The sequence below is a fragment of the Exiguobacterium qingdaonense genome, from assembly GCF_018617855.1.
GTDB lineage: Bacteria > Bacillota > Bacilli > Exiguobacteriales > Exiguobacteriaceae > Exiguobacterium > Exiguobacterium qingdaonense.
On sequence record NZ_JACSKY010000007.1, the window covers coordinates 57,672 to 115,342 of the forward strand.

General features: G+C 43.7%; 54 protein-coding genes and 1 pseudogene (2 of these 55 cut by a window edge). 14 read left to right on the forward strand and 41 right to left on the reverse strand.

The window, feature by feature from the left end; all coding sequences use genetic code 11:
- The 7 genes from KNP00_RS09325 to KNP00_RS09355 all read right to left on the reverse strand — a co-directional run.
- Positions 1 to 50: the beginning of a hypothetical protein gene (locus KNP00_RS09325; protein ID WP_215144494.1), read on the reverse strand. The gene continues 442 nt to the left of window position 1, outside the view; only the first 50 of its 492 coding nucleotides appear in the window; the start codon lies at positions 48 to 50; its stop codon lies beyond the left edge, outside the window.
- Positions 51 to 98: 48 nt separating this feature from the next.
- The gene (locus KNP00_RS09330; protein ID WP_215144496.1) at positions 99 to 893 is read right to left on the reverse strand and encodes an SMI1/KNR4 family protein; all 795 of its coding nucleotides are present in this window, start codon (positions 891 to 893) and stop codon (positions 99 to 101) included.
- A gap of 18 nt (positions 894 to 911) precedes the next feature.
- Positions 912 to 1,370 carry a hypothetical protein gene (locus KNP00_RS09335; protein ID WP_215144498.1) on the reverse strand — a complete coding sequence of 153 codons (459 nt, stop codon included), beginning with the start codon at positions 1,368 to 1,370 and terminating at the stop codon, positions 912 to 914.
- Between the two features lie 263 nt (positions 1,371 to 1,633).
- Positions 1,634 to 2,116, reverse strand: coding sequence for a hypothetical protein (locus tag KNP00_RS09340; protein WP_215144500.1), 483 nt, complete (start codon positions 2,114 to 2,116; stop codon positions 1,634 to 1,636).
- Positions 2,091 to 2,576, reverse strand: coding sequence for a hypothetical protein (locus tag KNP00_RS09345; protein ID WP_215144502.1), 486 nt, complete (start codon positions 2,574 to 2,576; stop codon positions 2,091 to 2,093). The genes KNP00_RS09340 and KNP00_RS09345 overlap by 26 nt, the downstream gene beginning before the upstream one ends.
- Entirely contained in the window at positions 2,573 to 3,076 is a 504-nt protein-coding gene (locus tag KNP00_RS09350) for a hypothetical protein (RefSeq protein ID WP_215144504.1), read from the reverse strand. Before KNP00_RS09350 ends, KNP00_RS09345 begins: the two co-directional genes overlap by 4 nt.
- Positions 3,077 to 3,086: 10 nt before the next feature.
- Positions 3,087 to 3,545 (reverse strand): hypothetical protein, encoded by a 459-nt coding sequence (locus KNP00_RS09355; protein WP_215144506.1) that lies wholly within the window; start codon positions 3,543 to 3,545, stop codon positions 3,087 to 3,089.
- Between the two features lie 159 nt (positions 3,546 to 3,704).
- Between KNP00_RS09355 and KNP00_RS09360 the strand changes: the two genes are divergently transcribed.
- The gene (locus KNP00_RS09360; protein ID WP_215144507.1) at positions 3,705 to 4,910 is read left to right on the forward strand and encodes an MFS transporter; all 1,206 of its coding nucleotides are present in this window, start codon (positions 3,705 to 3,707) and stop codon (positions 4,908 to 4,910) included.
- 19 nt (positions 4,911 to 4,929) lie between these two features.
- The gene (locus KNP00_RS09365; protein WP_215144509.1) at positions 4,930 to 5,361 is read left to right on the forward strand and encodes a MarR family winged helix-turn-helix transcriptional regulator; all 432 of its coding nucleotides are present in this window, start codon (positions 4,930 to 4,932) and stop codon (positions 5,359 to 5,361) included.
- A gap of 38 nt (positions 5,362 to 5,399) precedes the next feature.
- Here the strand turns inward: KNP00_RS09365 and KNP00_RS09370 are convergent.
- Positions 5,400 to 6,452: pseudogene (locus KNP00_RS09370) on the reverse strand (flavin monoamine oxidase family protein); the annotation flags it as partial.
- 61 nt (positions 6,453 to 6,513) lie between these two features.
- Here KNP00_RS09370 and KNP00_RS09375 point away from each other — a divergent pair.
- Complete coding sequence (locus KNP00_RS09375; RefSeq protein WP_215144514.1) at positions 6,514 to 6,798, forward strand: hypothetical protein; 285 nt, start codon at positions 6,514 to 6,516, stop codon at positions 6,796 to 6,798.
- On the opposite strand, the gene KNP00_RS09380 is transcribed toward KNP00_RS09375, so the two are convergent.
- Both KNP00_RS09380 and KNP00_RS09385 read right to left on the reverse strand, forming a co-directional pair.
- On the reverse strand, positions 6,795 to 7,538 hold the full coding sequence (locus KNP00_RS09380) for a nucleotidyltransferase domain-containing protein (RefSeq protein WP_215144516.1): 744 nt from the start codon (positions 7,536 to 7,538) through the stop codon (positions 6,795 to 6,797). The genes KNP00_RS09375 and KNP00_RS09380 overlap by 4 nt on opposite strands.
- Complete coding sequence (locus KNP00_RS09385) at positions 7,535 to 8,071, reverse strand: DUF3841 domain-containing protein (RefSeq protein WP_215144518.1); 537 nt, start codon at positions 8,069 to 8,071, stop codon at positions 7,535 to 7,537. Before KNP00_RS09385 ends, KNP00_RS09380 begins: the two co-directional genes overlap by 4 nt.
- Before the next feature lie 129 nt (positions 8,072 to 8,200).
- On the opposite strand from KNP00_RS09385, the gene KNP00_RS09390 reads away from it, so the two are divergent.
- Positions 8,201 to 8,425 carry a hypothetical protein gene (locus KNP00_RS09390; protein ID WP_215144520.1) on the forward strand — a complete coding sequence of 75 codons (225 nt, stop codon included), beginning with the start codon at positions 8,201 to 8,203 and terminating at the stop codon, positions 8,423 to 8,425.
- A 25-nt stretch (positions 8,426 to 8,450) separates the two neighbouring features.
- On the opposite strand, the gene KNP00_RS09395 is transcribed toward KNP00_RS09390, so the two are convergent.
- The 6 genes from KNP00_RS09395 to KNP00_RS09420 all read right to left on the reverse strand — a co-directional run bounded on the left by KNP00_RS09395 (position 8,451) and on the right by KNP00_RS09420 (position 11,233).
- Positions 8,451 to 9,086 carry a DUF3841 domain-containing protein gene (locus KNP00_RS09395; RefSeq protein ID WP_215144522.1) on the reverse strand — a complete coding sequence of 212 codons (636 nt, stop codon included), beginning with the start codon at positions 9,084 to 9,086 and terminating at the stop codon, positions 8,451 to 8,453.
- A gap of 264 nt (positions 9,087 to 9,350) precedes the next feature.
- Positions 9,351 to 9,818, reverse strand: a complete 468-nt coding sequence (locus KNP00_RS09400; protein ID WP_215144524.1) for a hypothetical protein — start codon at positions 9,816 to 9,818, stop codon at positions 9,351 to 9,353.
- Positions 9,819 to 9,831: 13 nt separating this feature from the next.
- Positions 9,832 to 10,029 carry a hypothetical protein gene (locus KNP00_RS09405; protein ID WP_215144526.1) on the reverse strand — a complete coding sequence of 66 codons (198 nt, stop codon included), beginning with the start codon at positions 10,027 to 10,029 and terminating at the stop codon, positions 9,832 to 9,834.
- The gene (locus KNP00_RS09410) at positions 10,026 to 10,346 is read right to left on the reverse strand and encodes a nucleotide pyrophosphohydrolase (protein ID WP_215144528.1); all 321 of its coding nucleotides are present in this window, start codon (positions 10,344 to 10,346) and stop codon (positions 10,026 to 10,028) included. Before KNP00_RS09410 ends, KNP00_RS09405 begins: the two co-directional genes overlap by 4 nt.
- A gap of 2 nt (positions 10,347 to 10,348) precedes the next feature.
- The gene (locus KNP00_RS09415) at positions 10,349 to 10,636 is read right to left on the reverse strand and encodes a DNA/RNA helicase domain-containing protein (protein ID WP_215144641.1); all 288 of its coding nucleotides are present in this window, start codon (positions 10,634 to 10,636) and stop codon (positions 10,349 to 10,351) included.
- A 57-nt stretch (positions 10,637 to 10,693) separates the two neighbouring features.
- Entirely contained in the window at positions 10,694 to 11,233 is a 540-nt protein-coding gene (locus tag KNP00_RS09420; protein ID WP_215144531.1) for a PadR family transcriptional regulator, read from the reverse strand.
- Between the two features lie 121 nt (positions 11,234 to 11,354).
- On the opposite strand from KNP00_RS09420, the gene KNP00_RS09425 reads away from it, so the two are divergent.
- The 3 genes from KNP00_RS09425 (at position 11,355) to KNP00_RS09435 (ending at position 14,596) form a co-directional block, all read left to right on the forward strand.
- On the forward strand, positions 11,355 to 12,524 hold the full coding sequence (locus KNP00_RS09425) for an MFS transporter (protein WP_215144532.1): 1,170 nt from the start codon (positions 11,355 to 11,357) through the stop codon (positions 12,522 to 12,524).
- 23 nt (positions 12,525 to 12,547) lie between these two features.
- Positions 12,548 to 12,883, forward strand: coding sequence for a DUF1516 family protein (locus tag KNP00_RS14360; protein WP_215144534.1), 336 nt, complete (start codon positions 12,548 to 12,550; stop codon positions 12,881 to 12,883).
- A 162-nt stretch (positions 12,884 to 13,045) separates the two neighbouring features.
- Entirely contained in the window at positions 13,046 to 14,596 is a 1,551-nt protein-coding gene (locus KNP00_RS09435) for an ABC1 kinase family protein (protein WP_215144536.1), read from the forward strand.
- Between the two features lie 196 nt (positions 14,597 to 14,792).
- Here KNP00_RS09435 and KNP00_RS09440 read toward each other — a convergent pair whose 3' ends face one another.
- From KNP00_RS09440 to KNP00_RS09465, 6 genes are all read right to left on the reverse strand, one after another.
- Complete coding sequence (locus KNP00_RS09440) at positions 14,793 to 16,898, reverse strand: Piwi domain-containing protein (RefSeq protein ID WP_215144538.1); 2,106 nt, start codon at positions 16,896 to 16,898, stop codon at positions 14,793 to 14,795.
- Positions 16,899 to 17,047: 149 nt separating this feature from the next.
- Positions 17,048 to 17,947 carry a DUF5655 domain-containing protein gene (locus KNP00_RS09445; RefSeq protein WP_215144540.1) on the reverse strand — a complete coding sequence of 300 codons (900 nt, stop codon included), beginning with the start codon at positions 17,945 to 17,947 and terminating at the stop codon, positions 17,048 to 17,050.
- 13 nt (positions 17,948 to 17,960) lie between these two features.
- Positions 17,961 to 20,120 (reverse strand): ATP-binding domain-containing protein, encoded by a 2,160-nt coding sequence (locus KNP00_RS09450; protein WP_215144542.1) that lies wholly within the window; start codon positions 20,118 to 20,120, stop codon positions 17,961 to 17,963.
- A gap of 41 nt (positions 20,121 to 20,161) precedes the next feature.
- Positions 20,162 to 21,373 (reverse strand): hypothetical protein, encoded by a 1,212-nt coding sequence (locus KNP00_RS09455; RefSeq protein WP_215144544.1) that lies wholly within the window; start codon positions 21,371 to 21,373, stop codon positions 20,162 to 20,164.
- Positions 21,374 to 21,391: 18 nt separating this feature from the next.
- Positions 21,392 to 22,090, reverse strand: coding sequence for a CBS domain-containing protein (locus tag KNP00_RS09460; protein ID WP_215144552.1), 699 nt, complete (start codon positions 22,088 to 22,090; stop codon positions 21,392 to 21,394).
- A 29-nt stretch (positions 22,091 to 22,119) separates the two neighbouring features.
- Positions 22,120 to 24,453, reverse strand: a complete 2,334-nt coding sequence (locus KNP00_RS09465; protein ID WP_215144554.1) for a hypothetical protein — start codon at positions 24,451 to 24,453, stop codon at positions 22,120 to 22,122.
- 62 nt (positions 24,454 to 24,515) lie between these two features.
- Here KNP00_RS09465 and drmA point away from each other — a divergent pair, with 62 nt between their 5' ends.
- A complete protein-coding gene (drmA, locus tag KNP00_RS09470; RefSeq protein ID WP_215144556.1) occupies positions 24,516 to 27,926 on the forward strand; it encodes a DISARM system helicase DrmA in 3,411 nt (1,136 codons plus the stop codon).
- Positions 27,913 to 29,667 carry a DUF1998 domain-containing protein gene (gene drmB / locus KNP00_RS09475; protein ID WP_215144558.1) on the forward strand — a complete coding sequence of 585 codons (1,755 nt, stop codon included), beginning with the start codon at positions 27,913 to 27,915 and terminating at the stop codon, positions 29,665 to 29,667. Before drmA ends, drmB begins: the two co-directional genes overlap by 14 nt.
- Positions 29,668 to 29,736: 69 nt before the next feature.
- Here drmB and KNP00_RS09480 read toward each other — a convergent pair whose 3' ends face one another.
- The 11 genes from KNP00_RS09480 to groES form a co-directional block, all read right to left on the reverse strand.
- Positions 29,737 to 32,727 (reverse strand): type I restriction endonuclease subunit R, encoded by a 2,991-nt coding sequence (locus KNP00_RS09480; RefSeq protein ID WP_215144561.1) that lies wholly within the window; start codon positions 32,725 to 32,727, stop codon positions 29,737 to 29,739.
- Positions 32,728 to 32,741: 14 nt separating this feature from the next.
- Positions 32,742 to 34,046, reverse strand: a complete 1,305-nt coding sequence (locus KNP00_RS09485; protein ID WP_215144563.1) for a restriction endonuclease subunit S — start codon at positions 34,044 to 34,046, stop codon at positions 32,742 to 32,744.
- Positions 34,043 to 36,055: a type I restriction-modification system subunit M gene (locus KNP00_RS09490; protein WP_215144565.1), complete on the reverse strand. Its 2,013-nt coding sequence runs from the start codon at positions 36,053 to 36,055 to the stop codon at positions 34,043 to 34,045. The genes KNP00_RS09485 and KNP00_RS09490 overlap by 4 nt, the downstream gene beginning before the upstream one ends.
- A 216-nt stretch (positions 36,056 to 36,271) precedes the next feature.
- Complete coding sequence (locus KNP00_RS09495; RefSeq protein ID WP_215144567.1) at positions 36,272 to 36,592, reverse strand: hypothetical protein; 321 nt, start codon at positions 36,590 to 36,592, stop codon at positions 36,272 to 36,274.
- 47 nt (positions 36,593 to 36,639) lie between these two features.
- Positions 36,640 to 37,665 carry a restriction endonuclease gene (locus KNP00_RS09500; RefSeq protein ID WP_240542810.1) on the reverse strand — a complete coding sequence of 342 codons (1,026 nt, stop codon included), beginning with the start codon at positions 37,663 to 37,665 and terminating at the stop codon, positions 36,640 to 36,642.
- Positions 37,666 to 38,940, reverse strand: a complete 1,275-nt coding sequence (locus KNP00_RS09505; protein ID WP_215144569.1) for a TIGR02679 family protein — start codon at positions 38,938 to 38,940, stop codon at positions 37,666 to 37,668.
- Positions 38,937 to 43,031, reverse strand: coding sequence for a TIGR02680 family protein (locus KNP00_RS09510; protein ID WP_215144571.1), 4,095 nt, complete (start codon positions 43,029 to 43,031; stop codon positions 38,937 to 38,939). The genes KNP00_RS09505 and KNP00_RS09510 overlap by 4 nt, the downstream gene beginning before the upstream one ends.
- Positions 43,028 to 44,185: a TIGR02678 family protein gene (locus KNP00_RS09515; RefSeq protein WP_215144573.1), complete on the reverse strand. Its 1,158-nt coding sequence runs from the start codon at positions 44,183 to 44,185 to the stop codon at positions 43,028 to 43,030. The genes KNP00_RS09510 and KNP00_RS09515 overlap by 4 nt, the downstream gene beginning before the upstream one ends.
- Positions 44,182 to 45,657, reverse strand: a complete 1,476-nt coding sequence (locus tag KNP00_RS09520) for a TIGR02677 family protein (protein WP_215144575.1) — start codon at positions 45,655 to 45,657, stop codon at positions 44,182 to 44,184. The genes KNP00_RS09515 and KNP00_RS09520 overlap by 4 nt, the downstream gene beginning before the upstream one ends.
- 348 nt (positions 45,658 to 46,005) lie before the next feature.
- Positions 46,006 to 47,640, reverse strand: a complete 1,635-nt coding sequence (groL, locus tag KNP00_RS09525) for a chaperonin GroEL (RefSeq protein ID WP_215144577.1) — start codon at positions 47,638 to 47,640, stop codon at positions 46,006 to 46,008.
- 39 nt (positions 47,641 to 47,679) lie between these two features.
- A complete protein-coding gene (gene groES, locus KNP00_RS09530) occupies positions 47,680 to 47,964 on the reverse strand; it encodes a co-chaperone GroES (RefSeq protein WP_015880602.1) in 285 nt (94 codons plus the stop codon).
- A 211-nt stretch (positions 47,965 to 48,175) separates the two neighbouring features.
- Here groES and KNP00_RS09535 point away from each other — a divergent pair, with 211 nt between their 5' ends.
- Together KNP00_RS09535 and KNP00_RS09540 are read left to right on the forward strand one after the other, a co-directional pair.
- A complete protein-coding gene (locus KNP00_RS09535; RefSeq protein ID WP_240542811.1) occupies positions 48,176 to 48,871 on the forward strand; it encodes a CPBP family intramembrane glutamic endopeptidase in 696 nt (231 codons plus the stop codon).
- Positions 48,872 to 48,887: 16 nt separating this feature from the next.
- The gene (locus KNP00_RS09540) at positions 48,888 to 49,097 is read left to right on the forward strand and encodes a YdiK family protein (protein ID WP_215144579.1); all 210 of its coding nucleotides are present in this window, start codon (positions 48,888 to 48,890) and stop codon (positions 49,095 to 49,097) included.
- A 14-nt stretch (positions 49,098 to 49,111) separates the two neighbouring features.
- On the opposite strand, the gene KNP00_RS09545 is transcribed toward KNP00_RS09540, so the two are convergent.
- Entirely contained in the window at positions 49,112 to 49,513 is a 402-nt protein-coding gene (locus tag KNP00_RS09545; protein WP_078146180.1) for a hypothetical protein, read from the reverse strand.
- 11 nt (positions 49,514 to 49,524) lie between these two features.
- Positions 49,525 to 51,150: an ABC transporter substrate-binding protein gene (locus KNP00_RS09550; protein ID WP_215144587.1), complete on the reverse strand. Its 1,626-nt coding sequence runs from the start codon at positions 51,148 to 51,150 to the stop codon at positions 49,525 to 49,527.
- Positions 51,151 to 51,250: 100 nt separating this feature from the next.
- On the opposite strand from KNP00_RS09550, the gene KNP00_RS09555 reads away from it, so the two are divergent.
- Positions 51,251 to 52,486 carry an MDR family MFS transporter gene (locus tag KNP00_RS09555; protein WP_215144589.1) on the forward strand — a complete coding sequence of 412 codons (1,236 nt, stop codon included), beginning with the start codon at positions 51,251 to 51,253 and terminating at the stop codon, positions 52,484 to 52,486.
- 121 nt (positions 52,487 to 52,607) lie between these two features.
- On the opposite strand, the gene KNP00_RS09560 is transcribed toward KNP00_RS09555, so the two are convergent.
- Positions 52,608 to 52,766 carry a hypothetical protein gene (locus tag KNP00_RS09560; RefSeq protein ID WP_215144591.1) on the reverse strand — a complete coding sequence of 53 codons (159 nt, stop codon included), beginning with the start codon at positions 52,764 to 52,766 and terminating at the stop codon, positions 52,608 to 52,610.
- A 104-nt stretch (positions 52,767 to 52,870) separates the two neighbouring features.
- On the opposite strand from KNP00_RS09560, the gene KNP00_RS09565 reads away from it, so the two are divergent.
- On the forward strand, positions 52,871 to 53,206 hold the full coding sequence (locus tag KNP00_RS09565; RefSeq protein WP_215144592.1) for a TM2 domain-containing protein: 336 nt from the start codon (positions 52,871 to 52,873) through the stop codon (positions 53,204 to 53,206).
- A 38-nt stretch (positions 53,207 to 53,244) separates the two neighbouring features.
- Here the strand turns inward: KNP00_RS09565 and KNP00_RS09570 are convergent, their stop codons facing one another.
- The 5 genes from KNP00_RS09570 to KNP00_RS09590 all read right to left on the reverse strand — a co-directional run bounded on the left by KNP00_RS09570 (position 53,245) and on the right by KNP00_RS09590 (position 57,223).
- Complete coding sequence (locus KNP00_RS09570) at positions 53,245 to 53,823, reverse strand: NADPH-dependent F420 reductase (RefSeq protein WP_215144594.1); 579 nt, start codon at positions 53,821 to 53,823, stop codon at positions 53,245 to 53,247.
- Positions 53,824 to 53,826: 3 nt separating this feature from the next.
- Complete coding sequence (locus tag KNP00_RS09575) at positions 53,827 to 54,300, reverse strand: hypothetical protein (protein WP_214697041.1); 474 nt, start codon at positions 54,298 to 54,300, stop codon at positions 53,827 to 53,829.
- A 96-nt stretch (positions 54,301 to 54,396) separates the two neighbouring features.
- Positions 54,397 to 55,203, reverse strand: a complete 807-nt coding sequence (locus KNP00_RS09580) for an ABC transporter ATP-binding protein (protein WP_215144596.1) — start codon at positions 55,201 to 55,203, stop codon at positions 54,397 to 54,399.
- The gene (locus KNP00_RS09585; protein WP_215144598.1) at positions 55,200 to 56,246 is read right to left on the reverse strand and encodes a FecCD family ABC transporter permease; all 1,047 of its coding nucleotides are present in this window, start codon (positions 56,244 to 56,246) and stop codon (positions 55,200 to 55,202) included. Before KNP00_RS09585 ends, KNP00_RS09580 begins: the two co-directional genes overlap by 4 nt.
- The gene (locus tag KNP00_RS09590; RefSeq protein ID WP_215144600.1) at positions 56,243 to 57,223 is read right to left on the reverse strand and encodes a FecCD family ABC transporter permease; all 981 of its coding nucleotides are present in this window, start codon (positions 57,221 to 57,223) and stop codon (positions 56,243 to 56,245) included. The genes KNP00_RS09585 and KNP00_RS09590 overlap by 4 nt, the downstream gene beginning before the upstream one ends.
- Before the next feature lie 121 nt (positions 57,224 to 57,344).
- On the opposite strand from KNP00_RS09590, the gene KNP00_RS09595 reads away from it, so the two are divergent.
- Positions 57,345 to 57,671, forward strand: partial view of an ABC transporter substrate-binding protein gene (locus KNP00_RS09595; protein ID WP_215144602.1) — the 5' portion only. Its footprint extends 612 nt past the window's final position; 327 of the gene's 939 nt are visible here — the first part of the coding sequence; it begins with the start codon at positions 57,345 to 57,347; its stop codon lies beyond the right edge, outside the window.

The following is a 57,671-nucleotide window of genomic DNA, read 5'->3' on the forward strand; positions in this document are numbered from 1 at the left end:
TTTTCATCCTCTTGCAACATACGTTCTAATCTGACTGCATGGTCTACCATCGAATCCCCCTCGTTTAGTTTTACTTACGCATCCACCGTGATGACAACTCAATCCGGTTCGATCCCATTCTCTAAAATATTGATCGTCTCTTCATAACACTGCTTGCTATATGCATCCTCACGTTCAAGTAATGAACGGAAGAATGCCTCAATCAACTCTTTTTGGCGCAAACGACGTGAGATGATGGTGCTTTGAATCGTAGAGATTGCGGTCTCCCGCAATGTATCGTCATCCATCCACGTAAGGAGTGTCATGACCAGTTCATTTACATCGAGGACGTCTAATGAATTGAGCCATATGTTCGCACCAAATGTCTTTTCACTCGTTGCCTCACTGTAAAGTAAATTCTGTGCATAATCTAACAGTGTCTCCCCTTCAATCACTCCTACGAATGCATCGGTCTCGATGACGCGGAGCGCTTCAGTGAATTGCTCGAATGAATCGAATCGTACATCAATTTTTTCTGCCGTCGTATCGAGCAATGCAATTTTAGGAACTGCTTCATCTCGATAATCGAACATGAGAAAATAGTGACCATCGCCCGCGAACGCGATCAAGCGCTCATCCTCAACGCCCCACTCTTTTAGAAGAATCTTTGATTCAACTAACCCTTCATATAAGCTCACGCCCATGATGGAATCAATCACAATCGTATCGTCTAACCCGTTTAGTGTCACGGGTAATTCACATTGCTCGATGAATCCCCCATTCTGTGTTCGAATCAATTCGATATAACTTTCCGGTAACTTCACGCCGAGACGTGACTCGACATCTCTCAGGATTTCTTCTGTCAGATCCGGCAATGTATTCGTATGGTCAATTTCATCTCTCCAGACAATCACTCAACCCTTCACCCCTTTTTATTTCCGGTTCACGAGTCCCAACAAACTCTCGACCACGTGCTCGTCATCAATCTTTAAAATCTTCCAGTCGACCCATGACTCGAGAATGAGGCAACCCGCAATCAGCATCGCACAGCCAAGGCTTAACGTATCAAGCGATATGTACTTCAGTGCGTAGAGCGCCAAAAGAGATAAGCTCCCAACTAAGAGGACAAATTGGGTCGTGCCTTTTAAATAAATGAAGCGCCGGTATATGGATGAGTCATTGAACTGTAAAAATAACTGAAATTTATGCCATGTCGCAAACAAGAGTGGCATGAGCATCGCCGCACAAAAGATGAACAGGGACAAGCTCATCCTTGAATCATTGAACAATAACCAAAGCGCCGTCACCACACCAATCATGATTACAAGGATGGGACCTTTTCTAGTCCACGATTTGTCGTATAAGTATTCGATTCGTTCTTCACGCAACATTTAGCACACCTCCAAAAGTAAATTTCATCCAATTCACTCAATATGTTTATCTTAACAATCTATAATCGAATTTTCGAGGTTTTTCCATTAAAAAGGAAAAAGCATCTGACAGTTGTCAGACGCTGATTAGTTCGAGTGCCGGCGAATGAGTCGGAATAAAAAGATTCCAACCATTGTCAACAATCCTAGATTCAAGATTGCCCATCCCATATCCATCACTTGTAACATACTACTCTCCCCTTCCATCTTCACTCTAATATAACTCAAATATTGGACTCACGGAGACGTTGATCACGTGCTTCACGTAATTCTTTACCTCGTACATGATGCGCATCGAGCGTATGCAAGGTTCGATTGATGACATAAGGTGCCAGAATCGATAGCACACCAATCCCGAATAACCCGGCAATCGCGATGACGGGCGACAACGAGTCGGCATAATAGGCAGCCAATAAGCAGATGGTCAACACGAAACAGAGCCACTGGATCCCGAAGTCTGTATACACCAAACGTTGATAGCGCGTCTCTTCGTTAAAGGTGAGGAGCAGTTTTGTCTTCCGCCACTCGAAACAGAGATACGGAAAAAAACTGATGAAGACGATGAGCGGGGCGTACAGTCTGTACTGCGCAGCGATGAGAAATGTCATCACGACGGTCGCAATGGCGACGCCCCACCGCCACCGCCAACGCCAATGACTATCGTCTTGTTTTAGCAACTGTTCAATTCGCTTCTCTTTCGTCAGCATATGTACTCCTTTCATACGAACGGTAGTGCTTTGTCACCTCATCTCGGGTCGGTTGGTCCGGGTCGGCTTGTCGTAGTTGCCGGACGGTCTGATAGTGGATCCATGCTAACATGACGATGCCTAGACCGATGATGGCCCATGCGATCAGTGGCGTTTGCAGACGACTGAAGAGAACCACTCCTGTGACCGCTCCAATCCAGTAAGAATAGAGGCGATACAAGCGTTTTGTGAGCGACTCGGCTTTTCCTGACGTCATGGTTTGCAACTGTTTACTTTCTTGAAGTGTTAAATACATGAGTCCAATCGCTGCAAGCGTCGACCCGATTCCCCATATCCACCATGTGTCAAAACCGAGCACGAAACTGTTGCAGAAAATGAGGGTGGCAGTAAGCCAGACGCTCGTTTTTTGATGCATTTGGCGATATGCCCCGATATAATGAATTCGTTCTTGTTTCGTCATGACTCTTTACGACCTTTCCTTGAAATATCATCTAACGTAAGTTTCAAACGTTTCCGGTTTTCCCGGGCCCACTCGCTTGATGTGACGTGGTGTTCATCAAGCGCGGACTGTTTTCGGTCGATCCAACGCGGAATCAATATGAGACACGGTCCGCCGATCAGGAGCGTCCAACTCATCCACGGTAAGATATCGATCCCGTTGAAATGGAACCCAATCAAAATCATGAACCAGATCAAACTGCTCAACATGACAGCAAAATCGATTCGCAACAGGCGATGATAGCGTGTCGCTTCGTTGAACGATTGCTGCAATATCATCTTCTTCCATTCAAGCCATGTCGTATAAAGAAGTGCGACACCTGGTAGGAGAATGCTATACGGGCTCCATGTCGACAAAAAATAAATCGATACACTCAACATGAGCACGCTCACGATGATGTGGAGACGGGTGAATCGTTTCTCAAACTGTTCGATCCGTTGAAGTCGCTCCGCTTTGTCCACCAGTGTCACCTCAATCTTTTACAAAGTCGAGTTTGATTTCACGACGCATCGGCTGCTCCGCGTCATACTGTGGAATTTGTCGGTCGAGCGTCTTCTGCACGAAATGCAGACAGATGACCCCGCTTAAGAAAACGATGACGAGCGACCAGACCGGCCAGTTATTCAGGACGAGTAGCGGGAAGAGAATCGCTAATAAGACGAATAGTCCCATTTCCGATACATATTGCCAGTCGATGATGCGCTTGGCTTGTTCCACGGTCGTCAATTTCTTGACGAAGCGACGCTCTTTTCCAATCGCGAACAACATGCCCATCAACGTGACCACTAATGGAATCGTATATTTTGAAGCACCTTCAGACTGAAGTGCAAGAAAGACAAACATCCCAGTCAGACCTGCCAGTCCCATTCTCAAAAAGAGCCAACGCTGTTGATAACGATAAATCGTATTGATTCGTTCTTGTTTGTTCATCTATTTCACCTCTCCATTCACTATACGGGATAAACATAGAAAAGTTCCGTTTTTTTACATTTTCATACCAAAGTCATGTTTCTTGACGATTCTATCTTCCTAATATATAGTTTAGTTAACTTAACTATATAGCGAATAAGGAAAGTATGAGGTTCTCGTATGGAGTTATTGAACAATTCTCGTTTTTTATTTACTTGGTTATCTGGGATGACACTCACGCTCGGATTTTCGATTTTCTTTTTGAGCGTCTCTTGGTTGACGATTGATGTATTGGAACAACCTGCCCTACTTGGGATTATTTTAACTGCCGTTTCGTTACCGCGTGTCATCATGATGGTTTTTGGCGGTGTGTTTGCTGACCGATTTCAAAAGAGTCGACTATTATTCTTAACGAATCTTGGACAAGGCGTGTTAATGACCCTTGTTGTCGGTCTTCATTTCGCAGACGCCTATTCCGCCACGGTGATTGTAGCCATCTCCATCTTATTCGGAATTTTAGATGGCATGTCTTACCCTGCACTTTCGTCACTCATGCCATCAATCGTACCCGCTCAACAGTTGCAACGTGCGAACTCCCTTTTCCAAGGGTCACTCGAGTTGATGTTCGTCATCGGGCCATTCCTCGCGGGACTTCTGTTGACGTGGGGAAGCTTCGGACTGAGCTTCGGGATGGCGGCTACACTTATTTTCATCTCTGCTCTGTTGATCATGCCGCGATTGATTCAAGACCGCATTCCAAACGTCGCCGCGCTTTCAACGAAAGACGTGCTCGTCGATTTGAAAGAGGGCGTTCGTTACGTCATGCGCACACCCGTGTTACGAAGCGGTACGTTCTCCATCGCCATCGTCAACCTGTTCGTCATGGGGCCCCTTATCATGAGCATCCCGATTCTCGTTGGTGCGGTGGACGGCACGGCATTCGATTTGAGTATTATTGAAGGGGGACTCGCCGTCGGGACATTTGTCGCGAGCTTCCTAATTTTATTTTTGAAGTCGGTCCATCGTGGGCGCTTCGTCTTCCGAGCACTGTTCCTGACACTCGGTGCATTCTTTCTGTACACGCAAGTTCAATCGATTCCGCTCCTCGCGGTCACGGCCTCGATGAGCGGATTCATGATCATGCTCGTCTATTTGCCGACGGTCACCATCATGCAGGAGCAGAGCGACCCTGACAAAATCGGTCGCGTCATGAGCATCATGTCGCTCGCCGCCTCGGGCCTTGAGCCGATTGCGTTCGCCATCTTATCTGCGCTCGTCGCCCTGTCCGTTCCGATTCAGACGCTCTTACTGGCGTTTGTTATAATCGGCTTAGTGTGTGGTGTCCTCTTATATGTTCGGAGCGAGACGTTCCGACAGACACCGTAAAGAAAGGATGAATGACACGTTGAATGAAACACGAAAGCAACAAGTCCTCACGATGTATCGCCAAATCGATGAGCTCGACTTGCTGTTCACGAAATATTTCACGGAACTGAACGAATTCGAGTTGAGTTATCAACAAGAACAGATGCTACTTCTCTTCAAGCGCCAAGAGACGTGGACGACGACAGAGATCGCGGCGAGAATGTCCATCTCCAAAAGTGCCGTCAGTCAGGTGCTCAAAGTGCTCGAGCAACGCGACTTCGTCGTTCGGGAAAAGAATCCCGAGAACCTTCGGGAAAGCTTTATCCAACTCGGGCAGAACGGTCTGGCGTATTCGAAACAAATCGATGCGATTGAAGAACGCCTCGCCGAAGAGATGTTCTCCGTCCTCGAGGATGATGAGATGAAGATGATCAATCGCTCGCTCGCGTTGATGATTCAGAAATTCAGATAAAAAGACAAATCGTCATTCGTAGACGATTTGTCTTTTTATTACAACAGGTTTTGAACAACTCGCTCCACCGACCGCAACGCCCCTTCGATATGTCCCCCGAACTGCGCATCCGTCTCTGAACCAATCAGATGGAGACGATCCCCGAGTTCGATTGGACCGTAAGCCGGGAATGCCGTGAGCGGCATGAGGTCGTCAGATGTCGCGGTCTCTGATTCTGTCGACCAATCCACATAGTGAAATCGCAAGAAGTCATTTGCTTTCGGACCGTATAGCTTCTCTAGTTGTTCGATGACACGCGTCTTCACTTGCCCCTCCCCTAGCGCTTCTCGTTCTCCCGGTGACAGACGGAAGAATCCGAACAGCGCACCTTGACCATTCATCGGCGAGGCATCATGAATCTCTTGGAGTGGACCGACCCAGCTCATCCCAAAGCCAGACAGACCCCCTTCTCGCCAAAACGGTGTCTCGTATACAATCAGCGCCTTCGCTTGGGACGCCATCCACGTCGGTGTCGTCTTGAGCGCATTTCGTGTTTGCGCTGACAGCGCAGGTTCAATGGTTAAATCGGCAACGAGACGTGGTGGAAGTGCAAGAATCACGTCATCCGTGTGATGTACCGCCCCATTTTGAAACTTCAATTGAACTCGGTCTGACTGTCGGTCGATGGACGTGAGACGATGTCCGAGATGTACGATGTCATCGGACAAATTCGCGTATAATGCTTCCACCAAACTCGTCATCCCACCGACTACACGTTTCGATCGGACAATGCTTTCCTCTGGTAGCACATGTCGTTCCGGCGCGGTCGTCGTCTGACGTTCAAGCACCATCTGTCCTGTCGTATGTTGAAGGAAGGACTTGAGTCCAAGTGTATCCACGAGTTCAGAGATGGTCTTCTCCGTATCTGGCCAATACCATGTCGGGCCGAGGTCATAGCCTTCCTTCGTCAAGATGCGTCCACCGACTCGGTCACGTGCCTCAAAGATTGTGACGTCATATCCTTTTTGGTGAAGCTCGCTCGCGGCATAGAGCCCGCTGACACCAGCTCCGATGATGGCGATTGATTTCATTGTAAATTCTCCTTTGTCGTCCGTCTCTCCTCGATTATACTGAGTTAGATGATTGTATCTGTTCTAGAAAGGACGACATCAATTGAAAAATATGTTCTATTATCTCTTCTTCCCTTATATCGTATTGATGCGCATTCTGTACCGATTTATTCGGACAGAGAATGGGATGACTTGGGCGATGTGTCTTGTCTCATACCCCCTCTGGTCTCTATTTTTATTCAACCTCATTCAATGGTCGACTGCAATCGAGTTTGTCATTATCATGTACGTATCAAGCGCTCTATATGTACCTCATTTCTTCTTTGACACAGATGTGAAACGAAGACGATTGAACGGTTACATCCCGATTGAGGAAAGACATCGTTAAGTCCAGTCTATTTCATTCAAATAGTCCAGAAGCTGTTGATTCGTAATGTCATCTTGTCTCAACAGTGTCTTCCCTTCTTCTACTCGCGGATCTTCCGGGAAATAGAGTTTTAGAATCGCCAAGCATTCTTCTACGGTCGTCGCAAAACTTTCGTCCTTCACATTGATCGTCAAATACCAACCTCGGATGACGCGCTTCACGATGGAGCGCTTCTCCAGATGAGACATCTGTCCATGAAGCAATTTGGACTTAACTGTTTCAATCGAGGAAACCAAATCTTGGTTTAACGCCTTACTCACACGAGCGTCCGGCTTCATGTGCGGGAATCGAGTCGAGACATCTTCCCCGTCCACACACGTACAGAGATGTCGTAACCAAAAGCCCCATTCAAAACGGTTCGCTGGATCCAGTGCCACATCCAGAAGCCCGATATCGTAGTCGATTTTGATGACTTCTGGATGCTCCGTTAGCAATTGCTCCGTCTGCTCCACCAATTCTGTAGCATCGATGTCCTCATGCACGAGCACCGTCAAATCGAGATCGGATTGCCCAGCAACAGCCGTCCCGCGACCGATACTTCCATAAAGGTATATACTATGTAGCTGTTCACCAAACGTTTCTTTCACCAGTTCGATTGCTTTGAAAAGGACGGTTTCAAACTCAGGCTGTATATGACGGATGGATGGTTGGTTGACGACGTAACCAGCCTCGTCCGTTCCAAGTCGGGTCGGCTTGTTCATGACACACCTTGTTCAATGAACGCTTGGACATCAAGCACTTGGTGAAGATGAATCTGGTCGACGATATAGTAATATTTCGTATTCGTTTCAGGATACTCCTCAACGATCGCTTCACACCATTCACGGTCGAACATCCTCTCCCACGATGTACGCAGTTCTTCCTCGCTCTCTGCCTCACGGTCTTCAAAAGAGAGGAACCATCGATTTAACGCGAACACCCAATACCCTGCTTCCAGTTCTAAAACAGCTTCATCGGGTAGGTCGATGGTCAATACGACACCCGGTTCCCCTACCTCTAGAAAACCACCACGTGCGACGTTTGGTGGGGTATCACTAAGCCAAACGGGATCATTCCCATTCAGTAATCGTTTCGTGCGTTGCTCATATTGGTCAGCCAGCCAATCGTAGGCAGATCGATGATTGGCTTCTTCCTCATCTTTACACATGCTGTAGTTCCGATCACCAAATAAAAAGCCATTTCGCTTAGCGGCCTCCCACGAAGCTGCATGTTGATATGTATAATAGATTGCCATTCCATCGACTCCTTTCAACTCTCTCTATTCAGTGTACCGAGAATAAAGGGTACAATGCCAGTGCCACTCTTTCGCTTTGGATGGATTTGGAAGTATAATGAGATGTATACGTAAAAGGAGGAAGCGCTCGTGAATATCATCATTAGTTCATTATTTGCAAGCCTTGCATTTTTCTTACCGATTATCGCTATCGTGTTCGGAATTGTATGGCTTGTCAAAGTAGTCAATCGATTTGAAAAGCGCGCAGAAGAGAAACTTGAATTGGAACGTCAAAACAATGAACAATTTCTGGTATTGATTGACCGTCTTGATCGAATCGAACAACAATTAGATCCAAATACAAAACGCAGCTGACTCACGTTAGCTTCGTTTCGCCTGTTCACACTTTCCATTCAAACGACTTTGAGCGAATGAGGCCGAACTTATATCCGATACGCCATCCCATCCCTCTTACTCGGTCCAATAAACTGTCTCCCCGACCGACGAATGGCATGACAGCACGAACTTGGGTCAAGTCAATTCGGTGAACGACGTGTTGATACACCAATTCAACATTTGGTTGGTCCGCGACGGACGCTTCGCACCATGCTTTGTCAAAGATACGTTCCCATGATTGTCGCACGTACAGTTCATCCGGTTCTTCTTCTCGATCATACTCTTCTAACGTCTCATATAACGGAAAGTCGTTTAAAACATGATGCCAATACGTAAACTCAGAAGCCAACACCTCTTCGTCTGGTAGTTCAACGGTCAACACCACACCTTGTGTCCCTTTGCCAATATGTCCATCTCGTCCCAAGTCGGGGAACTCATCCCAACACCAAATCGGATAGTTCCCGTTCAATGAGATTCCGATTCGTTTCTCATACTGTTCAACCATCCAATCGTAGGGTGCTTTAAAATCTTCAACCCCTTCTTCCATGAATAATGCGTGTTCGCCGCTTGCTTCAAGATATCCTTTCTTCAAAGCTTGTTGCCAAGCCCCTTCTCGTTGATGTGTGTAGTAAATGCCCAAAAGTTATCAGTCCTTTCATCGTTCCTCTCCTATCAGTTTATAAAATTCACACAGAACAACCACGATAAAAAAATAACTAGGTTATATTATGTGATGGGTCAGAGCGATATAGACGAAGAAGAGTCAATCAAGAACGAAGGATGATCGTAGTTCATAGGTTAAAAACTGGAGCTAATCGCTATATCATTCAACAAAAAGAAGTACAGCCTTTCTTTATGAAGGCCGTACTTCTTGGGTGTCATATTCAAAAAATATTAGACTGCTTCAATCAAAATGACCAACTTTCCCCCGACTGTATAATCGATGCGTCACATGATACGCATCAACTTGCTTCAATCTACGGTCAAGATTCGAGGATGCAACGATGCCAATTAAAACGAGACTACAAGCCAGCAACACCCCGGGTACATACGCTTCCCTGAATAAGATCATCATATTCAAAAGTGTAAACGTTCCAATCATTACAAGACCTAAAGTACACTCATACCAGACGAGTCGTCGACATCGCACGCTTTCGTTAAATGTCAAAAGAACATTCGTCCGAAACACAAGCTTGATACACGCCGTGACAGGAAATAAGATGATGAACCAAGTCATTTCGGCTAATCGCTGATAACCATTCCAGTAAAACAAAGCACCACTGAAGACAATCAAGAGTCCTACTTGAATCGCAAGACGGGTTGAGCGTTTTGCAGATGCATACATGAGTTCGAAACGTTCATTAAGTTCCACTGATGCATTCACCTCACGACATGACTTTTCGTTTCATTCGTCTCCAATGCACAAACGCATTCGCAAACCAAATAACGGCCAACAACGGAAACATAATCAGCATCCAATTCGACATTTCCAGATTGAACAATGGAATTGCAAGCAAGAGAGCCAAACTCAATATGCCTGCTCCGAGATACATGACGAATAGCAATCGATGATTCGATTTCATCGTGAATCGCTCCCATTCAAACTCGGATACTTTACCGCATTCTTTTCAAGCTTATCTTCAATCGCTTTCGAAACATCAATGCCGGCTGCATGTGCGAACGTCAACGCATAAATCAACACATCAGCAAGCTCCTCTTCCATCTCCGTCTTTTTCGTCTCAAGCGCTTCTTCACTCGACACCCATTGGAATACCTCAAGGAGTTCACTCGCCTCAAGTGATAACGATAACGCCAAGTCTTTCGGGTTATGGTAGGACGCCCAGTCGCGTTCATCTCGGAATTTAATGACCTCGTCCATCAATCGTTTTACTTCGTTCATGTTTATACCCTCTCTCCTTGAAGATGCAGCAGTTTTCTTCGAAGCGATTCATCAGACGCATATAGATATAATCCTTTGACGCCGCGCTTCATCAATATGTTAATCGAGTTCAAGACGATTTGTTCTTTCGCCAAATCGACATTTTCGATCCCTTCGACTTCAGCATATGCTCCCGTATCTTTATATAAATTCGGGTCAATCACGAGGCACTCCTGCTCCTCGTCATAAGATACAGATGGACTTAAAACGACACCAACATAGTTCAAGTCAAATCCTTGAATTGAATAAATAGAAACGAGGACTGCTTCTTCGACCTATAACATTTTGCTAGCCGACTTCTTTATAAACTAGTTACCTCTTGATCTTTTGCGAATCTCCTTCCTTACTTTCTCACACCATTTAATATACATTTCAGCATACATCACTCCATACTCTGCAGTTACAAAGTCACCAATACCAAACTCTTCATCTTGTTCATTATCATGCTGCCATTTTCGAGTGGCTTCAAGAACCCTTTGTTCTCTTTCAATAATTGCATCAAGAAGATGTATGATTTCTTTTTCAGAAAGTAAATGAAAGGCACTTGCCCGAAGTAAAAATTCATCTTTGATTTTTGCTGGTTTAATCTTGTCACTCAAGAGCCAATTCAACAGGTATTCTTCACCTTTCGTCGTAATCGTGTAAAGTTTTTTATTCGGACTCCCTTCTTGATAAATATAAGTAGAACTAATCCATTCCTCGTGCTCCATCTTATTTAGTTCTGTATAAATTTGAGAATGGGTAGAACTCCAAAAGTAAATCATTCTTTCCTTAAAAGTCGTATAAAGTTCATATCCTGTTTGAGGTTTTTTTGAGATTAATCCTAACAATGCATATTTCAAACTCATTTTTTTCTCATCCTTTCTTAAGTCAAAAAAAATTCTAGCTCAATCCCATTGAAAATCTTAATTAATTCAGTTACATTAGACATATGTCAAAAATGACATATATATTTTTGATGGAGGTTTTATGAAAAAAAATATACTTTTGTTAATGTTCATTCAGTTATTTATTTATTTAGGATTTGGAATGATCATCCCTATCATGCCTGAGATCATCAATCAATTAAATGTTAACATCATACATCTTGGTAGTTTGTTAGCTGTTCATTCATTGATTTCTTTCGTAACAGCACCAATGTGGGGAGTAATGTCTGATCAATACGGACGAAAACGCTTGATTGTCATCGGTTTACTCGGTTATGCATTTTCTTTCACTTTATTCGGACTAACAATCACTAATTTGACTGGATTATATGCAGCAAGAATAATGAGTGGTTTTTTCTCAAGTGCATTGTACACTGCGACAATTTCTTATGTTGCAGATCATACCACCTATGAAAATCGAACAAAATACATGGGATTCCTCGGCATTAGTATAGGTCTAGGTTTTATACTTGGACCTTCTATAGGTGGATTATTAAGTGTTTTTGGTTTGGCAGTGCCTTTCTTTTCTTCTGCAATCATTCTTGTATGTCTAACTTTGTTAACCTGGGTGAGATTGTCGGAATCGCACGAGTGTGTTCAAGACAGTATGAAAGAAAGATTTTCTATCCGAAAACAATGGATTTGGATTAGACATGTAAAAATCATACCACTCCTCCTTTTCACTTTTATAGCTACTTTGCTAATGGCAGGGTTAGAATCCATTTTTCAACTGTATGAAATTGATAAGGTTGGAATTTCACCGTTTCAAATGGGTCTATTATTCATGTTCAGTGGGGTAATAGATGCGCTGGTTCAAGGTATGATTGTTCCATCAATCAAGCCAGGTGATGAATCTCGATGGGTCATAATTGGACAATTAGCATCAGGGCTTGCATTATTGCTTATTCCATTCGCATCTTCTTTATGGACAGTTGGCATATGTCTCGCATTATTCACTGGTGGAAATGCTTTAGTGCGAACCTGTGTTATTTCATTGATTACTTTGCATGCCGGAAAACGGCAAGGTATAGCATCTGGAATCAGTTATTCACTAGATAGTATCGGTCGAATTATTGGTCCTTTATTGTTCACATGGACGCTAACAATTCATGCGATTGCAACATTCGTTATTTTAAGTTTCATTTCGTTTATAAGTATTTACCTGATTATTTACTACAAAAAAACTAATACCCAATTTATTACAACAACCTAAATTATTATGAAGGAGCTTTTACTATGTTTCAAACTCTATATTCTATTCATGCAAGTGTTTGGCTTTTATTAATCATAAGTTTTTTTGCAACATATTTATTTACGAATCGAAAGATAATTAAAGTGATTTTTAGAACTTTCGCTTTACTCATGCTTAGCACAGGAATATCTATGCTTTATCTTATGAGTTTCCCTTTGACTTTCTCAGTAAAAGGAGTGCTTGCAGTAATATTAGTTGCTTCAATGGAAATACTGATTGCAAGAAAAGTGAGACATCAGAATACAATCTTCATTTGGTTCATTTTTGGTTTCACACTAGTGCTAATTTTGCTCCTAGGATTTAATGTGATTTCTCTATAGGTTATTTCACCTTTGTTTAAGGACAATAGAATGACATTCTCTTTATTAATTTCTAAATTATTTGGCACTATATAAACCTCTTGTTGTTTACTTTTCATTAGCGAAGATTGAATCAAAAGTGAGGGGAAAGTTATTTTTAAAGATATTAAAGAAATATTAATAGTGCTAGTTCTTATAAGGAGAATTAGTACTAAAAAAGAAAAAGCTGATGATGGAAGAAAATTAAAGGAGTCCCTTCAGTCTCTTGGAGGCGCGTTCATTAAACTGGGACAATTCATGAGTTTAAGAAAAGATTTTTTCTCTACCAATGTCAGAAAAGAATTAGAGTTATTACAAGACAACGGTAAAGAAGAAGATATGGAAATTATGCTTACTGTTTTGGAGAATGAATGGGGACAACCTGTACATGAAGTGTTAAAAGATATTGATTCTACGCCAATCGGGACTGCCTCGATTGGTCAAGTTTATCGGGGCGTACTACATTCAAATGAAATAGTAGCAATCAAAATTAAAAAACCGAAGATTGATCGTGAAATCGTTCGTGATATTAAACGTTTGAAAGTTATGACAGCATGGGTGGAGCGTTTAACTAAACCATCCTCTTCTTTCTCATTCACGAAGATTCTTGAAGACTTCTCAGAATCGTTGTTAAAGGAACTAGATTTTAGACAAGAGGCTTATTACGCTGATATGTTTGCGGCACAAAATCAATCAACAACTATACAAGTACCTAGGGTTTACCATAACTTTTCCACTACTCATGTATTGGTAATGGAGTACATGCGGGGCGAAAAAATTGTTGACTTCCCTCATCTATCATCAGATATAAAACAGCAACTAGCAATAGAATTTGCTAAAGACTTATTTCACCAAATTTTCATTAATGGTTTTTTTCATGGCGATCCTCATCCAGGAAATATTTTAGTTCATAAAGGCAACCTAGTCTATTTGGATTTTGGTAATATGGGCCATCTGTACGCTCCTACTAGATTGTGGATGAACAAAATTCTTTTCAGTTTAATGAATGAAGATTTTGAACGCTTATCAGATGTTGTAAGTGAAGAAATATTATTGGAACCTGCTGAAAAAAGAAGATTAACTCTTGATTTAGCTATATTTTCCGAAAAATACGTGAAATCTCAGGTTCAAAAAATAAATCTCGGATCTGTTTTTCTAGATTTGATGACTTTACTTAAACAATACTCCATATATGTTCCGCCAGAGATGATTCAAATAGGGAATGTACTTGCTAAAGCTGAAGGAACGATTGCACTGCTACACCCTAAACTGACTTTAAAAGATATGATTCAATCCCTAGGTAAACAAATGGCTAAAGAGAAATATGGATTTACTTCTCTTTCAAAAAAACAATCTGTGAACCAAGATGAAATGTATCAGATGCTGACTGAGTTACCTGTCCATCTTCATCGTATAGTCAAAAACTTATCTATGGGTTCAACTCCAGTGACAGTTCGAGTACAAGCCGAAAAATCACTATTAAAAAAAATCGACCGAATGATGAATCTATTTACGTTCGGTCTGATCCTACTAAGTTTCAGTATTATTTCGACAGGGATAATTTTAAGCTTAAAGCTGACTGATAGTAATTTATTATCAGGCGATCACGCAGTCTTACTCGGTTTATCTTCAAGTCTAATAGTGACTTTTGTATTCATCGGAATGATGATATCGTATGTAGGGAAAAATAGGTGATAAATAATCATTAATATTCCTCTTGAAGTCATTCATTAAAAAAATATACACAATTTTTAAGTAAACAACATGAACTTTGAGCCCTACATTTAGTAGGGCTCAATCGATTCATTCGTCATTTTAATCAACTACTTTTTGAGAAGAAATAAATAGGTCTCGATAGTCGAGTTGATTGCTACCGCATCATAAAAATAAATCATACAAATGGCAATGCCTCTTCATGTTCTGTATTTGCATTGAGTAAGCCGCGATTATGGAACGTCGAACTTAAATCTGCATAATGCGTCGTGATTGGCAGTCTTGTTTTCAATAGCGAGTGGACGTGCATGTACGATAAGCGATAGACGTCCGTCAAAATAGCTTCAAACGGCAATGTGCTCGTCTGTTGAACCACTTTGAGAGGCTTAGCCATTCCGACACGCACATGGGGATCCGTCGAGAGGAGATAACCCATGCGCTCTTTTGTATAACTGAGTCCCTGTGAAGTTTTCCAACCATCTTCATAAATCGCCATCCGTCGATTGATATTCTTCAAAATTTCCACGTAGTCGAATTGAATTTCACGCGGAGATAGAATTGAATCAATAAGAGTCAAATCTTCACGCCCAAATCCATCTCGATGGAACGTGATATGCTTAGGGGCATGTCCGTACTGTTCTTCAAACGCATGAAGTGTATCATAGACAATTTCCCGCATCGTCTCAGAACTGATTTTCTCCCCCGCTTCACTTGTCGAGAGTGCTTTCTGCTTGATCATCGCCCCGTCTTTCCCAATGATTTGAATGATGCCTGCTGCGTGTTTACCATTCTCATGGCTTACGTCTAATCCGACAAAACAATCCGAATGGAGCGGTTCACCAAGAATCCAAGGCTGGAGACCTGCCTTCACGTATATACCCAGTAAAATGTTGTATAGCGTATCCTCAGAGTTCAATACACGGTCATGTAACTCGACGCATTGCGTCACGACATCCTGTTTCCCACCAAATTGTCGTTTGATAGCTTGATACGAATGCTGGAGCGATGCTTCCTCGGCGATGACAACAACGACACCTTCAAAGTGTTGAGGGACACTCTTCAGTTGATATAGAACATCCTCTGCCTGCAACAAATCAGAAGGTAGTTTCTGGCTCAATCCTTTTGGTTTATGCGAGACATTGAGGGTTACCCCAAAGCGTTCAGACGTAGTTTGTAGTTTATTGATAAACTCTAGGACTTGCCGCTTTTGATGATCTCGTAATTTCGGGTCGACAAAGAAACTGACGGTTGCCTCTCCTGTTTCAAACACGCCACCTTGCTTCAAGCCAGTTTTTGCATAACTCGTGGTCCTCCCTTTACCGAATCGGAGACGTGGCGAAGGCAACGTTTGAATTGAATAACCAAGACGAGCTGCTCGTACATCTTGTCGCTCAAACTGAAGCATTGGGAGACGACCAATTAACGCAAGCGCTTCCGGCATAAGTTTAGACATGCGTGCGTCAGGTGACAATTTGATGATGCGACTGACTGCACCGAGATGTCTAGCTGGAATCGTCTCAAAGGAACAACTCTGTTTCAGTTGCTCAGGTAAGTAGATAAGGATCTGATTGTTTCGATCTTTAACATGAACGACGAGCGCATCTGGCGTGATTATACGTTTCGGCTCTTTCTTTGCGAAATAATCAATAATGGAACACTTCATAATCGGGCTCACTTCATTCGCTCGGTATGGTGCGACCTCTACAAATTCGTACTCATACGATTTTGGGTGAGTCGAATCGATGACGTGCATTCCTGCATATACGGATTTCGGATCACGCTTAATCTGATGCAATAAGTTTTCACGGTATTCAAATTGATGAGTCAAATCGAATCCGAATACAATTTCAGCCGTCTCAGATACATTCACATTGAGATCTAATGCCGGATAAATGAGCAGCCCACTTGTAGACTTTGGATGCGCCTGTTTCGAGCGGAACTTTCCCCGGTTCATCATGTAACTCGGATGAGCCAATCGCTCCAACTGCTTTTTCAACAGACGTTCAAGTAATGTTCGCTCGACATTCCGTGATGGACTGATCGGACGCGCCTCATATTGAAGAAACGTCTCGTCTCCCCATTGTTTGATTTCCTCAAATGAAGCAATGTACTGATCGAAAAACACCATTGGTTGAAAATTGTTCAATTTATTCAAGTGAAAAATCAACTTCCCACCCTGCGTATTTCGTGATGATGGATCTTTGAGCGGTATGGTATAGAGATGGAGTGTCACTTCCGTTGCTTTCGTTAACGCTCGCCATTCTGTTAAATAATATTGGTTCATCTTTACCTCATCCTTCCCCGTTGTTCAATTCTTGCATCCACTATAACGGATTTCCTAATATTAGGTAGATAAAAAAACGGATAGGGTTCAAATGAGAAGTTTACTTATGAGACAAAAAGAACCCCATCAATCCGATGGAGTTCCCATAATCAGTTCGCTTCATAGCTTTTCTCGATGTAAGGCTTCGCTTTTTCAAAATCTTCGTAAGAATATAAGACAATCTCTAAATCTCCAGTTCCATAGTGACCAATCCCTCGCATATCTCTCGTAAAGCCAGGTTCGAGTGCTACGGTATCTGGGTCTACTTTCACATACATCAAAATCTTTTGGGTGCTTGGGTGAAACTCCACACATGCGAAGTTTTTAATTCGCTTATATGCAATATAGTGCTTCGTCACATTTTCCTGCACGTCATCACCTAGTGCTATAAGATACGAAACGAGCCCATCAAATAAGTCTCTTGATTCTTCCGTTGCTTGTTTCAAGTAGTCACTGACCGTCTTACTTGTCACAGAGAACTCCGTTGAAGTCGTGATAGGCTTTGCTGTCGTTGCGTTGACGAGGTCAAGTAGCAGCAAATCATTCTCATAATATTTGTATTGATACAATTCGATATTGCGATTGATTTGTTTAACAGCGTGCTCATCATATTTCGTGAAGCCACCGGCGATACAGACGAGACGTGGATTACTCCAATCAATTGTGTCGGACACGCCTTTCCCATACTGCTTCAAAATTGACAACTCGAACTCCGCTTGGTGGTCGAGTAACCAGTCCAAATAGAACAATCCTTGATTAATCACATTTTCGTTTGTCGACCGCTTGTATTCAATAATAACAGGCGAGTTATTTTCATCTAAACCCAGGGTATCAATCCGACCACCGTGTGTACGACCCGTGCTGTACTCAGAGGCAACAAAACGAATACCGAGCAACTGCTCTAAATTTTTTTCAAACAATTGTTGGAGCGATTTCTCAATGGTCATCGACTGGCCATATAATTCTTTCGTACCTTGTTCGCTTATTTGAAATAGTTTAAGGTCCCCCATTTTCACTCTCCTTTCACACTTCCAACAGCTGATCAGCTAACAAAAGTGAGTATTCATTTGTAGTATGAAGAACTACTTCATGTAACGCCCTCGTTAGAGAAACATATAACTGTCGAGCTTCCTGAGGGGTATCAAAGTAGTTCATTTCATCCACGTCCATCATCAATACTGCATCGAATTCCATTCCCCGCAAGTAATCGATTGTCGAGATGACAATCTCGTCACTGACTTTTGTAGTTTCCGATTGAATGAGTTGCGTCGGCAACTGTAACTTTGAATGCAAGAAAGACGCACGCTCCATCGTTGGTGTGATGATACAAATTGAATATTCTTCTTTACCCCATCGAGATAGCAACTCTTTTAATTCACGACTCTTTTTTGATCTTAATAGTTCAATCGGCTTCCCGTCCCTTTCAAATGGATCGATCCAACTCGTATCATGTCCAGTATCAGCCAATACCCCTTTAGCTAAATCAACAATAGGTTTCGCTGTACGGAACGTTTTTGTTAAGTACTCGATCTTCCAATTTGATTGTCCGTGCTCTTTAATCGGTTCCCAAGAAATCATTTCGAGCGAACGATAGCTTTGGAGTGTGTCACCAAATATCGTCATCCCGTGACACAGCTTCTCGAGTACGAAAATATCTAGCGGTCGAAGCGTCTGTCCCTCATCGACAAACAGATGACTCCATTTATCTGGATACCCATTTGTTTCATAGTGCAGATACATCCAAAAGAAACGATCAAGTTGTGTTGGTCGCTTTAATTTATGCCACATCTCTAACAATTCTTCTGACTGGGTTTTCTTGAGATAAACAAGACGACCTGGTTGCTTCATAATCGACCAAACCGTCGCAGCCTCTAGCTTGGTCGTCTTCTTCCAAAAATCGATTAATTGAAGATGCTCTCGCTTTTCACGTGCCAATTGACGCTTCATATTTTCTTGCATAATCTGATCAAGCGTACGAGTTTTCGTCGAATCTAAATCTCCGCTCCATCTCTGCATATCCGTAATTAACTCATTCTTATACTTCTCTTTATTCAAGATAGCTGTTCGTTCAGACTCACTGCGCAGCATCTGTAAAATTTGCTCTGTTTGAGCAGAACCTGGCCGTTCTTGTCCAAACCAAATGGCTAACGCACGCTCATGTAAATCTTCTAGCGTCTTAATCGGCTCATACCGTCGAAGCAACACAGCAACGTCGTCATACCACTCCCCAATTGCCGCATCAGCCCACTCGAATAAGTCGTGTCCTTGATATAACGGAAGAAGTTCCTGAACGATACTTGCGGAGAAGTCTTTAGACGATACAGTATTTAACCATTCATCAAAGGCCATTATAGAAACCGATTGAATTTGTAAATGCTCCGCATCCTTCAACAGTTGATGAATCGTCGCTTCGTTCGGAGCTAAATAAAGCATCTTTCGGCGTTCATCTTGATACTGCAAATAAGACATACGATGTAGCGCCGTTAACGATTTCCCAGTCCCCGCCGCCCCTTGGACAATCATATATGTATTCACGGGTGCCTGGATAATATGGTTTTGTTCGGCTTGCCGTGTTGCAATGAATCCATCAATAGAACGATCTTTTTGCTTCTTCGTCAACTCTTTCTCCATAAAACTCTCTTTTGGGACGTCAGGCACCGTCGACGGCTTTTTGAATGTCGATTTGATTTGCTCGGTAAATCGTTTTGTCAGTGAGCTCGGTTGCCGTTTTGGAGCACGACGATGATTTGCCTGAACGACACGTCGCTGTCTTCGATCAAGCTCAAGCTGTGTCATCCCGATGATGTCACCACCTGGCGTCTCAATCGCCTCCCCGTTAAACATAGACGCACGCATCGCCATCTCACTCCGCCAATCTAAGACGAGCGGGATCTCAGGTGAACGAGGGTGCGCCACGCCGAACTTCCCGACCGGATAAATCTCTTCTTCACCTTCGTCCTCAATTACGAATGTGAACGAATACAGTTCTTTCAGGGCATCCTCATACTTTTGGCGTTCCTGTGCGCTTTCCGATTGACGTGAATGTCCTCGCATGTCAATCATTTCATAGTCGCTTGATTCAAGACCCGGTTTTTCTTTAGTATCTTTTCCCGTTAAATGAGATTCAATGATTGTGCAAAAATCATTCAATCTTTTTTGTTCTTGCTCTATAACAGCCGTCACTTTCATGAACCTCCTCGCTCCCCACTCTGTTTTTTCTTTCGTTATGTGATTTCTATACGTGGCCATTTAATATTCTGTTCTTTAAAATTTCTCTTTAAATATTGCAAATCACTCGTATAAACAAGATGAGCATTTTTATGATGCTTATGTAGATTTGAAATACCGAACAATAAATCGACAGTTCTTTGCAGACCCAATTCAGGAATGCACTTTTTAACTAAAATTTCTCTTCGTTTTTTCATAGAAATTGATGTTACTTTAATGTAACCACATGCAGCTAAATCACTTTTTTCCTTTAGTTGAAACTGTTTCTCGTTATAACGAAACATTTGTTGAACAATTTGGTTCATACGATTATATTCTGATTGTGATAAATCTAGATAACTTAATATTTTTTCTAATGCATATGGATTGAATCGTTTTTCATCCCAATCTTTTAATAATAATCCGAATGGTGTAATGGCTCGATATGGGAGGTTGAGTCCATTCATTCTCCCAAAAAAACTGATTGCATCTTGCTCTTCCATGATTCGACTACTTTGTTTAAACTCTCTTTCGAACTCATCTATCGAAAGATACTCATAGTAAAATCGAATAATACGCAAATACACAATTGGGAGCTGTTCTTTCTGCGGGTGGGGTAACCCTCTTAAAACGTGTAGATTTTGACGTATCCACTCCTTGAATGATTCATTCCCAGAACTGTGAAACACTTGTAGTAACTTCATTAATCGATTCATTCGCTGCTTCGTTTTATTTAGTGCTTTACGATTACGGATTAACTCATTCAAATTTTTCTCGATTATTTGAAACTGTTTTGTTTTAAGAAAAGTACTTTCCATTTGTTCAATTCTCATATCAATCCCATGTACGTGTTCTTTTTTCCCTATATCAATCTCATATGCTTTCTTCTCTGTGTTTTCTACATTCACAAATAACACTTTATAGTTAGTACCTCTCTTAGATTCATAAACTCCCATCCTCATCTTTTTCTTTAATTCATATGGATTAAATCGAACCTCCATTTCAATTACTCGATCTAACTTAGTAATTAAAACTTGAATCATATCAGATCGATGTAACGTAATTCTTTCAAGAGCTGCTATTTGGAACAACTCTTCATTAATAATTCGATTAGATGTTAAGTTTTGAAAAAATACACTTACCGTCCCAATCCCTATATCGACTTCAATTTTATTTTCGACATAATGAACAGGTATTTTCCGTATAATCGATTCCTTATACTTTGCCATCACAAGTACGCTCCTCAACTAATCAAACTTCGCTAAATCCCAATATGTCAAAATCCCCAATAATGATTGATTTGATTTCCCTGACTCAGTAATCAAAAGTGCTTCTAGTTTTCGTCCTTCATTTGCTGCCTGTAAAAAATAATCCTTCGCTTCATAGACAGTAGTTCTTCTTGAAATAAAGCGATACGTTTCAGCAAGTTCATCGACGGAAAGCAAATCGCTAACCCTGGTCTCTTCAAATGAAATAAGATCATCCTTCACATTTGATGCCAACCAATTCGTGATACCGCTTTCAGTAACAAGTGAGATAAATTCTCCCTCAGAATTAAATACAGGAAATTGGGAGTATTGGAATTCATGAACCAACTGAAGCATTTTACTCATCGAATCAGTTCCGGTCAGCGAATAAACTTCCCTGAAGAAATGATTCATTCGCTTCGGAGAACGTAACTTCTCTTCGATGTCGATAATCTCCTCCACTATTTTATCGTGAGGCTCTGCAATTGCCTCACCATTCAATCCGCTTCCATGCTGAATGGCATTGCGCAAGCGTCCAAAATTTTTGAGCCGCTCCGCTTTTTGTCGAATCAAGGAATTTTGTTTAGCGGCTTGTTCCACAAGATAAGAAAACGAAATATGTTCTTCTTGTCCTAATTGCTGACGCAACATCGTTTCAATGTTATGGAACCGATCTAAGAAAATAACAGAGTTTTTCATGAGATACCTCCACGTCTGAAAACCTGATCTCAACGCACCACAAACTCTTCTTGCTTAACAGTTTTCCATGCCTCACCGTCATACAATTTAAACAATTCGCTAGCTAATTGATAATTCCGCTCAAACGCTACGTTACCTAGATTAAAGAATGGTTTTGTAGACTCGCTCCAATTCCACAACACACGCTTGTCTTCTCGAATTGGCATTTGTCGATCTTCTAACAATGCAGTGAGCGCTTTGCGTTCTATCGGCTCAGAGTATCCAAGCATCGCATAGAGGAAGTATGCGTACTCCGTCTCATCAAAATTCAAGACAACGACATGTGCACTATGTTCGTTAATAAACCGCATCATTATTCGATACTGTCCAAATAACAGCGGTGCTAAAAGCATACTTTCAGGATGGCTACCATTCAAGATTGATTTCGTTAATCGGGAACACTTTAATCGATGAGGTAACCGTAAAGCTGGGAAAGTAGGGATTGCTAGTACATTCGTTTTAACTCCAGCTAGTCGAAAGAAACGTTCGATTTTTTGATCAAACGCATGTCTTGTAGTCGAACTACTTTTTCCTTGTTCATATATGAGAGATGCCCATGTCAAAAACTGTTCTTCGTCCAAATTCTGATTGATTGTCTTAGGGTTAAGGAGCATTCCACCTTCTCTATACTCAAACTCCTGAGTTCGATTTAATGGAGATTGGCCACCCCATATAATGACACGAACGTCTTCGACATCTTGTGGGATAAAATGTGGAGCTGGTGCGTCACTACCTTCATATATGAATGGTATTAAGTCTCCCCAAATCTGAATCAATTCTTCGTTCATATTTAGCAAACTATTGGATTCTTGACGTGTATTCCAGAGATCCGGCTCAAAGCGCCATGTGTGAAGCGTATCTTGAATAAAGTAGGGATGTTTGTACAGAATTGATTCGACCGTTTTCGGTGAATATGGATATTGCTGTTGAACCTCTTCAATTAACTTATCCACAGGAACGGGAGATTTCTGTTTCAATAAATAGTTTACCAAGAGTGAACGTGCGCTTGGATGTTCGATGGATGGATCGAGTTCTTGTATTCGGTTAAGCCGCTCAGCTTCGCGCAAATCCTCTGGTAGATACGGAGCCACTCTGACAGTCGCTTTGCCCTCCTGAAGATTCTCGAATATCATCTTTTGTCCCGGTTTAATTCGATGTTCAAAGAGAAAATCGCTAAAGCTGTGGCTTCCTGCCTGACCTTTTGCGTTCATGGTAAGGATAAAAGGACTCGACTGATTTAATACCTCTAACTGTCCATCGACAAAATACTTGGCCAACTCACCAGACACCTGAAACGTAGAATTTCTTCGTTCGAGTGTAGATAAACGAACTGTCACACGATTATTGGCTGTACGTTCACGTTTAATAGGTTCAGTACCGTTTAAGCTCTGCTTTAGTCTCGGCGATAAAATTGGAGAAATAATTGTTTTCCCTCGCGTTTTATTCGAAGTGAAATCTAGTAATTCTTTAGGTTGGGAATCATCATAAATAATTGTATTTTGAGAAATAACAATATTTCGTTCCATTTTTAAAACTTGTCTCAACCCTTCATAATAAGCAGAGAATATATTTTCATATGGCTGTTTTCGAAAATATTTTTGAATCACTTCTCGAATTTTAATCGGTGTTTCACGATTCCGTTTCAGATGCTCAACAATGGCGCCTTTTTGTTCTTCAATTTCTTCTAGAATATCTGGTGAGACGGTGATGTTGTAATCCATTGGTGGGTTATCATAATCATTTAAACTGATCCGTTGATAAGATGTCTTGAAACGAGAATCTACTTTAGGAAAGAACAAGACATTAGAATCTTGGATGTCATAGTATGATTTCACTCGTGCAATCACATCATGTCTGACGATATTTTCGAGTTTATTCTTGTACATATAGCGATGGACCAAATCATTTAGCAATTGCCACTCGCTTAAAATGATATATTGCGCATCTTTGCGTCCGTATTTTCCTTTTAACACAATAAAACGAGGGTCTTTATACAACCGTGTTATTTCTTTTTCTACATTTTTAGCCATTAAGATAGGCTCTCGGTTTTGACGTAGTTCACGTTCAAGCGCGTCAAATCGTGATGAAGGTTCATTTTTCCGTCTTACATAATCACCTTCGCTAATAACTGATGGTACGTTTGCTTCTAGAGCTGAGTTTAAGTTCAGAACTGCGAATTCCCTCTTACATCCTCGTCCTGAATCCCAAATCATCATCAAATATTCAATTAATTTCTCTCGCGTCAATACATCGGTGTGAAGTGAGTTAAATGCCAACTGAATATAACTAATATTTGAAGAGACTACTCCTGAAGATTCCATCATTTCCCCTCGCCCCCTTTATTCAAATGTTTTACAATTAAATTATATAAGAAAGGGGCAAAATAATGAATGATATTATCCAAAGCCTAGTTAATTTTTTATCAGGTAAAGATAATCAACAAGCCTCGATTGATGAGGTATTAGATTTACTTGAAGATGAGTTCATCGATTTGCGACAACTTCGACAGATTTTAGCTCATCAATCGCAAATTCAAATGAATGAGGAAACTCTTCAATTAATAAGTCAGAAGAAGCAGTCTACACAAGCTAAAGCCTTTACGCCTAAACAACGAACTAAACTCGTTGAGAATCTAGAGAAAAGACTGATAGGACCAAAAAATGGTGAACATGAAACACTGAAAGCGGCACCAAGTTCGTATTACCTGACCGGTCGCCTTTTTCCATATGGTGCCTCATCGAACGTCATTCATGAAGAAGAAACGGATCAACCTTTAAATGAAGTTGAAGGCATTACTGTTGAAGGTGAAGCCATTGAAGAAATCATTACTTCTCAAGACCAATTCCGTAATTCAAGCATGGGCGTTAGTTTCATTTTAAATGACGTTACCACACTAACTTGTCACATTAATTGGGGTCGTTATGAATCCGTAGAAGAAGATAACTCTTTTCATTACAAGCGGCGTCCGTTCTCAAAAACTATCTCACTTGATTTAAAACAAAGTGGTGAACTGTCAGTCGACTTAGATTCAAACCTACTTTTAAAATGGTATGTTCGCTCAGGTAAATCAGGATTAGACATTAGTCTTTATCTCGTCCATAGCTTGGATTTGAGTTCAACTAATCGTTTTCCGAGACAAGACGAAATCATCTTCCAACCGCAACTATCGTTTAGCATTAATAAGCAGTCGATTGTGCCTCGTCCTGCTTATGGCATGAATAACTTAATTAACTTCTTATATCGCGAACGAACCGTACCGATTATCGGTCACCAAATCGGTACAGATTGGTTTGTCGATGATACAACCTACCACTTCAAAACAACATGGTTACCAAAAGAAGAAGTGCCACTTGTTGAGCATCAACGTTTGACAGATACGTCGTTTAGTATGCTCGATTTGGCTAAACAGCCTAAAGATGAAGTCATTTCTCGATTAAACAAATTACCAGATGCGTATATGGAATGGATTAGGGACGAATCAGCGAAGTTAGATGGACTTAGCGAAATGGATCAATCCTTACTTTTGCAACAAGTTGAACAAGCAAGAGAAACTTGCTCGCGTATGTACGATGGCATTCGTCTTTTGGAGACGAACGACAAAGCATGGACCGGTTTCAGACTCTCGAACTTAGCGATGCATATTCAACGCGAGCAAGGAATCCATGCCTCGGTTTATAAAGAAACAGGACAATATGATTTTGAACCCGTTAAAAGCGAATGGCGTTTATTCCAGTTAGCCTTTATTCTCATGAACTTACCTAGTAGTTTTGACGAGCAACATGAAGACCGTCAGCTTGTCGACTTGCTGTGGTTTCCGACTGGTGGAGGTAAAACGGAAGCTTATCTTGGTCTAGCAGCGTTTGTGATGTTTGTTCGCCGCTTAAAGAATGATGTTAGCAATCCAATGAGTTATGGTGGTATGAGTGTCATGATGCGCTACACACTCCGCTTACTAACCATTCAACAGTTCCAACGCGCGACACTTCTTATATGTGCCATGGAAGCAATTCGTCGACACGAAGATACTTACTCAAAACAGATTTCTGATATTCAATTAGCAGATCTAGGCACCGTCCCGTTTTCAATTGGACTTTGGATCGGAAGTGCATCTACACCAAATAATTATGATGATGCAAAAATTGCTCTCCAAAAACTAGAAAGTAACGAGCCTCTCGAGAACGGTGAGGTCGGAAACCCGATGCAACTTAGCCATTGTCCTTGGTGTGGTGAGAAGTTAACTGTACAATGCTATTCTGTCGACCGGAGTAAAGCGACAATCAAATGTCCGAAGGCAAGATGCACGTTTCATACTGGAATACCAGCTTATACGATTGACGAGGCGATTTATGATCATTTACCGTCACTTGTCATTGGAACAGTCGATAAACTAGCACAAATCGCTTGGCAACCACGAATTGGCGAATTGTTTGGCCGAAAATCATCCTATCGAGTCTCTAGCAATAAATTTATAGATGATTCTCCGACACAAGATTTGACTCAGCAACAGGCTTGGCTCCCACCTGCGGATCTCGTGATTCAAGATGAGCTACATCTATTAAATGGTCCGCTCGGTTCTTTAACAGGATTATATGAGTTTGTGATTGACGAGCTCACGGGCTTTGGGGAATCAAAAACAAAAATAGTGGCTTCAACTGCTACAATCAGTGGGGCAGAATCTCAGATTCGAGGGCTTTATGACCGCCCGGCAAATCAATTCCCTGTCTATATTCAATCACCTGATGACTCATTTTTCTCTAAAACAGTTCCGATTGATGAGAAGCCAGGACGTCTGTATGTAGGAGTTTCTTCGCCAGGCGTCAGTATGAAAATCCATACGGTGAATGTCTATGGAGCTCTAATTGCCGCGACACGGAAACAAGAAAAGCAAGCAGAACTCGATCCATATTGGACAGTCGTTGGATATTTCAATACCATACGTGAATTGGCCGGAACGAATACAATGTTTTATGACGAAATTCGAACCTATCTTCAGGCAAATGAAATTGAAGAATCGTTACTCGATTTCGAAGAGTTAACGAGTCGCAAAAAAGCACAGGAAATTCCTGAATTATTAGCTCGAATGGAACGATCATTTGAGAATGATGAAGTATTGGATGCAGTTCTCTGTACAAATATGATTTCAGTTGGAGTTGACGTCAACCGCCTTGGCTTAATGGTTGTGCATGGTCAACCGAAGACAACTGCTGAGTATATTCAAGCTACAAGCCGAGTTGGGCGTCAACACCCTGGTCTTGTCGTGACAATTCTGAATCCTCAACGAACACGCGATTTGTTCCACTTTGAGCAGTTCAAATCATTTCATCAGTCGTTCTATCAATATGTCGAACCTACAAGTGTGACACCATTCTCAAAAGGTGCATTAAATCGTGGAATTACTGGTGTTCTCGTGGGATTAATTCGTCAAACGATGACCTCGCCTCCTATTTCAAAAGCCAATAGCGCAGGTCAATTTAACTTAGATGCCGTAGATGCTTCGATGATTGATCGCTTCGTCGCTCGAGCTAAATCCGTCTATGATTGTTCAGAAACAGAAACTCGTCAGCTCGTCAGTGAAGTGTTAGATACATGGGAATCACTCGCTAATCGTACAAATCACGAACTAGCCTATCGGCAAAAAATTGTGAATGGTAGACCGATGAATACGTCACACCATTTGTTGAAGTACTTTGAAGAAACACCTTATACTCACGAGGCGATGTTTGCACTCACTTCTTTACGTAGTGTGGAACCTGAAATTAAAGTGGAAGAGGAGGTCAATCGCTATGACAGTTGGTGATTCAAAGCATTCCTATCAACGAGGCTCAATTCGAGCGGCTCAATTACTTCATCACTTTGGTCCGGGAGCAATCGTAGATTTACCAGATGGTAGTTTCATTACGAACGCAGTGGATCAATGGAAGTTCAAACACAATCAAATTCGAGAAGAAGATCATGATGCTGTCATGAGCGCATTCAATCAGAAGCCGATTCGCCTACTAAACAGCAACCCTGAAGCAATCCGAACGAAAGTATCACGATTTCCGATCTGGCGTTTCTGTCCGAATTGTGGTTCTATGACGGATCAACCGAGACGCACATTTTGTACGAACCCAAAGTGTGAACCACTTGGAGTAAAATATGCGCCGATGCGTTTTGTAACGGTTTGTCGTAAGGGACACATTAGCGATTTTCCTTGGGTAAAGTGGGCGCATCAAGAACATAACGTTTGCGACAAGCCACGTTTACGACTGATGACAGATAAGGGGACGCTATCGAGTTCTTATAAAACAATGCGAATTAAATGCATGAATTGTGAAGCATCTCCCGTTTCTTTAGCAAGAATCAAAGAAAAAGGAGAGCTCGAACGCGTCACGGGTAAAAAATGCGCTGGAACCAAACCATGGATTTTACATCATCAAGTCGAGACTTGCGATGCTGAAATGACAGTGGCTTTGCGTGGAGAGACAAAACTACACATTCCAAATGTTCAAAGCGTGATTACACTCCCACTCAAAACAGCAAGTTCTGAAGCGATTTATCAAGAAATCGATAAAAAGTATGAGTTATTTAAAAATACATGGTCAAATTTTTCCTCAGAACAAAAAATCGTCATGTTGAAAGGCATATTGAGTGACGGAGATTGGACAGAAAATGATATTCAAAAAGGAGTTCATTACTTAGACTCTAATCGACAATTGGACGACATTTCTTTTGGTTCTATTAAGCAACGTGAACTTAGTGCATGGAAGCATACGAAAACTGCGCCACTCCAAGAAAAAGATTGCCAAGCGGAGCGGGTGCCTGTTCCCGAAGACTGGACGGACTACATCAGTCACATTACTCGTGTAGATTTGATGCGCGAAGTCCGTGCCTTGACTAGTTTTAATCGTTTGAAATATGCCGATTCATTCGTCGAACGTAAAGCAGGAGATGGTGTTTCCATCTTTAAAAATCATACAAACTGGTATCCAGGAATCGAAATTTTTGGCGAAGGGATATTTATTGAATTAAATCCAGAGATGATTGAAGAATGGGAAAGTCGCGACTCTGTAAAGCGTATCTTTGAAGGTCAGTTAGCAAGATTTCAACAAAAACGTCTGAAGCGTGACCAAGCTGAAATCGAATTATATCCGCGTCACATCTTGCTTCACACATTTGCTCACGCTTTAATTCGAGCGTTCGCTGAAACGAGCGGGTATTCTTCTACCTCCTTACGGGAACGACTATATTTTGAGAATGGTGCTGCCTCTGTGTTAATCCATACCGCCGAAGGGGACTCTGAAAGCAGTTTAGGGGGATTAATTGAACTCGCCAAGCCAGAGAAGATGTCATTAATGCTAAAGCGTGCTATTGAATTAACGGAGTACTGCTCCTCAGACCCTACTTGCCTTGAAGGTGGACAAGATCGCAAAGCTGCAGCATGCCACTGCTGTCTTTTCTTAAGCGAGACGTCTTGTGAATGGAACAATGAATTGTTAGATCGACGGACACTTCATCCAAAGTTATCAGATGATCATCTCGCATTCTTTGACATATAACCCGCCGTTAGTAAAAAGAAAGACACAAAAATGGTGCGAAGACTTTACAGAAGTCTCCGCACCATTTTTTTAGTTATTCACTTCCCCATACACTTCATTCATCATATCTTCCATAATTACCGTTTTAAACTCGTCGTTCTCTAAGATTTTTAGGAAGAACTCTTCATTGCTACTCATTCGGTCAATGACGAAGTTGATGAACGTCTTCTCGAATGCGAATTTAAAATTCTCTTTTGTATTGTTCTTCGCCTTTTCACGAATATCTTCACTGTTTAACATATCCTCTTTTACTTGCTCACGCGAAAGAAAATCTGTTTCCGTGAATTGTGTGCCAAAGCGTTCATTTAATTTTTCTAATACACTCGATAAGCGGACTTTCTCGTCATCTCCTGAAACACCTGACCCATGCTTCTGAGGGCTCAAGTCGTATCCTCCTGTTTTCTGGAGCTCGATGCCACCTTCAAACACCTTTTGGTTGCGATAGTATTCAAGCGTCACATCATCAGCCAAGTAAACATCTTTGTCATCTCGACCTCGAGGTAACTTACGGAGTAAGTACGTCAGATAAATATATAACTTGTGTAAGTCCAAATCGATGAATGTGATGACCTGTAAAATGAATCCATAAGTTCGTGCAAACTTAGTAGCTACTTGTTTAAATGCATCCTGTTCCTCGTTTGAAAGGTTTTTGAATCGATCTACACCTTTATCAAGAATCGCATTCAACTCAATCTGAGCTTTTGTAGATTTGTTCGCTCCACCTGTCACTTCAAGTTCGTTGACCCTTTGCACTTCTTCGGTCGTAAATAATTGATATGGTTCGATTTCAGCCTGCATATCATACAAGATGTTCGGGTCAGTTACTTCAGATAAGCTCGTCGATTCATAATAAGGTTGGAACGATGCCTGAATTTCTTCTGGTTCATTTACAAAATCTAATACGAATGTATCTTCTTTACCGGGGCAAGTCCGATTCAAACGAGACAAAGTTTGAACCGCCTTTATACCGCTTAACGGTTTATCTACATACATCGTGTGGAGGAGTGGTTCATCAAATCCAGTTTGATATTTTTCCGCTACTAATAAGACTTTATATTCATCGGAGTTGAACTTTTCCGGGAGCTCTCTTTCTGAAAACTGATTCATATCCGGCTCTGTGTAATTGACTCCACCGTCTTGAACAGTTCCGGAAAACGCCACCACCGTTTTCAAGTCATTGTACCCCATCTCATTAATATAACGATCAAAGGCTACTTTGTAGCGTACGGCGTGCAAACGACTCGCCGTTACAACCATTGCTTTGGCTCTACCTCCGATTTTACGCTGTACAAAATTCCGATAATGCTCAATGATAATTTCTGCCTTCTGCGCAATACTATGTGGGTGCAGAGACACGTATTGAGCCAATTTCTTCGTCGCTTGCTTTTGCGAGACTTCTGGATCATTGTCTACGGTTTTCGCAATCTTCCAAAACGTCTTGTACGTCGTGTAATTCTCGAGGACATCTAGAATAAATCCTTCTTCGATTGCCTGGCGCATCGTGTACTGATGGAAAGCTGCCGGTTTACCGTCTGGACCAACTGTCCCAAACTTTTCTAGCGTCTTTGGTTTTGGGGTAGCCGTAAACGCGAAGAATGACACATTATCTTGTTTCCCACTCTTCATGATGGCTTCTACAATTTTTTCATCGATATCATCCAAATTCTCTTCCGCAATCCGATCCTCTTCATAAGCTGCTTCTAGCGTCTTATCAGATAAGACATTTGTCAGTGCTGTCGATGCTTTACCACCTTGAGAGGAGTGCGCTTCATCAATGATGACTGCATACTTTTTACGTTCTAGTCCCGCCACCTTTTCTAATACGAACGGAAACTTTTGAAGTGTTGTAATGATGATACGTGTCTCATTGTTAATCGCCCGTGCGAGTTGGTCAGAGTTTTTATCAATTGGTTCAACCATCCCTGCTTTATGCTCTAACTGATAAACCGCATCTTGCAACTGTTTATCTAAGACGCGCCGATCTGTAATGACGATGACGCTACTGAAAATCGATTCGTTGTTCTCGTTATGCAATTTCGCCAATCGATGGGCGAGCCATGAAATCGAGTTCGTTTTCCCTGAGCCAGCAGAGTGTTGGATTAGATAGTTACGACCAACGAGATGACGCGATACATCTGTCTCAATTTTTCGTACTGCATCCAATTGATGAAAGCGGGGGAAGATGAGCATTTGTCGCTCTCCAATGGTCTCACCGTTTGAATCTTTGATTTCATCTTTCTTCACGAAAATGAAACGATAAAGGATATCAAGGAGACTGTCAGGTGCTAAAATCTCATCCCACAAATAATGTGTCCGATAATTGCTGTCCTGAGGCAAAGGATTTCCTTTGCCTCCCTGATTCCCTTTATTGAAAGGTAAGAAATAGGTTTTCCCTTTATCGAGCTTTGTCGTCATGAACACTTCGTCCGGATCCACAGCAAAATAAACTGCCACTCGTTCATTAAACTTAAACAGTTGCTCCCGAGGATCTCGATCATTTTTTAACTGTTTCATCGCATGTTCCACCGTTTGATTCGTTAGCGGATTCTTTAGCTCCATCACGACTAGTGGTAGACCGTTTAGGAACAACACCATATCCAAACTATTGTTATGCTTGTCGCTGTAATAGACTTGGCGAGACACATTAAAACGGTTCAATTGATATTGCTCGTTCAACGTCTTGTTCATATCCGTTGGTGGCTTATTATAAGCAAGGTTTAACGTCACACCACGATCTTTAATTCCTTTACGTAAGCACTCGACTAACCCTTGCTTATACAGTTGATCTTTAATGCGCTTTAGCACTTCTTCTTTGTAAGAAGGACCATACGACTTCTCAAGCGTACGCATGCGTTTTTCCTGTGTATCCTCTAAGAACGCAAACAGTTCCTCTACGTCGATAGCATGCTGCTTAAAAGCGGCACTTGCATCACCTTCAAGCACGCGCTTTTTATAGCCATTTGCAATTAACTCAGCTTCAATATTCGATTCGAACCCTTTTTCTGAAGTATCCACTGCCATATTTATCACCTCACTTAATCAATTTCCATTTCACGTACATCAATCTTACCTGTAACCGCTTCGTAGATTAAAGATTGGCGGTATTCTTTTAATTTCTCAACTTGTTTTTTCTGATTGAAAATAATCCTATTATAATCTTTTAATATATTTTCGATGTAAATTAATAATTCTTGTTGTTCCTCTTTAGAAGGCAAGACAATTGAAAGATTCTTTAAAGTTTCTGAGTAAATAACTTCAATTGTTGTTGAATTACTCATTATTTCTATTTGTTTTTTTATAAAATTTGTCTCATTAAAAATAATTTCAATCAATTTAAATTCAATTAAATTAGGACAAAGTTGCATTCTTATCAAACAAGGATGCAATATGCCACATTCAATATTATTCGGAACGATAGCTGCTTTACCAATAGACCCTCGTGTAGTGATTACTATATCTCCCGGATACAATTCAAATGACTTTAATTCATCATATTTTTCTTTTGAGATATAATAATCACCTTTAACAAAATCATTATCCAATACCGTTCGTTGATTATAAATTTTTACGTCGTTTCCATTCATGTCATTATTAGTTAATTGACTTCCAAATGGTCCCGTTTTAACAGCACCTTTTTTCGAGACTATTAAATTTTTTATTTTAACTAGCTTCCAGTGATCAGGAATCTTACCAATCCACTCAACACCTGAATCTTTCATTTTCACATTCGGATTTAATCCTTTTGTAACAGCTTCTGTGATAATTGATTGGCGTTGTTGTTCAAGCAAATTTATTAAATGTTCTTTTTGAAGAATTAATCTATCCACGTTACTCATTTTTGAAGTTATAAAGTCGGTAATTATTTGCTGATGACTAATACTAGGTAAAGGCACCTCTATATTTCCGATAAAGTCCCAACTAGCTCTTGGCATTTTCGTACCATACGTTGAAGAATTAATATAGTCAATAAATTTAGGAGATAACATCATGAATTTTAAGTACTTCGATAAAATTAACTTAGTGTTCCCTTTTAGTGCTAAAAGCTCCGTTGTACCTACACCATCAAATTCAGCTTCAACACATTTAGCTAAATAAGGTCGTAATTTACCAAATAAAATATCTCCTTTGTAAAATTGATTTGAAATACCTTCTATGTTAATTTCAGAATTTATCGAAGGCAGAAATTTCCCTGTTTTTGACTCGATATTTTCTAATCCAATGTAATTCTGACTTTCTCCTCCAAATATTTTTTCATTACGTAAATCAACAATATACTTTAATTTTATTGAAATCCATTTATCTGGTAAACTTTCATACCATATTGATGTGTCTATACTCATCCCATCACCTTCTTCAACTGCTCAGCAATCTCCACTTCCAACGTACGAATTTCATCCATAATTTCTGCTGAACTACGTAATGCTGTATATTTATAAAACTGTCGAGTAAATGGAATTTCATAGCCGATTTTTGTTTTCGTTTCGTCAATCCATGCATCAGGTACATGCGGTAACACTTCACGTGCAAAGTAATCTTCAATATTTTCTTTTAACGGAACGATTTCTGTATCACGTAAATCTGAATCAGGCTCGATTTCCGTTTTGTTCTTCATGCATACATCAGCTGTTTCATCTCTTTCTGAAAGTCCTGCTAAAATCGCTTTTAATACAGGTGCTCCAATCTTGATGTCTGCTTCTTTGAAAGCAGCTTTTAACACTTTCGTAAACTCATCACGATTTTTATATACTTTATCGCTCTCTAATGTGCGTAACACATATAAAATTTGTGTTTGTAGCTTCTTCCCTTCTTCGACTTCAAAGTGACCTGCATCGCCTTTCTTCTTCGATATTGCTAAGTTCACGAACCCTTTTTCTTCAGCAACACGTGCTAAACGCGCTTCGCTCACTTGGAAGTTCAATCGCAACGGACGTTCTACTATAATTTTTGAATAACCAAAGTCTTCATTATCGAAAATCTTTACATTTTCATGTGGCTGCGCATCCCCGTATAAACGCACGATTTCATTGATTTTTTCTTCTGTAATTTCATTACGCTTGCTACCCATAGATTTTTTCATTTTTTTCGAAAAGTCTACCGCATTAACCAAGCGCACTTTTCCTTTATGAAGTGGAGACTTATTATTTGTTAGGATCCAAATATACGTTGAAATACCTGTGTTGTAGAATAGATCATTTGGTAACGCCACAATACCTTCTACTAAATCGTTTTCTAGTACATATTTACGAATTTCACTTTCACCAGAACCAGCATCTCCTGTAAATAAAGGAGATCCGTTCATAATAATGGCCAAACGGGAACCTTGTGGATTTTCAGGTGTTACAGGCTTCATTTTCGATAATAAATGCAATAAAAATAGTAGTTGCCCATCGCTCGTACGAGGTGTCCCTGGACCGAATCTTCCACTGAAACCTTGTTGCGCATGTTCTTCTTTGATTGGTTTCTCATATGATTTCCAATCAACTCCATAAGGAGGGTTCGAAATGAGATAATCAAATTTTTCACGAGAGAACTGGTCGTTGGACAATGTATTTCCTAAACGAATATTTCGTGCATCTTCCCCTTTAATGAGTAAGTCTGCTTTACAAATCGCATATGATTCTGGGTTGATTTCCTGTCCGAAAAATTCCAAGTGCGCCGTAGGGTTTTGACTTGATAGATAATCTTGAGCTACAGACCCCATTCCGCCAGTCCCAGCAGCACAGTCGTACAACGTTTGTGTTAAACCCGGCTTGGTTAGAACACTTGTATCGTCATGTAAAAATAAAAGATTGGTCATTAAAGTAATAACTTCCCGAGGCGTATAATGGTCCCCTGCTTCTGCATTCTCATTAAATCGACGGATTAATTCCTCAAATACATAACCCATTTCAATGTTCGAAACCGTTTCAGGATGTAAGTCGATTTCGCTAAAACGCTTAATCGTCAAATATAATAAGTCATTTTGATCTAACTTATCGATTTGGCGATCAAAATCAAAATAATCCATGATATCTCGTGCCACTTTTGAAAAGCCATTTATGTAGTCGCGTAAGTTATCAGCGATATTATCCGAATCCGTTAATAACTTATTAAAATCATATTTACTTGTATTATGAAAATTTTGCTTAGAGATGCGATTCAAAATTGGTTCTCGAGCCTCTTCACTCATTGATGAAAATTGATCAGCTTTCACTAGTACTTCTTCTTTCGTACTTTCTAAAACACAGTCAAATCGGCGCAATACGGCCAATGGCAGTACAATTTTTCCGTAATCTTCTGGTTTGTAAGGTCCACGTAGAACCTCTGCAATTGACCAAATAAAACTTACTTTGTCTTGAAAATTAATCATTTTGAATACCTCATTTTACATTTATTAAGAATCTGTCGTTGATAAATCTATTCTTTTCTATTTTTCTGGAAGATGACTTGTACTAATTATAGTTCAGTAGCTTTTTTTTGTGGACCCCTTATCATCGACCTATGCATTATTTTGTAAAAATTCTTCGTTCAGCGCTATAAAAGAAATGAGCATCGTGTCCAATTTGGACGATGCTCATTTAGATAATCAATATTGGCATAACTCATTATACGTTGCTTCACTAATCTCAGCGTACCCGTAGTCACAAAAATACTCGTATGCTTCCGCACCCCGATCCCGTTCTTCTGTTAAATAAAATATTTCTTCTTCCAACTCTTCGTTTCTCTCTCGGAGATGTTCTAATTCTTCAACCATCTCTAGATACTCTTGATATTGCTCTTCCTCATATTCAAACGCTTCTGCTCGTCCTTCCATCCCACGCTCTGCTTCTTCAGCGGCGTGATCGGCATTTGCACCAAACTTATCAATCCCATCGCAACCACTCAACAAGAAAACAGTTGTTATCATAACTATAGATATCCTTCGTTTCATATTCTGCTGCTCCTTTTAGTACATCATTCCGCCGGCACCGTAACCCACGCTCGCTTCAAAGGCAAAGAAGCCTGAATGTCTTCATCTAAATCATCATACACTCGTAGCAACGCTTCAATCAGGTCATCCGAATCCCATAGACGTACTTTAAAAAACTGTTCTTTCGCTTTATTACGTGCATCTTTTGTAAAGCCTCCTAGTGATACCACCAATCCATACGTTGCACCATAGCTTGAGACGACACCCAATAAACTATTGATGACATCAATACCAGCTGGAGAAGAAGTTGCTTTCACTTGGACACAAATACGTGGTTCTTCCAAACCGAGAACACCTTTACCTGCCAAAATATCAACACCTCCATCTTTCCCAGGTGGAGAGACGACTGGTTTAAATCCTTCTACATTTAAAATAGCTGCAACCAAGTCTTGCAATCGATGTCCAGCAAACTCTCGTTCAATGAGGATCCGGATTTGGTCACGCCCGATTGCTTCTAAATCGACAATTTCTTCTTCATCGATATCAATAACCTTCGGAGTAGACAATGAATCTACACCGTTTATGTAACGTTGTAAGACTTGTGGAATTCTTGTCTCCGCATCATTACGTTGAATTCGACATACCGTCATAAATGCACCTAGAGAATACAACAAATCTTGATCAAGACGAGTTCGTGGCATATCTGTCGTTAACCACTTTACTCGTCGAATATGTCTAACCTCTTCAGCAATTGTTGTATTAAATTCGTATTTACCTGTTACTTGACCAATCGCAATGACCGGCTCTGTCTTTAAAGGAAGCACCACATAATCACCGATTTGAATCTCTTTGGCAAAACGCCAAATTTGATTAGCCTTGTGACTTATTGCTCGTGCTTTAAGTTCCGAATAATTAGACTCATATAATTTAATCAATTCATCTTTGTCTTTAATCTTCGACAGATCACCTAACTCTTCCCAACCGATTGCTACTACATTATGTTCAAGTGCCGCGTTTTCTTGATGTCCTGTTCTCCCAGCTCTAACCAACCAAATGGGTTTGTTCATCATTCATCTGTCCCTTCTATATTTTAATTGAACCACCATCTTCTCCACCAAAGCCTCCTGATACCCTGCTCTTCCTCGCTTTTTCATCTCTTCCACCACGTCTTGTAACTCCATATCTGTGACTCGTCCTAGCTTTACCAATCGTTCTTCAGCCAACATGACACTCGGATTAGACGCTACATAACTCTCCAAGTCCATGCACCAATAGTCGAGCTTGTCGCCATATCGCTCTTTCAATCGTGCTGCCATCTGAAGTCCTTCCGGGTCAAAGTCTCCTGCATACTTCAATTGACATCCAGATGCGACTAACATGTCCAACAAACGATAAGCCGCGAGCTTAAATTGACCGTGCGTGCAAACGATCGGTGCATCTGACACGTCATCGAGTAAACTCGAGAATATCCCGGAATTCTCCACAATCCATACGGTATCACCCCGACGCGGTCTCACTCTATTCACGCGTAATAGTTCCCGCATCGGTACGTTCAGTACACTATATGTCTCCATCGCTCCTTGCCACATCGGATGCCTCGTATCGTCTTGTTCTGCCACGAGGTTCGCGCACGTCACGAAATTCGTAATGTCATCACGAAGCAGTTTAAACTCGAGCAACAGATCATTCACACGTTCTGTATCGCTCGGTGGTGGTCCTCCTTGCCCGCGTTTGATATGGAGGACGTGAATCCATAACCGACCTAAATCAGTCGTTCGATCGAACGCATGTGGATTGCCGAGGATGCGTTGCCCAAACATCGGAAGGCGTTCGTAATCTAACGGGAGTCCTTCTAGCGCTTGCGTCAGTTGAGCACAGAACAGATGAAAGTCATCCGTCTCAAGCATCCGGTTGATCCAATGCGTATCCGCCGTACGCCGCTCTAAATAAGTGAACCAAAACTTGAGGCTCGGATACATCAATGCGAGTTCTCGAAACCGTTCCGCTCGCTCTTTCTCTATTTGGGCAAGTACTTCTTGTTTCGTCACGAGTGACTCTCCAAAATAGGTCTCAAGCAACTCGACCAACGTCACCCCTTCAAACTTGGTCGTCTGCAGTTTCTTTTCAAAGGCACGCAGTGTGATCGTCTTTTTTAACCGGATGGTGGAAACATCTTCTCCAAAAAAGCGAGCAATTGCCTCGAGTTCTTCTTCTTTAAAGGCTTGAATCGAGACCGACCCGCCGACTTTACCGAGCGAGGCGTATTTCTTCCGGAATTGTGTGAATAAACGCAAGAATCCTGTTGACGTTTTAAAATACTGTGCGGCTTCGTCTAGCGGATTCATTGAATCGACTCTTCTTTCGCATATCGTTTTTCCCCATCCCACACGTAGTGTAAGACCGTGACGAAGTCCGCATTCTTCGGTCGCAATAACTCACAAACGGAAAGAGATGAGATCGTATCATAGTCCCCCCACAAAATTTGCGAGTTCATGATGTAGTCGAAGCCAAGTTGTTCAACGATTTCAAACATCTCGCGAATATTGTTCTCATCGACCCCTGCGAATGCCTCATCGAGCGAGATGATATACGGTGCCGTATCCGCCGCCTCTTTATAACGCGAATAACAAGCTGCGAACAGTGGGATGTACATCGCCATCGCTTTTTCTCCACCACTGAATTTAAAGAAGTAGGTATTTGATAATTCGCGCTTCGGTTCATTCGTTCGTTCAAAGTATAAGAGGAACGAGAACCATTTCCGATAATCGAGTACTTCGCGGAGCACTTGCAGAAGCGTTTGTCCGTCTCCACTCTCTTTGATCATCTGTTTCGCCTTATTCAATTTTGAACGGAAGTGACGCGTGATTCGCTCAAAGTCTTCGTCTTTCAGAAGCTTGGCATCTTGTTTCAAAATATGGACCAAGTCTTTCGTATCGAGCTCTTCCTCACTCTCCGCCGTACGCGGTCGCCATTTTATCGAAAACGTCAATCCTGACGATGTATTGCGACTCTCCATCAACTTGTTCATTTCGCTAGTCCATTCTTCCGCACGACGAATGCGAGAACGGAGTTTTGTTCCGACCGATTTGAAAAGGATTTCTTCGTATAACTGTTGATCACTCTCGTTCAAAATGCTCTCTTGACGTTCGAACTCTTCTTCAACCGTTCGTTTGACTGCATGAGGACTCGCCTGTTGACCACGCAAGTCGAGCGAGATGATACGTCGCATCGTTTTTTGTTGCCACGTTTCGACCTCTCGTCTGAATTGGTCATCGACGTCATTCATCCACGCTTCAAGTACCGGCTCTTCAGTAAAGTTTCGCATCCGATATTCCATCAAGTCGTTCTGTTGCTCGATGAACGCTTTCGATAACAATTCGTCCGCTTTCGAGGCACTACTTATGAGTCGCTTTTCGTACGCCACTTCAATCTTCCGAGCCAACGTGATTGGGTCGTCATTCTCCGCTTCTAAAGAAACGATCCCTCGTTTCCATTCTGCTTTTAACGCCATTTCCCAAGCTTCTCTCATCTGTACTGACAAGATGTGGCGGTTTTGCTTTTCATCTAACTTGGCTGTACCCGCCTTGAATTGTTCTTGTCGAATCGAGACCAGCTGTAACGATTCTTTAGATGCTTGTTCGATGCGCACCAAATCTGCTTGAACGGACTGAATCTGGCGACGGATGTCGTCAGCGCCTTCTCTCGACAACTGTTCTTCGATTATCGCAATGTTCTTTTGAATCCGTTCCATCTTATCTTCGAGTTCATTTAGTTCACCCATCAATTCGATGAGATCGTCTTCTAATTCTTCAATGTTCTTTTCTCTCATAGCGAGTTGTTTGTGCGAGAAAATTGCCTTCTCATGCTGAAACTCTACATCACGTAATACATCCTTATAATTCATCATCGCCCGCTTCGCATGTTCGAACGCTACTTGTGTTTTTTCTAAGTTGAACGGTTCAGTTAACGTATTTACTTGACGCTTCAAGACGTTAAATCGTTCACTCGTTTGCTTTAGTAGTTCTTCAATTTGGTAGCATCGATTCTCCCTACTCTCAATCTCGACACCGACCTTTTGAATTTGTTGATAACCTGTCCGCAAATCGCGGTCTGACGGAAACATCGTCCATGCCGCATCCGCTAATTCAATGTGTTGGCGCAACTCCGCTTGTTCTCCGCGCAACGTCATGCGCTCGATTTGAAGTTGTTCAATCTCAGACTGCAACTGCTCAATTTTTTCTTCGCGATATCGCTGTCGGGCAGCTTGTCCAAGGAATCGAACGCGCTCGACAGGCACCGCATGTCCTTTTAATTGTCCGAGTCGATACGTCCCGTCTTCTGCAATCGATGTCTCCCCATCATCCATGAGGATGCTTCGGAGTACGTCGTCAATCCGGTCTGAAGTGATTCCTGTTTCTCCTGGGCTAGGTTTTAAATAATCTGCTAGCGAGTGTACCATCATTTGTGGTGCCGGTAATAAGACTCGATCATGCTTGACGTCTACCTCGGTAATGAGGGCATCCAACATCCTACTGTCAATCAATGCTGCTTCAATTCGTTTTTGAACGTCTTCTTCTACCCCTTCCCTAAATTCAACGAGCGCATAGAGTGGTGCGAAGATAACACCATCGTCTCGCATTCGTTCCCGAGATTCTCTTGTCGCCGGATGAGTATCGGGTTCAGGATCCGCCTTCTCTTTCCATTCAGATAACATTGTCTCAACGGTTTGAAGGCCCTTCTGAATTGCCTCTTCAGATGCTTTCTTCGAGGCCACTTTGTCACGCAACCGGTTTTGATAATGGACTACGGACGGTTGAACGAGTCGCGATACTTCCTCATACGTTGACGGATCATAATCATTACGGAGGGTGCGCTCGATTCGACCAATCGTCTCCCCTTCGATATCAAACTCAGGATGCGCTTCAATCCATTGATAAATATCTGCGAGATGACGGTCAAGATCTTGCTCGAACGTCCGTTTCCAATCATTCAGTTCGTGTTTTTTCTGATCTCGCGCTTGTTGTTCGTCGGCGAGTTGTTTATTTTCCACTTGAAGTCTTTGCTTTGTTTCTTCAAACGCTCGCATCTGTTCGACTATTTTACTGAGCTGTTCCGTATGTTCGTTTACTTCCTGTTTCCACGTGGCAAAATCAAAACTTTGATCGAGACGGCGATAGTCGGAGACGTTCAATTCATGACGGTCAAACGCCGCCTGTTCCGCATCATATGCCATATCTTCAATAAGATCATCAATCGTTTGAAGCGTTGTACGATAGTTTGACTGTTCTTGATCTTGCTGCTGTTTCGCATCGAAAATTCTATTTGTCGTCTTCGATCGACGTTCTTCTTGGCGCTGATGATTGCCCTCGATTTTCTGTAACGCTTCCTTCTCATCCGTCAACTCGTCTTCTAAATTCCAAACTTTATGTGATGCTAAGCGTTGGCGTTGACGCTCGGTCGTCTCTTTGTCTTGTTCCAGTTCTTGAATAGACCGCTTCAACGTTTCAATCTCATGCGTCCTTGAGGCTTGGAGTTCACGCAAATTCTCAAGTTCTTGTGCCTCTATCGTCTCACGTTCGATTGCCATTTGGTACTCAGTAGCGATGTCTGCCATGTGACGCTCGTTATAGACGTCGTATGTATGACTCAATTTTTGTAACGCTCTCAGCTCACGTTCGAGTTGTTCGAGTTGCTGTTTCGTCTGATCCATTTGTTCAATCGTATCGGATAGGTGGCGTAAATCTTCATCTGACAACGGCGGAAGCGCCGCCTCGAGAATCTCGTAAATGACGGTCGGTCGGAAGTCTTTAGACAGCTTTGGACTACGCAATTGAATGAGCAATTTAATCAACTCTTCATATGCATCGATTGATTCAAATCCGAACACATGCTTGTTGACGAGCTGCATATAGTCGCCTTGTGTCGTCACAACCTTTCCGCCGTCTCCGATGACCCGCTCCAGCTCGACCCGCGAGTATGGAATTTTACTAGTTTGTGTCCCTTGACGGTCTCGTTTATATAATTCCATGTCGATATTGATTCGACGGTTATCCGTGATTACAAATCCCCAAAATTTAAGCGGCTTCCCACGTTTTGCTTGGAGTCCAATCCCGGTCGTCACATATTGACTCGTATCTGCCTTCTTATATTCAATAAATAGATAGCCCGTTCGTTCGTCGTGGTCGACAACTTCTTTCTCACCAAGTAAATAATCTTCCATTCTACGGGCCCTTGAACCAAACGGATCGAGCCTGTCCGGTGACTTCTTCCCGTCGAGTAGCACTGGAAGAAAGCTCTGCATCGTCACAGATTTCCCTGACCCGTTACTTCCCCGGAGCAACAGCTTCCCGTCTGAGAAATCAAATGTTTCTTCTGTGTAATACCAAAAATTGAGCAAACCCGCACGGTTCATTTGCCAACGATTTTGCGCTCTCATGTGACCATCATCTCCTTTACGAATCGTTCTGGATAATAACCTATCGTGCGACCGAATCCGGATTGAATGACGAGGATACCTGAATCCGTCTCCACATATCCGAACTCCCATTCAAGCAAAAGAGAGACAAGTTCGTTCGCAATTTTTTTAGGGGAATCTTCCCGATATTGTTTCGCCCAACCCAATCCCCACTCAAGCTGAACCGCCTCGACAATTCGTTCGAATTCGAGCATCGTGATTCGAATTTCCCCCATCTCGTTAACAGGCAGATTACGTTTCCGAATATGATCCGCTACATGCAAGGCGACGCTTGTCACTCCTTTTTGATTCGGGAATAACGTATATCGTTGTTTTTGTTCGGGCAAGACCAGCATCGCCGCGTTTTTGAATACTTCTAACCGAAATGGCGTGTATTTTTCAAACTCATCCAAAAGTCGGTTTCGGAAATTTCGGATATAGGCAAAATCCGGATCGTCTTTTGACTCTCGATACACGATAGGCGAAAACATGAGTTTACGATATACACGTTTGCGGCGTTCATCTTCTTTTTGACGACTCCATTCACTCGTTAAAATGTCTTCCATCGTTTCGTAGTTGAACAAGTCTTCTGGATAGGAACGCATAAAATAGCGCGCATGAACGCTCACTTCGTATAACACTTCTTCTGTCTCATTCGTCGCAAACAAATCGACATCTCCGTCGACCGCTCGAATCAATTTCAATTCATCCAATTGCTTTAGAGCACGTACGAGTGATCGTCGGTGTCGATAGTTCGTCCAGTCAAGCGGTAAGTCACCGGGATACATTTCCTGAATATCTTCGGTGATGTGTGAAAGTAAAAATTGTTCATCTATCGATTTACTTTCGGTGAATGCGAGTGCGCAGCAAAAAATGGCGTAGTCCATCGGTTCGGTGAACGCCTGGATGCCCATCCATGGTTTTGGATCGACCGGTAGTTTCTCGAGTTTGATGAAGTGTTGATGAACAATCAAGTCAAAACCGAACTTTTCTGTCACGTATCGCTTCAGCTGATGTTCACGTTCACGAATTTTTTGATAAACAACAGGTTGCTCGGCTCGTAACACCCAAAACTGTTCGAACAAACTTCCTAACGCATCCTGCATTCGTTCATCTACTTTCCCTTCCTCTTTCATGACGTCACCTCCTCATCGATAAAGTGATACTCTACGTTCGGCATCTCAAGAGATCCATCCGTCGCCCGCAAAAAGACACGTTCTTCCTCGAGCATCACCCGTACGCGTCTACCGTACTCTGTTTTGACAATCCGGTCTTCTCGCACCATCGCTTTGCCGAGCCAAGACAACAATAGCTTTCTCACGTGCGGCTCGATAATCGGAAGGGCTTTGATTGAAATGATACCTTCTTCGATATAACGTTCGATGGACTCCCTTTCCTTTTCGAGTTGGTTTAGATAAAGTTGTCGCATCTCCGCAATTTGCTCAGACCGATCGATGATGACCCCCGCTTTTGTGGATTCTTTATATTTCGTGGTCCGTGGTTTCGTTTCGTGCCGCATCGGTGCCTCCTCCCATACATCCACATACATATCGTCAGTCGGAACTTGTTCTCCATAAAGGTGACGCGTATGGAAGACACCGAATATGACCGATGACAACCGATGAGCTTCTTCAATCGTCTCAATCCCATCGAACCATGTTGCCAAATGTTCATAATCGCGACGTCGACTTCGGAACTGTTGATGCCGTTCGCTCATTCGTTGCACCATTCGTGTAATACGACGAATCGCCTCATCTGTTCGTTCCTGCAAACGCTCGAACTCACTTTCACCATGAATCGTGCCGAGAAACCATCCTCTTAAGTTTTGCCACTTCTCAATCAAGTCAATGTTTACATCTTTCTGATCTTCTTCAAGACGGAACGTTTGATGTTGGTGGTTCATCACTTGTTGAAGAAACGGTTCTATCTGTTTTATGGTCAACTCGGTTAATACATCCTGAATTTGCATCGCTGTCTGTTGCAAAGCGATGATGAAATCCCGTAAGTAGGTTGTGAAACGGTCTTTATAGACAAGAAACTCCTCTGTTTTCATTTTTTCAATTACTTTTTCACTATGGATGTAGGCAATATAATCCGAAGTATTCTGTGTGATTTTTCGAAAATATTCCATGGCATCATCCCAAAGCTGTGCACATTCCGCATCGGTTTGATCACTTATCTGCCCGATTTTCTCAAGGACCTGATATAAACGTTCAAACTGGGTCTTTTCGAGTGACCCACCAAAACTGTCACCTAGTTGCTCTAGTTGAATCATCATACGTTCGAATTCGACCGTGTAAGGAGTACATTGATAACGGAAATTCTTTTTCTTATATTCCTCAATCGTTCGAGCTTTTCTGTGTTCTTGCGTCGCAATGATGTTACCCCACTTAGTAAGTGAATCTAAGTCTTGATGAAGCATATCCATTGTATATTCCTGAAACTCTACGAAATGTCGAAGGTGTTCATAAATCGCTTCTGGATATAGAAACTCGCGCATCCGTTCATGCTGTATGTAGAAATATCGTAAAATTGGACGATAGCTCCATGCCTTATCCGCTGTTAGATAAGTGGCTTCCTTGATTTTTTTCTGCAAGTCTCGTTGCATGAGTTGTCTCCTCTCGAGTAGTATCTATCATTAAGCATAATACAGATCCGTGAGAGCGGAAATAAAATGTTCCTGTTTTTGGAAGTCGATGAACAATTTTGTGCTAGGTATGTGAATGACAAATAAAAAACCTAAAAATTCAGCATTAAAATGATAGCTTGGCTCAGCTTAGTGGAGCTTGATGGGTACTTGATGGCTCCTTTGTTCAGCTTGATGTGTCCCACTAAGCTGAACAAGATTTTTTGGACTGTAACATGAAAGATGTTAAGGTTTAAAAATTCATGTTAAAGACAAAAAAAACCACCCACCAGCTTTCGCTGATGAATGGTTCCTGTAAAGGCGTATGACTTACATCATACCGCCCATTCCACCCATGCCGCCCATGTCAGGCATTGCAGGAGCGTCTTTTTCTGGCTTGTCTGCGATGACGGCCTCTGTTGTGAGGAACATCGCTGAGACAGATGCTGCGTTTTGGAGTGCTGAGCGCGTCACTTTCGCCGGGTCGACGATTCCGTGTGCAATCATGTCGACGTATTCGCCAGTTGCCGCGTTGTAGCCGACGCCGACTGATTCGTTCTTAAGTTTCTCGACGATGACCGAACCTTCTTCACCCGCGTTTTCCGCGATTTGACGGACCGGTGCTTCGAGTGCACGGAGGACGAGTTTGACACCAGTCGCTTCATCCGCTGTCACTTCTGCTAGGAGTGCACGAACAGCTGGGATGACGTTGATGAACGCTGTACCACCACCCGCCACGATTCCTTCTTCGACGGCCGCACGTGTCGCGTTGAGTGCGTCTTCGATGCGGAGTTTACGTTCTTTGAGCTCTGTCTCCGTAGCTGCACCGACTTTGACGACGGCTACGCCACCTGCGAGTTTCGCGAGACGCTCTTGGAGTTTTTCACGGTCGAAGTCAGACGTTGTCTCTTCGATTTGGTTACGGATTGTTTGAACGCGTGCTTTGATCGTTTCTTCGTTCCCTGCACCTTCGACGACAGTCGTTGTGTCTTTTGTGACAACGACTTTTGATGCGCGACCGAGCATGTCGAGTGATGCTGATTTAAGGTCGAGACCGAGGTCTTCTGTGATGACTTGACCACCTGTGAGTGTCGCGAGGTCTTCGAGCATCGCTTTACGACGGTCACCGAATCCTGGTGCTTTAACCGCTACCGCATTGAACGTACCACGGAGTTTGTTCAAGACGAGTGTCGCGAGGGCATCGCCTTCGATGTCTTCTGCGACGATCAAGATCGGCTTCCCTTGTTGTACGACTTGCTCGAGCACTGGGATGATTTCTTGAATGTTCGAGATTTTCTTGTCTGTGATCAAGATGTACGGATTGTCGAGTGACGCTTCCATCTTGTCAGAGTCTGAGATCATGTAAGGTGACAAGTAACCACGGTCGAACTGCATCCCTTCGACGACGTCGAGTTCTGTCGTGAAGCCGCGTGATTCTTCGATTGTGATGACACCGTCGTTTCCGACGCGCTCCATCGCTTCTGCAATCAATTCGCCGACTTCTTCATCAGCTGCCGAGATGGCTGCGACTTGTGCGATTGCCTCTTTTGACTCGATCGGTTTTGAAATCAATTTCAATTCCTCGAGTGCACGACGAACCGCTTTGTCGATTCCTTTGCGAAGGATCATCGGGTTCGCGCCCGCTGTGACGTTCTTGAGCCCTTCACGAATCATCGCTTGTGCGAGGACTGTCGCTGTAGTCGTACCGTCCCCTGCGACTTCGTTCGTCTTCGATGCGACTTCCGCAACGAGTTTCGCGCCCATGTTTTCGAAGCGGTCTTCGAGTTCGATTTCTTTCGCGATTGTCACGCCATCGTTTGTGATGAGCGGTGAACCGAATTTCTTCTCGAGGACGACGTTGCGTCCTTTTGGTCCGATCGTTACTTTGACTGCGTCAGCGAGTGCGTCGACGCCGCGAAGCATCGCGTGACGTGCATCTTCTGAGAATTTGATATCTTTTGCCATCGTTCATTTCCCCCTAAAAAAGTTTTTGAATAATGGTGCTTAGCCTACGATTGCGAGAATGTCGCTCTCGCGAACGATTAAGTACTCTTTTCCATCATGCTTCACTTCGGTACCTGCGTACTTCGAGTAGATGACCAAATCATTTTCTTTCACGTCGAGATCGATCCGCTTGCCTTCGTCCGTCACGCGACCTGTGCCGACTGCGACGACTTTCCCTTGTTGCGGCTTTTCTTTCGCCGTATCAGGAAGCACGATGCCCCCGATCGTCTTTTCTTCTTTCTCCACGACTTCGATGATGACACGATCGCCTAGTGGTTTTAACATGGAAAAACCCTCCTCCGAATATGAATGATGTAGTGTATCGTAAGGTTTTAGCACTCAGTCAAAAGGAGTGCTAACATTGATAAGTGTAGTATGTGCCGATCAAAAAATCAAGTGGCATACATCAAAAAATGCTCTTACTCGCGGTCAAGAGAACTTATTTGTTACAATGAGAAAAAGGTAGGTTTATTCTTATAATTAAGGACGTGTTGAATTGGCTACATTAAACTCAAACCAATCGATAAATACCCGTTTTTCGATGGCGCCTAACATTCGTGTGCGGCACCTTACTCCGATTTTACTATATGCGTTCGTGCAACTATTCCCGATCGTCCTCACTGAAGTACGACCGGAATGGTTGACCGAAACGTTCGTCGGGCTCTGGCTCGCCATCGGATTCGGTGTGACGATTGTTCTGTCGATTTTACTCATCTGGCCGGACTTGAAGCAATACAAGGCGCAAGGCATCCAATCCAACTTGAACGACACGGTCAAATGGATTGGGCTCGGGATTTTGATGCAGTACGGCCTCGTCATCGTCGCAAACTTGATTGAGACGGCCATTACCGGTGACCTCGTCGAGTCGATGAACACACAAAACATTGCGGATATGGTCGAGGTCATTCCACTCCTGATCTTGCCTGTCATTTTGCTCGGACCGATTATCGAAGAGATTCTCTTTCGTCATATCTTGTTCGGGAACTTAAACGCGCGCTTCGGGTTCTGGATCGCCTTCGGGGTCAGTTCCGTCCTATTCGCGCTCATTCACCAAGACAATCGATTCCTCGTATATATTGCGATGAGCTTCGCATTCTCTTACGCGTATGCGAAGACGAGACGGTTGATTGTTCCGATTGCCATCCACGCGTTCAATAACGCGCTCGTGATGCTAGTCCTATTTTTAATGTAGAAATGAGGTGGCAGTTATGCCGCGACAATTAAAAGTGATGATGCTCTTTAGTCTCTCGTTCGGTGTGTTATTCACCGTCCTCGCGTACTTCTCGATACAAGAGTACGGGTTCAACTTCTGGACATACTTCATCATCGCCGTTGCCGCTTATGACTTTTTCAAAGTGTATCAAATCTTGGCACTCTCTCGAAAAGTCAAAAAAGAAGGCACGGACAAATCCGCATAATGAAACCCCGAGTTTTACGAGCTCGGGGTCTTTCTTATGGCTGTAACTTTCGATTGATCCTGTATTTCTTCTTGATAGACACTCCGAATGAGCAGTCCACGCAGACCGAACACCACGCCTAATAATACATAAATGGCATCAATCAGTAGGATTTGCGGTTCATCCAAGAAGAAATTGATGACCACGCCAATGACCAGCAAACCGTAAATCGTGATGTTCATGAGTGTCGCATCGACTTGTCTCATGATTCTCTTGCTCACCTTTTCCTCAAGCTTTTCAATTTCTTCGTGTCGATAACCATAGATAGTGAATCCTAGACCCACGATTGTCATGCTAAGAAACACACCATCCCATAGCGCGAACAAAAACAGTCCTACAAAAAAGATCATAAATCCAATGAGTAACTTCTTACGCACCATACCCCTCCTTATGACGGAATCCATAGTTTTGCAAAATCAAAATAGCCGAACAAGTCGACACATACGTCCTTCAGCTCAACCGGAAACGGAATGGTCCGTTCCTCGTTATAAAGTGGGATGAAGTACGACTTCTCTTTCAACTCGCGTTCGATTTCCTGGTGCAGCGGCACCCACTCCTCAAACGGCAGGTCATCATATTGTCCGACCCGCTCCATCATCCCCTCAATATGCGGTATCACTTTATGCGGAGGCGAGTACTCGTTCGTCATGAACTGTTCAAACCCGAGCGTGATGTTTCGCTCGAACACTTCCCCGTGTACGACCAAATCGACGTATTCATAATACGTTTTGTCGTGAATCGAATCTTTGAAGCTGATGGGCACGAACTCATAGGCAATCCCATGACGTGTCAACATCTCCGCAATCCAGTCGGTCGTATCGTTCGTGAAGTCCGTCTGTTTGATTCGAATCGGTCGGTCGAACGTGACCGGTGTTCCTTTTGGAATGCGATACGTCTCGCTCATCGAACCGAGAAAACCTCGGTCGTTCGGTGTTCTCCGTTCATTCAACGTCCCGATTTCCGGTCGAATCTCCGCAATCAACCGATGCATATAATGTCTCGCCGCTTCATCGGCGAACACACTATTCGGATGACCGTTTAAGAGGACAAGCCCAAACCCGGACGGTGTCGAGATGTGTCCGGTCTCTTTGGAATCTCTTGATGAGATGCGATACGTCGGATCATATCCGTCCGGCACTTTGATGAACTCGACCCGGTCGAGGAGCGCCCGCACCCCAAAATAGTTCTCGAACGCAAGTAGGACCGTCTTCTCTCGATCATGCTGGTCCAATTGAAACGGCCCCGTCCCGATACTCCCTTTGGCGATGCTCGTATGAATCATCGACAGTTTCGGGATGTACGAGTTCCGGCGCCGGTCGAGCGTGACATCGACACGATACGGACCGTTCGATGCGATATGCCGGACGTGCCGGTACATGTACCGATACGCATCCGACTGGACGAGCATGCGCAGACTCTTCGTCACATCTTTACTCGTCATGAGCGACCCGTCATGGAAACGGACCCCTTTCCGAAGAAACAAGACGAGCGTGCTCCCCTGCCATTCATGGTGATGCGCGAGCTCCCCGGTGACCTCCCCGGACGCATCAATCATGAACAGACGATTGAATACGTTCTGGACGAGGTGGGCGCTATGGATGTCAGCCGCCTCGAGCGGATGTGTCGTCAAAAAGTGACGACGGCGCGGGATGATGAGTGCATCGCTCGACGTCTGGACGTAACCGAACTTCTTCTCGAGCTGGCGCATGAACCGGCCGGCCTGCGCTGGGGACCAGTCCCACTCCAACTGACTCGTCACCGCTTCGACCGACTCTTTTTCCATACGCTCGAGTAGCTGTTTCGCTAAATCACGCTCGACATGTCGCAGCCATTCGAGGCGTGTCAAATTCCCTCGTCCGCGTCCGCTCGTATATGTGAGCCATCCTTCTTCTTGCCACCGTGCCAAATGGCGCTTCGTCTGTTTCGGACTCAAATGAATGGATTCCGCCAAATCGGAAATCGTATACGCCCCGTCCCGACACGCTTTCCACAACCGAAATAAATATGCATCCACGTCATATCCCCCTTAAAAGTGGACATCATTTCCCCATGTCGTCCATTTTTCAAATCCGTTGTCTTGTTTATCATACAGGTACAGAATGGAAGGTGACAATATGAAATGGAAAGATATCCCTAAACCAATAAAAGTTCGACTCGTGACATCGTTTTTTAATCGTTCGGTCTCATTCGCCATCATGCCGTTCATGGCACTTCTCTTTGTCAAAGCGTTCAATGAGTGGGTTGCGGGCATCTTCTTAATCTCACTCGTCTGTCTCGGATACGTGATCGGGTTGATCGGAGGCTACCTTGCCGACAAATTCTCACGGAAGCGACTCCTCGTGTTGACGGCTAGCCTCACCGCATCAATGTTTCTCGTCATGACGCTCAGTCTTCAGTTCGACCAGATGATTGTCTTCATGATCGCCTATACGATCTTCACGGTCACGAATAACCTCGGACGGCCGGCGATGAGTGCCATCATCATCGATGCGACGACGCCGGAGAATCGAAAAGCGGTGTACGCGCTCGATTACTGGTTGATCAATTTATCGATCACGATCGGGACGGCGCTCGGGGGCTGGCTCTATGTCAGCAACCAACTGTTACTGTTTTGGATTTTGACGTTCACGTCGAGCATGTTGCCGATCGCGTACGCCATCTTCCTCGAGGACACGAAACGGACGTGGACGTCTCAAAAGCTTCGCCTCGTCTTCGTCGACGTGTTCCAAAGTTACCAAATCGCCTGGCGTGACCGCCCGTTCGTCAAAGTCGTCTTCGGCTCGATGTGCATCCTCGCCGCCGAGTTCTCGATGGGCAGTTACGTCGCGGTCCGGCTCGCCGATTCATTTAAACCGCTCTCATTCGAAGACTGGATGATCAACGGGGTGCGGATGATGAGCTTGATCCAAATCGAGAACACGCTCATCGTCGTCGCGTTGACGTTCTTCATTCAACGTCTCGCCTCCCGCTTCTCAAATAAACATACGCTTCTCGGTGGACTCGTGCTATACACGATCGGCTACGCGGTCATCACGAGTGCGAACTCGATGCTACTCCTACTCAGTTTCATGCTCATCGCCACGTTCGGGGAATTGTTGTATTCACCGGTGTTGAACACGGAGAAGGCGAACATGATGCCGGAAGACCGACGTGGTGCGTACTCGGCGTTTGCCGGAACCTCGTTCGCCGGGGCCGACTTCTTATCACGCTCGACGATTTTGATTGGGTCGCTTCTCACCCCGTTCATGATGAGTGTCTACATCGGGTTATTGGTCAGCTTCGGCTGCTTCCTCGTCTATAGCGGAATTTATGTAAAAGAAAAACTCGTTCCTCGACGAGCGGTGTCTTAATGATGACCATCCCTTCGTTGAGGGATGGTTTTTAGTCGAGCTGTTGTTAATCAGTATGTCCCCAGTTGATAACCACTCTGCATTTGTAGACGCGAACGAAGTGGTCTGTTCGCCCCTCACTTCATAATCCGATTACCGCCACGGTTAACCCGCCGTAAACGAACCCGAGTACGATGGCACTGATGGCCATTCGTTTATATTGTGGATATTGATAAAGCGCAATCGCCCCACCGATGACGTGAACAAATGCGACGATAAACGTTAAAATCGGAAACAGCATAGCGAACCTCTTTTCTTTTTAGGAAATCATGGAAACAAATCCATTCTCCGATATACTTGAGTGCGAACTCATTATAACAATTATGGATAAGGAGTTGGAGTCTTATGAATGATTCGCGTATGGATTTGACGACAGAAGAAATGTTACTCGTGAACAGCGAAGTTGAAAAACGAAAACGTAGCTTGCTCGTCGCCTACTTACTTTGGTTTTGCCTCGGTGCACTCGGTGCGCATCGCTTTTATTTCAAAAAGATCGGTTCAGGGATCGCCATGGTCCTACTCGTCGTCTTGACGTTTGGTCTCGGTGCATTCATCACAGGCATTTGGGCACTCGTTGATGCATTTCTCATGCCGGGTTGGCAACAACGTGAAGTTGAGCAGATTGAGCGCGAGACGATTAAGCTGCTTCAAACACGTTCTGATCGCTATACAGGATTCTAATCAAAAAGACGATCGAGGCATTTCGCCCCGATCGTCTTTCATCGTTCTGTTAAGTAGAAGGCGAAGTCCCGTGCTTTTCGCTCTTTTACCGCATGATGAATCCATAGCCACGCCAACCCTTCTAGTTCACGAGCAAGCTTCAGACCGTGGAGCGGATGTGTATCGAAGCCGATCTTGTTCGATAGCTCAACGACAAGCCGCACCGCCTCTTCATCTTCACCCGCGACGAACATGACGGACCCATCTGGATTACCTAAATTCTCGACCCCGGTCTGATTGAACGCCTTCACCACTTTCGTATCCGGAATGAGTCGTTGTAAATACTCCGCACCCGATACCCCGTCCGGTCGCTCGACTTCGTTAAACTCGATCGCGATCGGATTCGTCACATCGATCAATACTTTCCCATCTAGTCCGTCGAGTGTCGGCAACAGGTCGACCGCTGCCGCGAACGGTGTACATAACAGGAGCACATCGCTCGCTGAGGCGACCTCCTGTAAGGTCAACGTTCCTTCCCGCTCCGTCCGAGTCCCGTACAGCACTTCATAGCCTGCTCGTTCGAACTGCTCCCCGAGCGTGCGTCCGACTTTCCCGGCACCTAAAATTCCGAGTTTCATGTCTCACAGCTCCTCGTCTGTCCGTGTGACCGTCCCTCCGTATTCTTCTGCGAGCCCGTCTAAAATCGATGGATCAAACTCCTCCCCGATGGCCATGACCCCGGTTTGACCCGGCTCAATGTTACCGACCGTCCGCTTGAACGTATCTTGAATGCCTTGCATATGCTTCACGTCTTTCGTACCACCGATGAGACCACCTGTGAGTGTCCCGAACAGGATACCGAACGGACCTCCGAGGATTCCAACCGCCATCCCGATGAGCGCACCTTTCGTCGACTTGTTGACCGGCGCGAGCTGCGCCGCATCCTCAAACGAAAACGCCCCGTTCTCTTCACGCTTGATGACGACCAATTGTTCAAAACCGACGAGCCCATCCGAATGGTATTTTTTCAGCTTACTGAACGCTTGATACGAGATCGCCTCTTCTGGGAACGTGAACGTGACGATGTGATACGGTTGTTTTTCCTTTTTAGCCATGAAAAATTCCTCCTCTAAGGTAAAAAAACATGACGCGCACTTACCCTACTCTTTTTCCCTGCTTTTCCGTAAAAAAACCTAGTCCGTAGACTAGGTTCAGGTCGGTCGCTTTTCATTCAACTCGTAGTGTGAATACGGTACACAGAGCGGTGTCCCGTATAGCGGGTCCTCCGTCACTATGACTTTGAGACCGAATACGTCTTTCATGAACGTTTCATCGACGACATCGTTCGGACTGCCTTCGCGGTACACGTTACCGCCAGCTAATGCGATGACATGATCGGCATAGCGACAGGCAAGGTGCAGGTCGTGGAGCACCATGATGATCGTCTTTCCTTCTAACCGGTTCAACCGATACATTAAGTCCAAAATCTCGATTTGGTGTGACATATCCAAATATGTCGTCGGCTCGTCGAGCAAAATCGTCTCCGACTCTTGGGCGAGCGCCAACGCGATCCATACCCGTTGTTTTTGTCCACCGGAAAGGTTGCTGACGAGCGTGTCACGGAGCGACACCGTATCGGTAAAGGCGAGTGCCCGTTCGACGGCCCGTTCATCGTCCTCCGAATATCGTTTGAAGAACGTCTGGTACGGATAACGACCGAAGCGAACGAGTTGTTCGACGGTCAATCCATCCGGTGCCACGTTCACTTGCGGCATGAATGTCATGAGTCGTGCCGCCTCTTTCGCCCGATACGAATCGAGCGGTTTGTCCCGAAATGCGATATCTCCGCCTAGTGCATCTCTCTGTCTCGCGAGCGTCGAGAGGAGCGTCGACTTTCCGCAACCGTTCGCCCCGAGAAGGACAGTGATCTTCCCATGAGGAATGGAGAACGATAATCGATTAAGCACCGTCTTCTGTTCATATCCGATGGTTACTTCGTTCAAATCAAATGTGTTCATCTTATGCTTCCTTTCATCATCCGTCGAAGTAAATAGAAGAAATACGGTGCTCCGATGACGGCCGTCATCACCCCGGTCCGTAATTCATACGGATAAAAAATCGTCCGAGCGAGCACATCCGCCAACACGACAATCGTCGCCCCGACGAGAAGCGTCGCCCAAATATAAGGGAGCTTCAACCCTTGTCGGGCGATATGAGGTGCCATCAACCCGACAAATCCAATCGCGCCGACAAAGGCGACACCAATGCCGGCGAGTAAACAGGAAAGCAACAACGTCCCACGCTGGATCCCTCGTACCGGTACACCGATGCTCGTCGCCGTCGCTTCACTGATATGGAGCGGTCGCACGTGACGTTCAATCAAAAGGGCTGCCAACAAAAAGAGAAGTACGAACGGAACCATGATTTTCAATTGATTCCACGTCGCGGCATAGACGGTACCGGTGAGCCATTGCTGGATATCGTTCTTCCGGTAGACGTTGGAGGCGAGCATCATGAACTGAACGATGCCTTGTGAGAAGATACTGATCCCAATCCCGACGAGCGCGAGCCGGACCGGTGGGACCCCACGTTTCAATAAATAAAAGAGGAACACCCCGACAACGATCGCCCCGAGAAAGGAGGCAATCGGGATGTAAGCGAGCGGGACCGATAGCTGGTTCGTTCGCTCATCCGTAAAAACGGTGAAAAACGTGGCCGTCGCAACCCCTGCCCCACCGACAATCCCGAAAATCTCGGGGGAAGCCAACTCATTTTTAATCGTCAGCTGTAACAAGTGACCGCTGACGGCGAGACTCGCGCCGGCGGTGATTGCCATCAACACACGTGGCATCCGGAACTCGAAGACGACGAGTTGCTCGAACGCGTCCCCTCCCCCAATGAACAGGGCAGCGAGTGAAGCAGGGCTAAGGAACGTATCCCCAATGGCGAGCCCGAAATAAATCGACAGGAGTAATCCGACGACAAGTAGAAGCGCCAACTCGATTTCACGCTTTCGGAGCGTGAACGAGACGGGGCCTTTTCGAAAGCGATATGTTTTCATGATTTGAAGACTCCTTGTCTGACACTGACGAGATAGATGAAGAATGCCCCACCGATGACGGCGAGTACGACGCCAACGGTCACTTCACGTGGGAACAAGATGACACGTCCCAAAATATCCGCCGCAAGCAACAAGACGCTACCGATGAGGGCACTTCCGGCGAGACGGGCGAAAAAGGCCGTCCCAAATAGATACTTCGCCAAATGGGGGGCGAGTAGACCGGCGAATGCGATCGGTCCGGCGAGCGCCACCCCGAATGCGGAGAGCACGACGGCGAGTGTCACCGCGACAAATTTGATGACACCGACGTTTTGTCCGAGTGAACGCGCAACCTGGTCTCCGAGCGATAACGTCTCTAACTCTTTACTGAGCAAGAGGACGAGTACGACCGCACCCACCATCCATGGCAATAACGCCTCGACGAGCGTAAGCGACCGTCCGGCGACCGATCCGGTCAACCAGAACAGCACTTCATCGAGCGCCCCTTCCTCATACGCGATGATCGACTGGGTGAACGAGCTGAAGAGGGCGGCAAGCGACGCCCCGGCAAGCGTCATATACATGACGTTCCCCCCGTTCGCACTGAGCAGATAGACAATCACACCGGCGATAAATGCACCGATGAGCGAGGCGATCGTGAACGAGGCGATACTGCTGAATCCAAAAAGCGTCACAAGCACGATAGCCAGACTCGCACCTGCATTCACCGCCAAAATATCAGGGGATGCGAGCGGGTTACGGGTCACGAGCTGAAAGATGAGACCGGCGAGACCGAGCACGCTACCGACGAGTAGCGCGACGATTGTCCGTGGGATGCGATTGTCGGCTAAGGCAATCATCGCTTGAGATGAACCGTCCGCCCGGAACGTGAGCACGTCTTCGTGACTGACCGTGATGACACCGACGCGCAAGCTGATATAACTCAAGATAGGCAAACAAATGATCAAGAGCAGTAATTTGATCCAAGTTTTTTTCATGTCCTCACTTCTTTCCTTTCCTACCATAGCAAACATTCCGTTCTAGAAAAAGGGGTTGACAGTGAGAATCATTATCACTTATAGTCAGGAAGGAAAATCACCTACATAGAGGAGAATGGTCATGAAAAAATGGATGCTCGCGTTACTTACGCTTTGCCTTACTGTCGTCCTCGCTGCTTGCGGCGGGTCAGACGATCCAGATAACGAGACAAAATCAAATGAAGAAGCAGCAACTCGCTCCATCGAACACGCAATGGGAACGGCGGATGTGCCTGAAAACCCGGAACGTGTCGTCGTCTTGACGAACGAAGGGACAGAAGCCCTTCTCGCCCTCGGCGTCAAACCGGTCGGTGCCGTCAAATCATGGAACGGCGATCCGTGGTACCCGCACATCGAGTCTGAGATGACAGATGTGACGGAAGTCGGGACAGAGAGTGAAGTCAACTTG

Excerpts from the sequence above, each read along its gene's own strand:
- KNP00_RS09335 (WP_215144498.1), bottom strand. The coding sequence starts at position 1,370 with ATGTTGCGTGAAGAACGAATCGAATACTTATACGACAAATCGTGGACT.
- KNP00_RS09340 (WP_215144500.1), bottom strand. The coding sequence starts at position 2,116 with ATGCTGACGAAAGAGAAGCGAATTGAACAGTTGCTAAAACAAGACGAT.
- KNP00_RS09345 (WP_215144502.1), bottom strand. The coding sequence starts at position 2,576 with ATGACGAAACAAGAACGAATTCATTATATCGGGGCATATCGCCAAATG.
- KNP00_RS09355 (WP_215144506.1), bottom strand. The coding sequence starts at position 3,545 with ATGAACAAACAAGAACGAATCAATACGATTTATCGTTATCAACAGCGT.
- KNP00_RS09360 (WP_215144507.1), top strand. The coding sequence starts at position 3,705 with ATGGAGTTATTGAACAATTCTCGTTTTTTATTTACTTGGTTATCTGGG.
- KNP00_RS09380 (WP_215144516.1), bottom strand. The coding sequence starts at position 7,538 with ATGAACAAGCCGACCCGACTTGGAACGGACGAGGCTGGTTACGTCGTC.
- KNP00_RS09385 (WP_215144518.1), bottom strand. The coding sequence starts at position 8,071 with ATGGCAATCTATTATACATATCAACATGCAGCTTCGTGGGAGGCCGCT.
- KNP00_RS09405 (WP_215144526.1), bottom strand. The coding sequence starts at position 10,029 with ATGAAATCGAATCATCGATTGCTATTCGTCATGTATCTCGGAGCAGGC.
- KNP00_RS09410 (WP_215144528.1), bottom strand. The coding sequence starts at position 10,346 with ATGAACGAAGTAAAACGATTGATGGACGAGGTCATTAAATTCCGAGAT.
- KNP00_RS09420 (WP_215144531.1), bottom strand. The coding sequence starts at position 11,233 with ATGAGTTTGAAATATGCATTGTTAGGATTAATCTCAAAAAAACCTCAA.
- KNP00_RS09425 (WP_215144532.1), top strand. The coding sequence starts at position 11,355 with ATGAAAAAAAATATACTTTTGTTAATGTTCATTCAGTTATTTATTTAT.
- KNP00_RS14360 (WP_215144534.1), top strand. The coding sequence starts at position 12,548 with ATGTTTCAAACTCTATATTCTATTCATGCAAGTGTTTGGCTTTTATTA.
- KNP00_RS09440 (WP_215144538.1), bottom strand. The coding sequence starts at position 16,898 with ATGAACCAATATTATTTAACAGAATGGCGAGCGTTAACGAAAGCAACG.
- KNP00_RS09445 (WP_215144540.1), bottom strand. The coding sequence starts at position 17,947 with ATGGGGGACCTTAAACTATTTCAAATAAGCGAACAAGGTACGAAAGAA.
- KNP00_RS09455 (WP_215144544.1), bottom strand. The coding sequence starts at position 21,373 with ATGGCAAAGTATAAGGAATCGATTATACGGAAAATACCTGTTCATTAT.
- KNP00_RS09460 (WP_215144552.1), bottom strand. The coding sequence starts at position 22,090 with ATGAAAAACTCTGTTATTTTCTTAGATCGGTTCCATAACATTGAAACG.
- KNP00_RS09465 (WP_215144554.1), bottom strand. The coding sequence starts at position 24,453 with ATGATGGAATCTTCAGGAGTAGTCTCTTCAAATATTAGTTATATTCAG.
- drmA (WP_215144556.1), top strand. The coding sequence starts at position 24,516 with ATGAATGATATTATCCAAAGCCTAGTTAATTTTTTATCAGGTAAAGAT.
- drmB (WP_215144558.1), top strand. The coding sequence starts at position 27,913 with ATGACAGTTGGTGATTCAAAGCATTCCTATCAACGAGGCTCAATTCGA.
- KNP00_RS09480 (WP_215144561.1), bottom strand. The coding sequence starts at position 32,727 with ATGGCAGTGGATACTTCAGAAAAAGGGTTCGAATCGAATATTGAAGCT.
- KNP00_RS09485 (WP_215144563.1), bottom strand. The coding sequence starts at position 34,046 with ATGAGTATAGACACATCAATATGGTATGAAAGTTTACCAGATAAATGG.
- KNP00_RS09490 (WP_215144565.1), bottom strand. The coding sequence starts at position 36,055 with ATGATTAATTTTCAAGACAAAGTAAGTTTTATTTGGTCAATTGCAGAG.
- KNP00_RS09495 (WP_215144567.1), bottom strand. The coding sequence starts at position 36,592 with ATGATAACAACTGTTTTCTTGTTGAGTGGTTGCGATGGGATTGATAAG.
- KNP00_RS09500 (WP_240542810.1), bottom strand. The coding sequence starts at position 37,665 with ATGATGAACAAACCCATTTGGTTGGTTAGAGCTGGGAGAACAGGACAT.
- KNP00_RS09505 (WP_215144569.1), bottom strand. The coding sequence starts at position 38,940 with ATGAATCCGCTAGACGAAGCCGCACAGTATTTTAAAACGTCAACAGGA.
- KNP00_RS09510 (WP_215144571.1), bottom strand. The coding sequence starts at position 43,031 with ATGAGAGCGCAAAATCGTTGGCAAATGAACCGTGCGGGTTTGCTCAAT.
- KNP00_RS09515 (WP_215144573.1), bottom strand. The coding sequence starts at position 44,185 with ATGAAAGAGGAAGGGAAAGTAGATGAACGAATGCAGGATGCGTTAGGA.
- KNP00_RS09520 (WP_215144575.1), bottom strand. The coding sequence starts at position 45,657 with ATGCAACGAGACTTGCAGAAAAAAATCAAGGAAGCCACTTATCTAACA.
- groL (WP_215144577.1), bottom strand. The coding sequence starts at position 47,640 with ATGGCAAAAGATATCAAATTCTCAGAAGATGCACGTCACGCGATGCTT.
- groES (WP_015880602.1), bottom strand. The coding sequence starts at position 47,964 with ATGTTAAAACCACTAGGCGATCGTGTCATCATCGAAGTCGTGGAGAAA.
- KNP00_RS09540 (WP_215144579.1), top strand. The coding sequence starts at position 48,888 with ATGCCGCGACAATTAAAAGTGATGATGCTCTTTAGTCTCTCGTTCGGT.
- KNP00_RS09555 (WP_215144589.1), top strand. The coding sequence starts at position 51,251 with ATGAAATGGAAAGATATCCCTAAACCAATAAAAGTTCGACTCGTGACA.
- KNP00_RS09560 (WP_215144591.1), bottom strand. The coding sequence starts at position 52,766 with ATGCTGTTTCCGATTTTAACGTTTATCGTCGCATTTGTTCACGTCATC.
- KNP00_RS09565 (WP_215144592.1), top strand. The coding sequence starts at position 52,871 with ATGAATGATTCGCGTATGGATTTGACGACAGAAGAAATGTTACTCGTG.
- KNP00_RS09570 (WP_215144594.1), bottom strand. The coding sequence starts at position 53,823 with ATGAAACTCGGAATTTTAGGTGCCGGGAAAGTCGGACGCACGCTCGGG.
- KNP00_RS09575 (WP_214697041.1), bottom strand. The coding sequence starts at position 54,300 with ATGGCTAAAAAGGAAAAACAACCGTATCACATCGTCACGTTCACGTTC.
- KNP00_RS09580 (WP_215144596.1), bottom strand. The coding sequence starts at position 55,203 with ATGAACACATTTGATTTGAACGAAGTAACCATCGGATATGAACAGAAG.
- KNP00_RS09585 (WP_215144598.1), bottom strand. The coding sequence starts at position 56,246 with ATGAAAACATATCGCTTTCGAAAAGGCCCCGTCTCGTTCACGCTCCGA.
- KNP00_RS09590 (WP_215144600.1), bottom strand. The coding sequence starts at position 57,223 with ATGAAAAAAACTTGGATCAAATTACTGCTCTTGATCATTTGTTTGCCT.